Genomic DNA, 57,671 nt, shown 5'->3' on the forward strand with positions numbered 1-57,671 from the left:
GCAGGGTTAGTCGGTCCCTAAGGCGAGGCTGAAAAGCGTAGTCGATGGAAAACAGGTTAATATTCCTGTACTTCTGGTTATTGCGATGGAGGGACGGAGAAGGCTAGGCCAGCTTGGCGTTGGTTGTCCAAGTTTAAGGTGGTAGGCTGAGATCTTAGGTAAATCCGGGATCTTAAGGCCGAGAGCTGATGACGAGTGTTCTTTTAGAACACGAAGTGGTTGATGCCATGCTTCCAAGAAAAGCTTCTAAGCTTCAGGTAACCAGGAACCGTACCCCAAACCGACACAGGTGGTTGGGTAGAGAATACCAAGGCGCTTGAGAGAACTCGGGTGAAGGAACTAGGCAAAATGGCACCGTAACTTCGGGAGAAGGTGCGCCGGTGAGGGTGAAGGACTTGCTCCGTAAGCTCATGCCGGTCGAAGATACCAGGCCGCTGCGACTGTTTATTAAAAACACAGCACTCTGCAAACACGAAAGTGGACGTATAGGGTGTGACGCCTGCCCGGTGCCGGAAGGTTAATTGATGGGGTTAGCTAACGCGAAGCTCTTGATCGAAGCCCCGGTAAACGGCGGCCGTAACTATAACGGTCCTAAGGTAGCGAAATTCCTTGTCGGGTAAGTTCCGACCTGCACGAATGGCGTAACGATGGCGGCGCTGTCTCCACCCGAGACTCAGTGAAATTGAAATCGCTGTGAAGATGCAGTGTATCCGCGGCTAGACGGAAAGACCCCGTGAACCTTTACTATAGCTTTGCACTGGACTTTGAATTTGCTTGTGTAGGATAGGTGGGAGGCTTTGAAGCGTGGACGCCAGTTCGCGTGGAGCCAACCTTGAAATACCACCCTGGCAACTTTGAGGTTCTAACTCAGGTCCGTTATCCGGATCGAGGACAGTGTATGGTGGGTAGTTTGACTGGGGCGGTCTCCTCCTAAAGAGTAACGGAGGAGTACGAAGGTGCGCTCAGACCGGTCGGAAATCGGTCGTAGAGTATAAAGGCAAAAGCGCGCTTGACTGCGAGACAGACACGTCGAGCAGGTACGAAAGTAGGTCTTAGTGATCCGGTGGTTCTGTATGGAAGGGCCATCGCTCAACGGATAAAAGGTACTCCGGGGATAACAGGCTGATACCGCCCAAGAGTTCATATCGACGGCGGTGTTTGGCACCTCGATGTCGGCTCATCACATCCTGGGGCTGAAGCCGGTCCCAAGGGTATGGCTGTTCGCCATTTAAAGTGGTACGCGAGCTGGGTTTAGAACGTCGTGAGACAGTTCGGTCCCTATCTGCCGTGGACGTTTGAGATTTGAGAGGGGCTGCTCCTAGTACGAGAGGACCGGAGTGGACGAACCTCTGGTGTTCCGGTTGTCACGCCAGTGGCATTGCCGGGTAGCTATGTTCGGAATAGATAACCGCTGAAAGCATCTAAGCGGGAAACTAGCCTCAAGATGAGATCTCACTGGAACCTTGAGTTCCCTGAAGGGCCGTCGAAGACTACGACGTTGATAGGTTGGGTGTGTAAGCGCTGTGAGGCGTTGAGCTAACCAATACTAATTGCCCGTGAGGCTTGACCATATAACACCCAAGCAATTTGCTTGCTTCGAAGCTGAAAAGCGAAAGAGCACCAGATTGCGGTGTGTGAAGACGAAACGAACCGAAAGTTCGATGTTCACAAACACCGAAAGCTGTCACATACCCAATTTGCTGAAGCGAGGCCAACTGGCCACGACTCAGTACCCGAATTTCTTGACGACCATAGAGCGTTGGAACCACCTGATCCCATCCCGAACTCAGCAGTGAAACGATGCATCGCCGATGGTAGTGTGGGGTTTCCCCATGTGAGAGTAGGTCATTGTCAAGATTAAATTCCGAAACCCCAATTGCGAAAGCAGTTGGGGTTTTGTTTTAGTAGAAGTATCTGTTTTTGCTGGCTTGTTACCGTGTTGACGGGCCAGATAAAGAATTTCTTGACGACCATAGAGCGTTGGAACCACCTGATCCCATCCCGAACTCAGTAGTGAAACGATGCATCGCCGATGGTAGTGTGGGGTTTCCCCATGTGAGAGTAGGTCATCGTCAAGATTAAATTCCGAAACCCCTGTCTGCTAACGCAGACAGGGGTTTTGTCATTTCAGGGTCTGCACAATCCAATGATCAAACCGCTTTACGTGCCTTGCTGATACGTCGAGCCTGCCATTTGCGCCACCAGATGTAGACGCCAGTCCCTGACAACCCCGCAATCAAAACACCTAACACCGCGATCATTACTTGCCCCGTTACACCAATGATCCGTCCACCGTGTATCGGTAACTGCAACCGGTAAAACTGTTCACCTAACGTCCCCTGTCCCGCGATCTCCTGACCTAACAATCGCCCATCGGTACCGTGAAAGAACAGCCAGGACTTACCATGTGCTTCAGTGTCATGCTGCCCGAATCCTGCGCCGTAGAAGTTGTACTCAAAGCTGTAATACATCTCCCCGATTTCTGCTGTCAGCCCTAACCTTTTCCCCTCTTCCAATGCCCTCTCGTACGCCTGTTGATAACTCAATCGAGTCACCCCCAACTCTGAGGAAGGCATTCGTCCTCGCGCCTCGTAGACGCTCGGCTCAATCGGTGAAAACAGCGACACCGTAGGCTTGAACACCTGACTCGGCAAGTTCATGGCCACGCTACTTACCGCGATCGGCAGCAACAACAGCCACAGCCATAATCCACCCGCGCGATGCAGATCGAAGTTAAGCCGATAGGCATGCCCGCCCTTGACCTTCCAGGCCGTCGACCACTTCTTCCAGAACGGCTTGCCACGCGGCAACGTCAGCCACAGCGCCACAAAACAATCGATCACCCACGCGATTGCCACCAGGCCCATCAACCACAGTCCCCAGTTGCCTGGCAGCGTCAGGTTGTAATGGAATTCGAGAATGAACGGGACGAAATTCTCCCGCTGAAAACAGCACTCTCCCCAGTAGCGCTGACCCGTTTGCTGAGCATTTACCGGATCGAGATAGAACACTTGATTGCGCTCATCGAACGGCTTGCCCGTCGCCGGATGTTACGTGGCACCGCCGCCATTAGCGCGGTATGCCCGGCCTCATGCGGATACTCCATGTACCAGACCTGCAGCTTCGGATGCGCAGATTGCACCGCATCAACCAGCTCGCCCGGCGGCAATCGCGAACCCTCGGCAGACGCCGAATAAAACTGCGGGTTCAACCACTCATCCAGCTCATGGTTGAACGCCAGAATGCTTCCGGTAATCCCGGCCAGCAGCAGGAACACTGCCGTGGCCAAACCGACATAGCGATGCAACAAAACCAGAAACGCACGCATGAAAATTTTCCCCACTGAAACGACAAAGCCAGCCCCTGAATTTCAGGGGCTGGCTTTCTTATGCACGAGACAAATGACTTAGAACTGGTAGCTGACCGTCGCCGCGACGTTGCGCTCTTCGCCCATGTAGCAGAAGTTCAGACTGGCGCAGGAAGCGACGTAGGACTCGTTGGTCAGATTGTTCGCGTTCAGGCGTACGTCGACGCCCTTCAAGCCAACCTTGCCCAGGTCATATCCGATCGAGGCGTCGAAGAGTGTGTAGGACGGCACCTTCAAGGTGTTTTCCGCATCCGCCCAGCTGTAACCGACATAACGCACACCACCGCCCAGACGCAGGCCATCGAGCGCTGCGCTGTCGAACTTGTAGTCAGCCCACAACGACGCCATGTGTCGCGGCGCCTGTGTTGGCGAGTTGCCTTTGTTCTCGATCACATCGGTCGGCGTGCTCAAGGTGCTGACCATCGACTTCGAATATTCGATGTCGGTGAAGGTGTAGCTGCCGAGCACTTTTAGGTTCTCGGTCAGTTGCATGTGCGCTTCCAGCTCCAGACCTTGCGAGCGGACAGCGCCTACAGCGCGGTAGAAGTTTTCCTGCGGCAGTTTGGTCGCCAGGTTCTCCTGGTCGATGCGGAACAGCGACGCGGTGAACAGGTTGTCAGTGCCCGGCGGTTGGTACTTCAAACCGACTTCCCACTGCGTGCCATCGGTTGGCGCCAACGGATTACCGGCGCTGTCGGCATAGGAGTTCGGGTTAAACGATTCCGAGTAACTGACGTAAGGCGCCAGACCGTTATCGAACAGGTACAACGCACCCGCGCGGCCGGTCAGTTTGGTGCGTCGGTCGTTGATCTCTGTACCTTCCGGACGCCCCGCTTCAGCGATGCGGTTCTCATCAGAGGTCTCGACCCAATCCTGTCGCAAGCCCAGCGAGAAGCGCCATTTATCCATCTCGATCAGGTCTTGCAGGTATACGCCGGTCTGCTCCAGACGACGCAGATAGCTGGTCTCGCCGTACATATCGATCGCCGAGTTGCCGTACACCGGGTTGAACGCATTGATCGGCGCGAGACCGCCGCTGGTCCAGTCGACCACAGTTTTACGCCGCTGGTAATCCGCACCCATCAACACGGTGTGCTTGGTCGCGCCGGTGAAAAATTCCGCCTGAAGCATGTTGTCGACGATGAACGCATGCAGACGCTCATCACCGCCGGTGTAGTAGCGGTTCAGCTCGTTGCTGGTCGGCGTAGTCCAGCCATAGGCGTAGACCTGATCCATGTTCACTTTCGAATCGAGGTAGCGGAAGTTCTGTCGCGCGGTGAAGACATCATTGAAGCGATGTTCGAACTGATAACCGAACGACTGCTGATCACGCGAGTAACCGTCGATCCCCGGCTCGCCCTCAAAGAAGTGCGGGGAGATCCGGTTGCCGTTGCGCTGATGGATCGTGCCGTCCGCCGGCACGCCGCCGTGGTAGCCGCCATCCGGATCGTGTTGCAGATACGCCTGCAAAGTCAGCGACGTATCTTCATTGAAATCGATGCTGACGGTTGGCGACAGAGCGAAGCGTTTTTCCTTGTTGTGGTCGAACTGCGTGTCGGACTGATCCGTTAACCCGATCAGACGATAGGCAATGCGCTTGTCGTCATCGACCGGGCCGCTGAAGTCAAAACCGACCCCGCGCTGACCTTGCGTACCGACGGTGGCTTGCACCTGATGATAAGCCTCGTAGAGCGGCTTTTTACTGGTCAGTGCCACCAGGCCGCCCGGCGAACTGCGGCCGTACAGAACCGACGACGGCCCCTTGAGAATGTCCACGCGTTCCAGGAAATACGGGTCGACCTGCATGGTGCTGTAAGTGCCGCTGTCGCCCATCGACTTGAGGCCGTCGAGGTAAATGTTATCCACGGAGCCGTCGTTGAAGCCGCGCATCGCCACGTAGTCATAACGATGGGTCGCGCCATACGGATTGGTCAGCACACCCGGGGTGTAGCGCATGGTTTGCGAGACGGTTTGCGAACCTTGGTCGTCCATTTGCTCGCGAGTGACTACCGACACGCTCTGCGAGGTTTCCAGCAATGCGGTACTGGTTTTGGTGGCGATCTGGCTGTGCGTGGCGTTGTAGCCGTCCATGCTGCCTAGCGCGTTGCCGAGGGCGAAGCCTTTGATGTCGGTGGTCGGCAGGGCCAGTGCTTCGGTCTCGGCGATCGGGCGCAGGACGTAGCTGCTGCCATCCTGACTGACCGCTTCCAGACCGGATCCGCCAAGCAAATGGCTCAGCGCCTGATCAGTCGAATATTCACCCTGTACACCCGGCGATTGCCGGCCCTGAGTTTGCTGCGGCGTCATCGACAAGGTGATGCCGGCCTGGCGTGCGAACTGATTCAGCGCTTCGCCCAACGGCCCGGCAGCGACGTTGTAGCGCTGGCCGACTTCACTGTTAACGGTGTCGGCCGCCACGCTGACGCTTGGCAGCACAGCGACGCCCAGCGCGGTGGAAAACAGCGCCGCCCGAATGGCGTGGCGCAACCGGCCCGATTCGCAGGTGAAATTCAGAGGGTTCTTACAGGTGGCGCGGACAGTCATTGTAGGTTTCCGTAGGAAGTCGCAAACGCTTGAATTGAAGTGCTTACTGACTAAGCCGGACTTGCCACAAAAACCCGCCAAAATAATTTCAGACCACACGTTCCAGGGTCACCCACCAGCGTGTGCGATAGCGCAACTGCACCGGCAAGGTCTGCGGCAGGATGGCCAGCAACTTGTCGGTGTCTTCGAGGCGGAACACGCCGGACAGGCGCAAGTCGGAAACCTCTGATGCGCAATTCAGAAAACCCTGACGATAGCGGCCGACTTCCTTGAGGAAATCGCCCAGACGCATATTGCGCGTGACGATCAAGCCGTCGACCCACGCGCCCGCATCCATATCCAGCGCCGGTGCCGGACGCACTTGATAGGGATCGATCAGATAACTCTGTCCGGCCAGCGCTTCGATAACAGTCCCGGCAGAATGAATGGCCACCTGCCCGTGGGTGACGCTCAGCCGCGTGCAATCGCTGTCCTGACGCAGGATGAACCGCGCATTCTGCGGCTCGTAGGATCCGTCACGACTTTGCACGCGCAGTGGCCGCTCGAAGTCAGCGCCTTCATCGGCACCACCACAGGTGACGATGATTTCGCCGCGCGTCAGTCTGATCAGCCGTTGTTGCGCGGTGTAATCCAGATCCACCGCGCTGGCGGTATTGAGCTCGATCCGCGTGCCGTCCGGCAACTGGAAACCACGCCGCTCGCCGGTGGCCGTGGCGTAATCGGCGCTCCATTGCTGCCACGCGGCCGTGTCTTTGGCCAACCATGCGGCGGAGCCCATCAACACTGCGCCAGACAACAGCTTCAACGCCTGCCGACGATTCAGTCCCTGCGCGCTGTTCTCCAGGGTATTGAATGCCACTTGTGCGCCCGGCACCGCGCGCAGGTTGTTGCTCAACTCGGCGTGCAGCGACTGCACGCGTTGCCAGGCCAATTCATGTTCATGATGCTCGGCGCGCCACTGTTCGCACTGGCGATTCAGGCGCGCATTGCCATGGTTATTACGCAGACGCAGCAGCCAGTGAATGGCTTGCTTCACTGCTTTTTGCGGAGGTTCGGCGCGACGGCCGAGGGACAAGTTATCCACAGCCATCAGCTTTCGTACCGCAGCACGTAGCAGTGATACAGCGCATCGGCGACGTAGCGTTCCACCGAGCGCAGCGACAAACCCATCTGCTCGGCGATCTGCTTGTGGGTCAAACCATCGCACTGCGCCAGGAGAAATGCCTGACGCACTCTCGGCTTCAATCCTTCAAGCATGCGCGCAATGCTTTCGAGCAATTCGATCACTAGCGCACGGGCTTCGGCACTCGGCGTTTCGGCTTCGGGCAGATGGGCGATGGTTTCCAGGTAGGCGCGTTCGATTTCCTCGCGGCGCCAATGGTCGATCACCAGACCACGGGCGATGGTGCGCAAAAAGGCGCGGGGTGCTTTCAGTTCGAGGCGTTCGGTGCGTTGCAGCAGGCGCACGAAAGTGTCCTGCGCCAGATCCGCCGCATCCGCCGCGTTGCCCAGCCGCGCGCGCAGCCAAGCGTTGAGCCAGCCGTGATGACTACTGTAAAGCGCCTGAACGGCGAACTCGGGTGAGGACATGAACGCGGCTGCCAAAACGTCACAAATGATAATTAGTCGCATTGTTATCAAGGGTTACAGGTTTTGCAACCGCCGCTCGAACATCCGTCCTAAAAAATTTTGCTGCGCAGGCTCTAGCACGCCGTTCGGCGGGAATCCGAGGCAAAAGCCGGCCATTTCCCACGCAACCCTAAGATTTCTCCTTCACGTGCCGACAGACTGGTGAGACATGCGTGCACCAAAGTAGAGCGACCGGCAGAACGTTGCCTACCCGTCACTGGAAATCAGAGCGGCTGACCCTCAGCGCTACTGAACATCGGAGCTACATGGAATGTTGCATCTGGAACGCATCCCCACCTTCGGCATAAGAAGTCCCATGAAATGAATCTCAAGTTCAGCCATAAAATTTTGTTGGCCGCCTCGGGCGTCGTGGTCCTGGCTTTCGCGTTATTCACCCTCTACAACGATTATCTGCAGCGAAACACCATTCGCCAGAACCTCCAATCCTCCGTACAGCAGGCCGGCGATCTGACCGCCAGCAGCGTGCAGAACTGGATGAGCGGGCGGATTCTGGTGCTGGAAAACCTCGCGCAGAATGTCGCCCATCAAGGCAAAGACGCCGACTTGCCGGGTCTGGTCGATCAACCGGCCTTCACCCAGAACTTCCAGTTCACCTACGTCGGTCAGGCCAACGGTGTCTTCACCCAGCGCCCTGACGCGAAGATGCCGGACGGTTACGATCCGCGTCAGCGCCCTTGGTACAAACAAGCGGTCGCCACCGATAAAACCATGCTCACCCCGCCGTACATGGCCGCTGTCGGTGGCCTGGTGGTGACCATCGCCATGCCGGTGAAACACAACGGCGAATTACTCGGTGTGGTCGGCGGTGACTTGAGCCTGGAAACCCTGGTGAAGATCATCAACTCGGTGGACTTCGGTGGCCTCGGCCATGCGTTTCTGGTCAGCGCTGACGGTCAGGTGATCGTCAGCCCGGACAAAGATCAGGTGATGAAAAACCTCAAGGACATCTACCCGAACAGCAACGTGCGCATCGAAAAGGGCAACCAGAATGTGCTGCTCAACGGCGAGGAACGCATTCTGTCGTTCACCCCGGTCAGCGACCTGCCAAATGCGCAGTGGTACATCGGTCTGTCGATCGATCGCGACAAAGCCTACGCCGCACTCAGCCAATTCCGCACCTCGGCGCTGATCGCGATGTTCGTAGCCGTGGGCGCGATTGCCTTGCTGCTGAGCCTGCTGATCAACGTGTTGATGCGTCCGCTGACCACCATGGGCCGTGCGATGCAGGACATTGCGCAGGGCGAGGGTGATCTGACCCGTCGTTTGGTCGTAGAGAGCAAAGACGAATTCGGCGAACTGGGCAGCGCCTTCAACCAGTTCGTTGAACGCATTCACGCGTCGATTTCCGAAGTGTCCTCGGCAACGCGTCAGGTGCATGACTTGTCGCAACGAGTGATGGCGTCGTCCAATGCCTCGATCGTCGGTTCCGACGAACAAAGTGCGCGCACCAACAGCGTCGCGGCGGCGATCAACGAATTGGGCGCCGCCACGCAGGAAATCGCGCGCAATGCCGCCGATGCTTCGCAGCACGCCAGCGGCGCGAGCGAGCAGGCCGACGATGGTCGTCAGGTGGTGGAACAAACCATTCTGGCGATGACCGAGTTGTCGCAGAAAATCAGCCTGTCGTGCACGCAGATCGAAACCCTGAATGCGAGTACCGACAACATCGGCCACATCCTCGATGTGATCAAAGGCATCTCGCAGCAGACCAACCTGTTGGCGCTGAACGCGGCGATTGAAGCGGCGCGTGCCGGTGAGGCCGGGCGTGGTTTTGCCGTGGTCGCGGATGAGGTGCGTAACCTGGCCCATCGCACCCAGGAATCGGCGGAAGAGATCCACAAAATGATCACTTCCTTGCAAGTCGGTTCGCGTGAAGCGGTGAGCACGATGAACGCCAGTCAAGCGTCGAGTGAGCAGAGCGTCGAAGTGGCCAATCAGGCCGGTTTGCGTCTGGTCAGCGTGACCCAGCGCATCGGTGAAATCGACGGCATGAACCAGTCGGTGGCAGCGGCGACGGAAGAGCAGACAGCGGTGGTGGAAACCCTCAATGTCGACGTTAACCAGATCAATATGCTGAACCAGCAGAGCGTGGCCAACCTCAATGAAACGTTGAAGGATTGCGATGCGTTGTCGCAGCAGGCGAATCGGTTGAAGCAGTTGGTCGACAGTTTCAAAATCTGACCGCACGTCAGACCGAGTTATCGTTCATCGCGAGCAGGCTCACTCCTACAAATAAATCGCGTTCCTTCTGGAGAAATGCGATCAACTGTAGGAGTGAGCCTGCTCGCGATAGCGGTCTAAAACTCACCGCAAAGCTAAAGCCTTAAACAAACAGCCTCAAAACATTCCCCATCGCATCATCGGCAAACCCCTGCACAAAATCCCTGAACCCCGGCAGCGCCTCTTCGCCACCGCCGGCAGGCTCGGCAATGATCGTCCACGTCGCGCGGGATTTGCCCGTGCCCAGCGCTTCCACATTCATCGCCGCCCACAGATTCGCCACGCCCAGCGTGTTGTAAATCGTCGTCCAGGTCATGCTCAGCGCCTGGTCGTCGCGGGAGTTGAGTTGCTCGACCACCACGTTGCCATCCTTGAAAAATTTCTTGCGCAGCGAGGACACGCCCTCGCCGGTCATTTCGATGTGCGACAGCGCCGGAATGAAACGGTCGAAACCGCCGAAATTGCCGACCACCGCCCAGACCTGCGCCGCGTCGACCGGCACTTCCACCGAAGACACAACGTGGCAGCCATGGGGGTTTTTGATCAGGGTGTCGGGTTGCAGAGTGCTCATGGTGTTGCTCCTTATTGTTGGATCAGATGAAGTTGATTTCTTTCAGGTAAGCGCAGCCGCGACGCAGCAGCGCCGGGGACTTCTGCGGGTAGTGCGCGCCCATCTGCTGCACGCCGGCTTCAGCGTTGGCGTGGCCGATCAGGGAGATGTCGCCGATGTCTTCTTCAAAGCCGTTGAGGTAGAAACCGAGCACGCCGAACAGCGCGTTATCGGCGTCGACGCGGCCGAGTTGCTGCTGCCAGTCGGCGACGCTGACCAGTGAGAATTCGCTGCCGGTTTCGCGGAAGGAAGCAACGTAGGCATCCCAACTCAGCGGTTCGGGGTTATGCAGGTTGAACACCGCGTGATCGGGCGAATATCGGCTGGCATGGAAGGCGATAAATCGCGCGAGAAAGTCCACCGGCATCAGGTCGAAATTCAACGCGAAGGCCGGCACCTGGCCGAGCTGAATCGAACCTTTGAGCATCAGCATCAAACGGTTTTTGTGCGGCTGACACACGCCGCTCAGGCTGTTGAAACTGATGTTGCCGGGTCGATACAGATTGACCCGTACGCCGCGTTCCCGCGCGCGTTCGAGGATGCGTTCGCCGACCCACTTCGACAGGTTGTAGCCGTTGCGAATGTAGATCGGTGGCGTCAGTGCGGCGGGCAATTCCAGCACCTGGCCGGCGTCGTCGACGGTGCTGGACGCCGACAGCGTCGAGACAAAATTGAAGACCTTTTTGCTCTGCCCTTCGCACAGGCGCAGCAGGGCGAAAATCGGCTCGACGTTGTCCGCCGCCAGTGACTCGTAGTCGAGCACGTGATTGACGTTGGCGGCGTTGTGCACCAGCGCGCCGAACTCGCGATCGAGACGCTGATAATCGTCGTCGGCCAAGCCCAATTGCGGGCGAGTGATATCTGCCGCGTAAACCCGCACCCGAGTCAGATCCAGATGCTCCAGACGGTTTTCGCGCAGTGACTGCGCAAAGCGCTGCACTGCCGTTTGCCCGCCGCCGTCACGCACCAGACACGCGACCTCGCTGGCGCCCCAACCGAGCAGCGCCTCGACGATGTGCACACCGACAAAACTGTTGGCGCCGGTAACGATAACCTTGTGCACATCGCCCATGCGGCTGATCGGCAGCGGTTCGATATCCAGCGTGCGCTCGGCGTCGGCCATGGCTTGGGCGCTGAGCACGGCGCTGTCATCGGTGCCGCGCACCAGCGTCGCGAGTTTGATGATGGTCGGCAGTTCGATGAAGCGATTGATCGAGATGCTGCGACCGAACTCCTCACGCAAGCGCAGCAACATCCGCGACAACAGAATCGAATGGCCGCCGAGATTGAAAAAGCTTTCGTCGGTGGAGATATCGCTAACAGGCAGCTCCAACAACTCGGCCCAGATCTCCAGCAACAACGCTTCATCAGCATTCGCCGGCAGACATTTCGGGCCGTTGTCCTGCACGCTCACCGGCAATTCCAGCAGCGCTTTGCGGTCGACTTTGCCGTTGCTGGCGAACGGCATGCTCGGCAGTTCAGTCCACGCCACCGGTTGCATGTAGTCCGGCAAAAACTGCTGGGCGTGGGCTTTCAGTGCATCGCGGGAATCGTCGGATTGTGGCTGGGCGAGGAACGCCAGAATCCGCCGCTGCGGATCAATCACCACGGCTATTTGTCGATACAGCTGGCTCTCGCGCAGGCAGCGTTCGATCTCTTCCGGCTCGACCCGGAAACCACGAATCTTCACCTGATTATCGCGACGCCCGCACAGCTCGATGCCGTGCTCGCTCCACTTGGCCATGTCGCCGCTGCGGTAAGCGCGCAGGGTTTCGCCATCGGGCAATTGCAGGTTCAGATAACGCTCGGCAGTCTGCTGCGGATTGTTCAGATAGCCGAGGCAAACGCCGGGGCCAACGATGAACAACTCGCCGACGGTGTGCTCGGGCACCGGTTGCAGATCGTCATCGAGAATCAGCACTTGGCTGTTGGCAATCGGCGCGCCGAGGCTGCGGTTGCTGTCGCCGGGTGTGAGTTGTCGCGCAGTGATCAACACCGTGGCTTCGGTCGGGCCGTAGAGGTTGTGCAGCGTGCCCTGGCGAGTCAGTTGTTCAATGACGAACGGCTCGCAGACATCGCCGCCGGTCATCACTTGCACGCCTTCCAATTGTTCCAGCGGCAGGATGCTCAACAGCGCTGGCGGCAGGAAGGCGTGGGTCAGTTGTCGGCGACGGATCAGTGCGACCAGTTGCAGCGGATCGCGGCGTTGCGTGTCGTCCGGCACCACCAGTTCGGCGCCTGTGAGCAAGGTCGGGAAGATGTCGATCAGCGACGAATCGAAACTCAGTGAAGAGAACTGCAACACCCGACTCTCGGCGTGCAATTGCACGTAGTCGGCGTACCACGCGGTGAAGTGCGCGAGGTTGTGCTGACTGAGCAATACGCCTTTCGGATGCCCGGTGGTGCCCGAGGTGTAGAGCGCCATGCAGGGCGCATCGAGTGCGGGGCGCTGTCGCATCAACGCTTGGCTGAGATCTGCTTGGGCGCTGTCGATGCGACTGACGTCCAGCCCTGCCATGGTTGCGCTGAGCGGATGCTCGCCGTCATGCAGCAACAGCAGCGCTCCGGCGTTGTGCAGGATGTATTGCTGGCGCTGCAGCGGATGGCTCGGCTCCAGCGGCAGATACACCGCACCGCTGCCGAGAATCGCCAGAATTGAAGCGAACAGCGCCGGGCTCTTCGGCAGACAGATACCGACCACCCACGGCTGTGAATGCTGCTCAAGAATCGGCAGCAAACGCTGTTGAATTGCGCGGCTGTGGGCGTGCAATTGGCGGTAGCTGATGGAACGTTCGCCGAGGTGCAGCGCCGGACGTTCGGCATGCTCGATCAGGCTCTGTTGCAGCCGCTCGATCAGCGGGATTTGCGCCTGTTTCAGCAGTGCTGGATTCGCCGTGTGGTTGAGGCGATGGACGTAGGCCAGGCTGTCGAGAAACAGCAGGTTTTCCATCCGCTCGAAATCTGGCGCAGTCACCGTTGAGGCCTGCTGCAGATAGTCCGCATCGCGGGAGAAGCGGCTGACCAGCAACGCCACTTCGTCCACCACATGCGTGAGCACCCGCTGGCGCAATGTCTGGCCGTTGCCGGATGGCTCATCACCAATCGGCACACGGCTGATCAAAGACGAGCCGAGAAAGCACAGCAAATCGAGTGTCGGCAAACCCGCAGCGCTTTGCGCTCCAATACCTAAGCGCAGATGCAAATGCGGGATCGCGCAGAAATCACCGGCGCCGATAAAGCCATCGTCGATGATCAAATCCACCGTCGATTGTGCGGCGCCGCTGCGCGTCAATGCGTGACCGTGTTGTTCCAGTTCCTGCGCCAGGTCGGTCATGGCCTGGCTGGCGCCAATCAGCAAAATGTCGAGACGTTTCATGTCGGCCTCCTCAAACCAGGTAGTCGCGCAGGGCGTGCTGCACGCAAGGCGTGTCGAGCAGCGAACTGTTGTGGAAGAACTTGACGATGTTGCCCACCAGCGGGTGGTGGCGATTGATTGGGAAGGCCAGCCCGGCGATTTCGTCCTTGAGTGATCGCCTTGTGATCTGGCTGACCGGCAGGGCATCGATCAGGCGCATATCAAAGGATTTCTGGATGTCGTTGGTCAGGTAATGGCCGATGAACACCGGCAGAATCTGCGCGATGGTTTCGCGATCAGCGTCGCTCGCGGTGTGCCAATAGATGCGCACCATCCGCGCCCAGAAACTCGAGTGGCGGCCCTCATCGAGCAAGTGGTCGGCCATCAGGCCTTTGATCGACGGCTTGACCGTGTCGTCCCGGGCGAACGCGGCGACGTCGCCAGTCACGGTGTTTTCGGCGATGGCCACGCAGATCAATTCCACGGCGCTGCGCAGGTGTTCCGGGGCCAACGCGACGGCGGCGGGAATCGCTCGGCTGAGTTCGATTTCATCGGGCAACTGGATCGGTTCGATGCCGGTCATCGCCACGGTTTGCTGCATGAAATCCATCGCTACCAACGCGTGGTAATCCTCGTCGACCACCACGGTCATCGCGTCATACCGACAGGCGAACGGAAAGGCCACGGCGAAGCGATTCTTGGCGATGCTGCGCGCGGTCTTGTCGACGATTTCCGTCTCGAAAATCACTACATCGTTGATGAATTTGTACAAGGTCTGCACCAACGCAAAATCACGTTGCTGCGGGCACTCACGCAGGAAGGTTTCGCTGAGCACCAGCGGCTGGCGACTGAGCGGATAGATCAGACGCTCATCGTTTTCCAGCACGCGGCGCGGGCGGGTGCGGATGGTCGCGCGGCTTTCCCAAGTGTCGGCGAACGATTGATAGTCGGCGGCATTCATTGCGCGACCTCCGCCAACGGTTCGCGCATGCTCAGGCGCAGGCCGTCCCACAAGGCGATGCGGCTTTCGACAGCGGCGACGGCGCTGGCGTAGACCTCGGCTTCGCGCTGCGGATCGCCATCGACCAGACGCTCGAGCAGTTGCTCTGCGGCGGGGCCGTGGTCTTCGGAGTCGACTTCGATGTGCCGTTCCAGGTAGTAGCGGAAGGTCGGTGCTTGCTCGATGCCGATGCCCCAGTCGTCGAGGATGCGCTGGAACATGGTCGGGATCACGCTTTCGCGACCGTGCAGAAACGCCGCTGCAACGCTGTGCCCCGGCGCATGGAGGGCGGTGTGCAGGGTGTCGCGGACAAACTGCGCGGCGGCCGGATCGACGTCGATGCTTTTCAGCGCAACGTCGTAGCTCACGCCTTCCTGTTGCAGCGCGACGAAGCGCTCCACTGCCGTGGTACTCGCGCCGATTTCGCGCATTGCATCCAGGTACAACTCGAAATGGCTGTAGTGACCGTGAGCCAGACGATCGTCGGACTCTTCGCCGAGGACGATTTCATTGATCAGCCGTGCCGCACGAGGATCACGCGGCGGTAGCCACGGCAAACGCGTGCAGGTCAGTTCCTGCTGCAGGCGTTTGGTCAGCGACATGAAATCCCACACGGCAAACACGTGGGTTTCCATAAAGCGGCGCAAGACCGATAACGAGGTAATCTCGGAAAAGATCGGGTGAATGCTAAGTTCGGCTTTCTTCAGGGCGAGTTGGTGCTTAGTGGGCATCATGATGTCCTTTATCATTGATTATGGAATGGCACTTTTGTTTCAACTGCGCAATCAGTGGAGCGAAGGCTTACATGTGACTTGTCGACCGGCGACAAAGACTTCCAGACGGAAGTTGTTGTACTGAATGTACTGGCGATTAAAGCCTGTGGCCTGCTGGAGGGCCGCTGTCGTCATGGGTGTGGCATATAGCTTGTGCCGAAGTTTGCAGCGAAGTTCAAACTCGGCGAGAGAAAAGTAATACACGGCAAAAGCATTTAACAAGTGTAATTTTAATTATTTTAAGTTGGGTATTTTTCAAATATGAGCGCCCCCGATAAAACTTGCGGGTTAAGTTTTATTTGGGCGTAGTTACTCCTTTCAGCCAATAACGGCCAAAATTGATCGACAAGAGTGAATGCCTCACTCGAAGCAACTTTCTAATGAAAAAGACTGGTGTGGTTTGAGGGATGAAAGTTGGCCGGAAACGGCGCCATGACTTTCCTTTTCCCGTGACAAGGCTCCTTCCGTAGGTTCCTGTTGCGGGGACTGCACCGATCAGGCGGTGCGCCCCCGTTCTTTATTGGGGTTGGCCATTCAAGAGTGCGGGTAAATGACCGCGACGGCTATTACCGTTTGGTTATTGCCACGGTGGCAATTTCGTTCGCACAGGCGCAGGGAGGTTAGAGCGAAGACGCCGATCCGCCACAGTGTTTGTGCGCGACCGGTTGAGGGGATTTGTAAGCGGGTTATTCGCCGGGCGGACGCAATGATCCGCGTCCGGCGTTAAGGCTTTAGCGCAGGGCTTTGCGATTTTGCGCGGCAGGACTGGCGAGATAGCGGGTGATCACCTCGACACCACGGTTGAGGTGCTGCTCAAGCAGCATCACCGAGCGTTCAACGTCGCGCTCGATCGCGGCTTGCAGCAGGGCGCGGTGGTCGTCCTGGGAAATTTTGCCCAGGCCCATGGCTTCAAGGTTGAAACGCAGAAAGCGTTCTTCTTCATTGAGACCGTCCTCGACCAGACGCAGCAGGCGCTTGTTCGGCGCCTTGGCGTACAGCGCCATGTGGAACAGGCGATTGAGCCGACCGATTTCGGTGTAGTCGTGTTGGGTTTCGAGTTCGCGGATGTAGCCGGCGGCGAGCTCGTGATCGGCCGCCGTCAGCAACGGAATCGACTGCCGCAGCGCTTCGCCCTCAAGCAGAATGCGCAATTCGTAGGTTTCTGTCGCGTCGCCCTGAATCAGCGCGGCGACCACCGCGCCTTTGTGCGTGGTCACGCTCAGCAGTTCTTGCGCTTCGAGCTGGCGCAACGCTTCGCGCACCGGCATGCGGCTGACCCCGAACAAATCGGCCAAATCCTGCTGGCGCAGAGCGGTGCCGCACGGCAGACGACCATCAAGAATGGCTGCGCGCAGGGTTTCTTCGATGATCGAGCGGGCCAGGTGTGCAGGAATCGGCCCATCGACTTTAATGCTGTGTAGCGGCTTGGGCTTCTGTGTCACGACTACGCACCCTGTAGGTCGGCTGAATTTGGATCCAAATGACACTAGTGATTGCCCTACAAGTTGTCAAACCGTGTAGAGGAATACTTGGCAAACAGTTTAGCGCGATGCCGATGATCTCATCGTGCCATTGTCTTTTAACGGGCTAAGCTTCACCATCAAACGCTTTCCTTCCTGCCCCCCGGAAACCTGCTGTGGCGGTACGTTTCGCGATCCCTCGGACTCTGCGCTGGCTAGGCTGCGCACTGCTGCTGGCCAGTCTTATGCTGGGCGGTCTGCATGCCGATTGGGATTTTTCCGCGATCAGCCGCAAGGCTACGGCGCTGTACGGCCCGCTGGGTGCCGGGCAGCAGCGCATCGATGCCTGGCAGAATCTGTTGGCGACGCAGCAACAGGCCAGCGAAATGGACAAGCTGAAAGTGGTGAACCTGTTTTTCAACAAACAGGTGCGCTACGTCGAAGACATCGACCTGTGGCACGAGGTCGATTATTGGGAAACGCCGATCGAGGCGCTGTGGAAGGGTGCTGGCGATTGCGAAGACTATGCGATCGCCAAGTATTTCAGCCTGCGCCATCTCGGCGTTTCCAGTGACAAGCTGCGCATCACTTACGTCAAGGCACTGCGCCAGAATCGCGCGCACATGGTGCTGACGTACTATTCCACACCCGACGCCATGCCGCTGGTGCTCGACAGCCTGATCGATCAGATTCAACCGGCGTCGCAGCGAACCGATTTGCTGCCGGTCTACTCTTTCAATGCGGAAGGGTTGTATTTGCCGGGCGCCAAGGGCAACAAGAAGGTCGGTGATACCAAGCGCCTGTCACGCTGGCAGGATGTGTTGAAGAAAATGCAGGCCGAAGGTTTTCCGGTCGAGACGACTAACTAGGAGCACGCGCTCAGATGTCTTTGTTCAAACAGCTGTTGATCGCTATCTGTCTGTTCCTGGTGGTCGCCTTCACCGGCAGCTTCATGGTCAGTCTGGAAAGCTCGCGTACCCAGTACGTCAACCAGTTGCGCTCGCACGCCCAGGACGCCGCGACGGCGCTGGCCTTGTCGCTGACGCCGAACATCGACGACCCGGCGATGGTCGAGTTGCTGGTCAGTTCGATTTTCGACAGTGGCTATTACGCGAGCATTCGTGTGGTTGATGTGAAGACCGACAAAACCATGGTCGAGCGCAGCGGCAGCCCGGCGGTCACCAACGTGCCGGACTGGTTCGTCAAATTGATCGGCCTCGAACCCGCCGGTGGCGATGCGCTGGTCAGCCGTGGCTGGGAGCAGGCGGCGCGAGTCGAGGTGGTCAGCCACCCGATGTTCGCTGTGGCCAAGCTGTGGCAGAGCGCGTTGGGCAGCCTTGGCTGGCTGCTGGTCTGTGGCGCGGTGAGTGCGGTGCTTGGTGCACTGCTGTTGCGCCGGCAATTGAAACCGCTGGATTACATGGTCAAGCAATCCCACGCCATCGCCCGCCGCGAATTCCTCAGCCTGCCGGACCTGCCGCGCACGCCGGAATTGCGCCGCGTGGTACTGGCCATGAACCAGATGGTCGAGAAGCTCAAGGCGCTGTTTCAGGAGCAGGCCGAGCGCAGTGAAAAGCTGCGTGCCGAGTCGTATCAGGACAACCTCACCGGGCTGGCCAACCGACGTTATTTCGAGATGCAGCTGAACAACCGCGTGAGCAATGCCGAGCAGGCCAGCTCCGGTTATCTGCTGCTGTTGCGGGTCAAGGATCTGGCCGGGCTCAACCAGCGTCTGGGCGGTCAGCGTACTGATGAATTGTTGAAAGCGGTGGGCGAGCAATTGTCCCGCGAGTGCGCCAAATACCCGGAAACCCAGAACCTCGTCACGCGTATTCGTGGCGGTGAATTCGCGGTGTTGGCGCCGGGCCTGGTGCGTGAGGAAGCGCTGCAACTGGCGCAGAATCTTGACGCCGCGCTGAGCAGTTTGCACGCCACCGGCGCTACCGATGTTGAGGCCGTGGCATCGATTGGTCTGGCGCCATTCGCTCACGGTGATTCGCCGCAATCGGTGCTGAGCCTTGGCGATCAGGCGTTGGCGCAAGCCGAAGGGCAGGGCGAGCAGAACTGGGCGTGTCTCGATCAGAGCCTGACCGCCGACGTTGGCGACGATCACCATGCCTGGCACCGCTTGCTCGATCAGGCGCTGACTCAGCAGCGATTCGAGCTGTATTTCCAACCGGTGGTGGCGGCGCAAGACACGCAATTGGTGCTGCATTACAAAGTGCTCTCGCGCTTGCTCGATGAGCACGGCCAGACCATTCCTGCCGGGCGTTTCCTGCCATGGCTGGAGCGCTTCGGCTGGACGGCGCGGCTGGATCGCCTGATGCTTGAGCGCGTGCTGGAGCAGATGAAAGGGCATGAGGATTCGCTGGCGCTGAACTTGTCTTCAGCGACGCTGGCGGATCCGCAGGCGCTGAATAAAGTCTTTGAGATTCTGCGTACGCATTCCAATCTTGGCCCGCGTTTGACCCTGGAAATCGGTGAGGAACAGTTGCCGGATCAGGCTGTGCTGGAGCAGTTGACCCGTCGTCTGCGTGAGTTGGGCTTCTCGCTGAGCCTGCAGCGCTTTGGTGGGCGCTTCAGCATGATCGGCAACCTGGCGCGGCTTGGGTTGGCGTATCTGAAGATCGATGGCAGCTACATTCGGGCGATCGATCAGGAGAGCGACAAGCGTCTGTTTATCGAGGCGATTCAGCGCGCGGCGCACAGTATTGATCTGCCGCTGATTGCCGAGCGGGTAGAGACCGAAGGAGAGTTGTCGGTGATTCGCGAGATGGGCTTGTATGGGGTTCAGGGGCAGTTGCTGGGTGAGCCGAAGCCTTGGGCCTGACCTGATCGTTCCCACGCTCTGCGTGGGAATGCAGCCCGTGACGCTCCGCGTCACAACGATGTTTGAGCGGTGTGGCTGGAACGCAGAGCGTCCCTTGATGCGTTCCCACGCGGAGCGTGGGAACGATCAAATGCATTCCATGTAGGAGCTGCCGAAGGCTGCGATCTTTCGCTTTAAATCAACCCGCCCAACACTTGAGCCTGCAGCGTTTGGGGTTCAGGGGCAGTTGCTGGGTGAGCCGAAGCCTTGGGCCTGACCTGATCGTTCCCACGCTCTGCGTGGGAATGCAGCCCGTGACGCTCTGCGTCACAACGAAGTTCGAGCGGTGTGGCTGGAACGCAGAGCGTCCCTTGATGCGTTCCCACGCTGAGCGTGGGGACGATCAAAACAGGGGAATGCATTCCATGTAGGAGCTGCCGAAGGCTGCGATCTTTTGCTTTAAATCAGCCCGCTCTCATCTTCATCAATCAGCTGGCTCAACCCGCCCAACGCCTCACGTGCCTGGTTACGATCCAGCAGTTTGGCCTGTGCCGCTGGCGGAAGGTCGGTGACGCGGATCACGCCTTTGCTGGTCAGCACTTGAATCAGGTCGTCGAGTACCCGAATCATTTCAAAGTCGCTCTGCTTGAGCTGTTTGAGGCTGTTTTCCACCGCAGCGTTGGCGAACCACGCCTGGATTTCATGGTTGTCGGCCGGCAGCGTTTCCGTGGCTTCGGCGTAAGCCGCCGCTTCCACGCGCGTCAACACACCTTGCGCATCGCGTTGCACGTAAAACATTGAGCATCCCTCAGAAATGAACCAGCGTCATGCTGTCAGCAGCATAGCCAACTGCGCGCGAGTATGCGGTGCGGCGACGCAATCGTCACCGTGACGATTGGCGTAAACGTGACGGCCGCCCCATCAGGGCGGCCGTTTTGTTCATGCATCAGCTGTTGTTGTGGTCGACCTTGATGGTCGGGTCGCTACCAGCAATCAGGTTATGAATGTTGGCGCTCGACCAGTTGTTGCCTTCCAGTTTGATCGTCACATCCGGCGTTGCCGCAGCCGCATCGCCCGAGTTGAACTTGCCTGCCGAGCTGACCTGCAGCGACGACGTGCCGTCGACCGTGGTGATCTTCAGGAAGTTGTCGATGGTGCTGCCGGTCTCGCCCTGCAGCAAATCGCGCAGGTCGATGCGGTCACCGTCGGCGGCCTTGAAGTCCTTGATCACATCGTTGCCGGTGTCGCCCGATTTCCAGACGAAGGTGTCGGCACCCGAACCACCGATAAGGATGTCGTTGCCCGAGCCGCCGATCAGCGTGTCGTTGCCGGTACCACCGAGCAGGATGTCATTACCTTTGCCGCCGTCGAGCGTGTCGTTACCGCCCGAGCCGAACAGGATGTCATTGCCCGCGCCACCCAACAGCGTGTCGTTGCCGTCATGCGCGCCGGACACATCGAACGCCTGATAGTGCTCGGTGATGTACTGGTGCACGTTGCTGGTAGTGACTTTGCTGACGTCGACCCCGGTTTCCTTGGCCACGAACGCCTGCATCGCCTGATAACCCTCGCCGGCAATGCCGTTGAAGCTCACCAGATCGCCGAACAGGATGTCGTTGCCGTCGCCACCGCTGACCGTGTCGTTGCCCGGCAGGGTCGCTTCGGTGTGGCCGATGATCGAGTTGGCGAGATCCTTCGGATCGATGTTGGTTTGTGGCGTTTTGTCCGAGTCGTAAGGTTTCAGGTCATTGAGGCTGACACCGCTGTTGAGGCCGATGGCTTCAACGTTGGACAGACCGCTGAGCAGCGCGAAACTGCTGGTCGAGTTGTCGGTGGTGGTTGTGCTGGTGCTGCTGCCGCTGCCCGCCAGGTTCGACAACTCATAGGTGCCGTCGCCCTGAGCGTGAACGGTGCCCAGGCTGCTCCAGTTCCAGCTGCCGTTTTTGTACGTTTGCAGAACAGCAGCACCGGCGGCACTGATGCTCAGATAGTGCGTGCTGTCGATGTACGTGGCGAAGCTATCGCCCAGCTTGTAATTGCTGGTCGTCACCACGCTGTCGAACTTCACGCTGTTGTACAGCGTCGGGTTGGTCTGCTCGCCGCTCTGGTAATAGGTCGGCTGGCCGTCGGTGATGAAGTACGTAAGGTTCTTCGCTCCGGTGTTGGCCACGGCGTCAGCGCTCTGGAACCAGTTGGCCGTGGTTTTGAACACGTCCTCGTAGTTGGTACCGCCGCCGGACGCCATCGAGTCGAGTACGGCTTTGAGCTGCGTCAGCGCGTTCGGGTCGTTGAGGTTCACCGACACCGACTTGTTCACCTGGGTGTCGAAGTCAGCGAGGAAAATGTTCACCGTGCCCGAGTTGTTGCCGCCGAGGCTCTGCTTGAGGGTGTTGAACACCGACGTCAGCGAGTCCTTGGCCGCGTTGATCGACGACGTGCTCATGCTGCCCGAGCTGTCGACCATGAACGCGATGTTGTAGTTGGTGCCCGGCACCACGGTCAGGCCGCCGATGTCAGCGACCATGATGTCGTTGCCGTCGGTGCCGCTGAAGGTGTCATCGCCCGAAGTGCCGACGATGGCGTTATAGACCGCCGGCACCACGGTGACCGGAATGGTCGCGGTGGTGCTGGCCGAACCGCCCAGCGCTTCGGTCGACGTCGACGTCACGGTCAGGTTGAACTGGCCGTTGTAGTAGGTCGGCGGGGTCACGGTCAGGGTGCCGAGGCTCCAGCCAGTGACGTTGGCGTCGCCACTGGTCGCGGTGACGGTGAAACTGTGGCCCGCGCCGTCGGTGAGTACCGAGCCGACCGGTGCGCCGCTGATCTTCACGCTCAGGGTTTCCGAGCCGTCGGTGTCGGTCAGGCCCGTGGTCACGGCCGACAACTTGACGCTGGTGCCTTCGGCGCCAGTGTTGAGCTTGTAGCCGTCGTAATAGCCTTCGCCGTTGCTGCCATGCAGATCGGAAACGGTCACGCCGGAGTTCACCAGATCCTGCACGCCGGTGTAGATCGGCACGCCAGCGCTGCTCAGGTCGATCGCCGTGCCGCCGTTGACCGACAGGTTGACGTCATAGCTGCCCGGGCCGCTCTGGTTGTGGTGGTAGATATCCAGGGTGTAGTAGCCGCTGGTGGTCGGGGTGAACGAGCCGTTGAGGTTGCCGCCCACGCCCCACGTGGTCGAGGCCACGGTTTTTCCGCCAATGGTCACCAACAGGCTGTCATCACCGATACCGGTGAAGGTGTAGCTCTTGCCGGCTTCCAGATAAATCAGGCCCGAGGTTTTCGATGCGGTACCGGCGGTCACGCTGCCGTCGGACTGCACGTTGGTCACGTTGGTGCTGGAGTTCGGTTTGCCGGCGGCGTCGATGACGTTTTTCAACGTCGTCGCATCGGCGCCGTTGCCGTTAGTGCCGAGGCCCGACAGGCCGGTCCAGACTTCCTTGATCAGGCCGGTGGACTTCACGCTGTTGTCGGCCACGCTCACGGTCGGTGCATCAGCCACTGGCGTGATGTCGATCTTGATCGTGCCGGTGCTGCCTAGTAGTTGGCCGTCGGTTGGCTGGAATTGCAGTTGTGCGTAGTCAGCCTTCTGATCGCCAATGCCCGCAGCATTGCCGTTCGCGCCCGACTCGTTGGCATCCGGCATGAAGCGCAGCTTGCCCGCGTCGATGTCGGCCTTGCTGAAGGTCTGATTGTTGGCGACGTCTTTCCATGTCGAACCGTCCAGATACTGCAGTTTGCCTTCGCCCGGCAGCTGGGTGATTTTCACCCCGAGGCTGCTGGCCGGGCTGTCGACGTCAGTCACACCGAAGGTCGACCAGCCGAGGATCAGCGGCGTGTCTTCAGTGCCGGTGACGTTGACCGGTGCGGCGATCGGCGCATCGTTGATCGCCACCACGTTGACCGTGGTGGTCGCGGTGTTGGAGTAGTTGCCGCCATCGGTCACGGTGACGGTGATGATGCGCGGCACGGTGCTCGGGTCTTCACTGTTGTTGGTGAAGCTGATGTTCTTGATGGCCTGCATGTAGTCGGCCAGCGTCGCATTACCTGACAAGGTCAGGGTGACGGTGCCGTTGGTGCTGTTGGCATTGATGGTGATGCCGTTGACGCTGTTGCCCAGATTCAGCGCATCGCCGTCCTGACGGTTGGTCAGTACCACGGTCGCGCCGGTGAGCATGGTGCTGTCCGGGTCGGTGATCTTGATATCGGTGTCGGCAATCGACACACCCGCGCCCGGGGTGTTTTCGGTGAAGGTCACCTTGTAGTCGGCACCGGTGGCGCCGCTGGAGTTGTTGGCATCCAGGTCGATGACCGGCGGCGCATCGTTGTCGATGATCGAGGTGCTGACGCTGCCGTTGGTGGCGCTGATCGCGAGGTTCTCGAAGTTGCCGCCCGTGGCCGAGTCGATCTTGACCACGAAGTTCTCGGTGCCTTCGGTGATCTTGTCATCGATGGTGGCGACGTTGAACTGCGCGCTGCTCGCACCTGCCGGGATCTTCACGGTGTACACACCGGTGAAGTCCGAACCGTCAGCGGCGGTACCGCTGTAGACGATTTTCAGGGTCACGTCGGTTTGCGCCGGGTGGTTCAGGCTGACGGTGTAGCTGGCGGTCTGGCCTTCGGTTACCGAGCTGCTGCCGGTGATGCTGACGGTAGTGGTGTCGATGGTATCGGTGACGCTGGTCACGGCTGGTGTGTTGCTGGTCACCAGGTTTTCGAAGCTGCCACCGGTGGCGTTGCTGATCGTTGCCTGCACGTTGCCGGCGTCTTTGTAGACGTCGTCCGCCGGAGCAGCCACGGTGACGGTGCCGGTGGTTTTGCCGGCGTCGATGGTGATCACCGCACCGTTGGACAGAGTCACGGTGACTGGCGAGCCAGCGGCGTTGGTCAGGGTTGCGGTGTAGGTGATCTGGCCACCTTCGGCCACGGTGCCGGTCGCTGACAGCGACAGGTTGGTGGTGTCGATGGTGTCGGTCACGGTGGTGCTGACCGGGGTTTTGTCGGCGACCAGATTTTCGTAGTTGCCGCCGGTTACGTTGGTGATCGAGTTGGTCAGCGGCGCGTGGCCAGTCAACGCATCGTTCGGTGCGGTGGTGGTCACGGTGCCGGTGGTTTTGCCGATGTCGATGGTGATGGTCTGACCGTTCGACAGGGTGACCACGACAGGCGCGTTGGTTACCGCCGCACCGACTGTCGCGGTGTAGACGACGTTGCCGCCTTCTGCCGCTGTGCCAGTGGCCGTCAGCTTCACCGTGGTGGTGTCGATAGTGTCAGTGACGCTGGTCACGGCTGGCGCGGTGCTGGTTACCAGGTTTTCGAAACTGCCACCGGTGGCGGTTTTGATGGTGGCCTGCACGTTGCCGGCGTCTTTGTAGACGTCGTCGGCTGGCGCCGGAACGGTCACGGTGCCAGTGGTTTTGCCTGCGTCGATGGTGATCACCGAGCCGTTGCTCAGGGTCACGGTGACTGGCGAGCCAGCGGCGTTAGTCAATGTTGCGGTGTAGGTGATCTGGCCACCTTCGGCCACGGTGCCGGTCGCCGACAGCGACAGGTTGGTGGTGTCCACGGTGTCAGTCACGGTGGTGCTGACCGGGGTTTTGTCGGCCACGAGGTTTTCGTAGTTGCCGCCGGTTACGTTGGTGATCGCGTTGGTCAGTGGAGCGTGGCCAGTCAGTGCGTCGTTTGGCGCAGTGGAGGTCACGGTGCCGGTGGTTTTGCCGATGTCGATGGTGATGGTCTGACCGTTGGCCAGGGTGACCACGACAGGCGAATTGGTGACTGGAGCGCCGACTGTCGCGGTGTAGACGACGTTGCCGCCTTCTGCCGCTGTCGCCGTTGCCGTCAACTTCACAGTGGTGGTGTCGATGGTATCGGTGACGCTGGTCACGGCTGGCGTCGTGCTCGGTACCAGGCTTTCGAAGTTGCCACCGGTGGCATTGCTGATGGTTGCCTGCACGGTGCCGGCGTCTTTATAGACGTCGTCCGCCGGAGCAGCGACGGTCACGGTGCCGGTGGTTTTCCCGGCTTCGATGTTGATCACAGCGCCGTTCGACAAAGTCACCGTCACTGGCGAGCCGGCAGCGTTGCTCAATGTCGCGGTGTAAACGATCGAGCCACCTTCAGCGACCGAGTTGGTAGCGCTGAGCGACAGGTTCGTCGTGTCGACGGTGTCGGTCACGGTGGTGCTGACCGGAGTTTTGTCGGCTACGAGGTTTTCGTAGTTGCCGCCGGTTACGTTGGTGATCGAGTTGGTCAGTGGTGCATGGCCGGTCAGCACGTCGTTAGGTGCGGCGGTGGTTGCGGTGCCAGTGGTTTGACCTACAGCGATGGTGATCGTCTGACCGTTGGCCAGGGTCACGGTGACTGGCGAGCCGGTTACCGGAGCACCGACTGTTGCCGTGTAAACGACGTTGCCACCTTCGGCCGCTGTCGCAGTGGCCGTCAGTTTCACGGTCGTGGTGTCGATGGTGTCAGTGACGCTGGTCACGGCTGGCGCAGTGCTGGTCACCAGATTTTCGAAACTGCCACCGGTGGCGGTTTTGATGGTGGCCTGCACGTTGCCGGCGTCTTTGTAGACGTCGTCAGCTGGAGCCGCGACGGTGACGGTGCCGGTGGTTTTGCCTGCTTCGATGGTGATCACCGAGCCGTTGCTCAGGGTCACGGTGACTGGCGAGCCAGCGGCGTTGGTCAAGGTCGCGGTGTAGGTGATCTGGCCACCTTCGGCCACGGTGCCGGTTGCCGACAGCGACAGGTTGGTGGTGTCGATGGTGTCGGTCACGGTGGTGCTGACCGGAGTTTTGTCGGCCACGAGGTTTTCGTAGTTGCCGCCGGTTACGTTGGTGATCGAGTTGGTCAGCGGTGCATGGCCAGTCAACACGTCGTTTGGTGCGGTGGTGGTTGCGGTACCAGTGGTCTGGCCCACACCGATGGTGATCGTCTGACCGTTGGCCAGGGTCACGGTGACTGGCGAACCGGTTACCGGAGCCCCGACGGTTGCCGTGTAAACGACGCTGCCACCCTCGGCTGCGGTTGTAGTCGCAGTGAGTTTCACGGTGGTGGTGTCGATGGTATCGGTGACGCTGGTGATCGCTGGAGCAGTGCTTGGTACCAGGTTCTCGAAGTTGCCACCAGTGGCGCTGCTGATGGTTGCTTGCACGGTGCCGGCGTCTTTGTAGACGTCATCGGCTGGCGCTGGAACCGTCGCAGTGCCGGTGGTTTTACCGGCGTCGATGGTGATTACCGCACCGTTGGACAGCGTCACGGTGACAGGCGAGCCAGCGGCGTTGGTCAGGGTTGCGGTGTAGACAATCGAGCCACCTTCAGCGACCGAGTTGGTAGCGCTCAGCGTCAGGTTTGTCGTGTCGACGGTGTCAGTCACGGTGGTGCTGACTGGCGTCTTGTCGGCTACGAGGTTTTCGTAGTTGCCGCCGGTTACGTTGGTGATCGAGTTGGTCAGTGGAGCATGGCCAGTCAGTGCGTCGTTTGGCGCAGTGGCGGTTGCAGTGCCAGTGGTCTGGCCCAAGCCGATGGTGATGGTCTGACCGTTAGCCAGCGTCACGACTACAGGCGAATTGGTTACCGGAGCACCAACAGTGGCGGTGTAGACAACGTTGCCGCCTTCGGCTGTGGTAGCGGTGGCCGTCAGTTTCACGGTCGTGGTGTCGATGGTGTCGGTGACGCTGGTCACGGCTGGTGCGGTGCTGGTTACCAGGTTTTCGAAACTGCCACCGGTGGCGGTCTTGATGGTGGCCTGCACGTTGCCGGCGTCTTTGTAGACGTCGTCAGCTGGAGCAGCGACGGTGACGGTGCCAGTGGTCTTACCAGCTTCGATGTTGATAACTGCGCCGTTCGACAGGGTCACGGTGACTGGCGAGCCAGCAGCGTTAGTCAATGTCGCGGTGTAAACAATCGAGCCACCCTCAGCGACAGAGCCGGTCGCGGACAGCGACAAATTGGTGGTGTCGACAGTGTCAGTCACATTGGTCGAAACCGGAGTTTTGTCGGCCACGAGATTTTCGTAGTTGCCGCCGGTTACGCCAGTGATCGCGTTAGTCAGCGGAGCATGGCCAGTCAGCGCATCGTTCGGTGCGGTGAAGGTCACAGTGCCGCTGGTTTTGCCGACTTCGATGGTGATGCTCTGGCCGTTGGACAGGCTTACGGTGACCGGCGAACCAGTAACCGGAGCGCCGACGGTGGCGGTATAGGTGACGTTGCCGCCTTCAGCGACCGAAGTATCGGCCGTCAGTTTGACGGTCGAAGTGTCGATGGTGTCGGTGACGCTGGTCACGGCTGGCGCGGTGCTGGTTACCAGGTTTTCGAAACTGCCACCGGTGGCGGTTTTGATGGTGGCCTGGACGTTGCCGGCGTCTTTGTAGACGTCATCGGCAGGCGCAGCGACGGTTACGTTGCCCGAAGTTTTGCCGGCTTCGATGGTGATCACGGCGCCGTTCGACAGAGTCACGGTGACTGGCGAGCCAGCAGCGTTAGTCAGGGTTGCGGTGTAGATGATCGAACCACCTTCAGCCACGGAGCCAGTCGCGGACAGCGACAGGTTAGTGGTGTCGACGGTGTCGGTAACGTTGGTGCTGACCGGAGTTTTGTCGGCCACTAGATTTTCGTAGTTGCCGCCGGTAACGCCAGTGATCGCGTTGGTGATCGGCGCGTGACCGGTCAGCGCATCGTTTGGTGCGATGAAGGTCACAGTGCCGGTGGTTTTGCCGACTTCGATGGTGATGTTCTGACCGTTAGCCAGGGTGACGACGACAGGCGAACCGGTTACTGGCGCGCCAACAGTCGCGGTGTAGGTGACGGTGCCACCCTCGGCCGCTGTTTCGGAAGCGCTGAGTTTCACGGTCGAAGTGTCGATCGTGTCGGTCACTTCGGTAACAGCTGGAACAGTGCTCGGTACCAGTTTTTCGAAGTTGCCACCGGTTGCGGAAGAAATGGTCGCTTCGACTTTGCCAGCATCTTTGTAGACGTCATCGGCAGGTGCAGCGACGGTGACGTTGCCCGAAGTTTTGCCGGCTTCGATGGTGATCACGGCACCGTTCGACAGGGTCACGGTTACCGGAGTACCGGCAGCGTTAGTCAGGGTTGCGGTGTAAACGATCGAGCCACCTTCAGCCACGGAGCCAGTCGCGGACAGCGACAGGTTAGTGGTGTCGACGGTATCGGTGACGTTGGTCGAAACCGGAGTTTTGTCGGCTACGAGGTTTTCGTAGTTGCCGCCAGTCACGTCAGTGATTGCGTTGGTGATCGGCGCATGACCGGTCAACGCATCGTTTGGCGCAGTGAAGGTTACGGTGCCGGTGGTTTTACCCACTTCAATCGTGATGTTCTGGCCGTTGGCCAAGGTCACCACGACCGGCGAACCGGTCACTGGCGCACCGACAGTCGCGGTGTAGGTGACGGTGCCACCCTCGGCCGCTGTTTCGGAGGCGCTGAGTTTCACGGTCGAAGTGTCGATGGTGTCGGTCACTTCTGTAACAGCTGGAACAGTGCTCGGTACCAGTTTTTCGAAGTCGCCACCGGTTGCGGCAGAAATGGTCGCTTCGACTTTTCCTGCGTCTTTGTAGACGTCATCGGCTGGCGCTGGAACAGACACGGTGCCCGAAGTTTTGCCCGCTTCAATGGTGATCACGGCGCCGTTCGACAGGGTCACGGTGACTGGCGAGCCAGCAGCGTTAGTCAGGGTTGCGGTGTAGATGATCGAACCACCTTCAGCCACGGAACCGGTCGCGGACAGCGACAGATTGGTGGTGTCGACGGTGTCGGTGACGTTGGTCGACACCGGCGTCTTATCAGCCACCAGGTTCTCGTAGTTGCCGCCAGTCACGCCGGTAATCGAGTTGGTGATCGGCGCATGACCGGTCAACGCATCGTTTGGCGCGGTGAAGGTCACGGTGCCAGTGGTTTTGCCCACTTCAATCGTGATGTTCTGACCGTTGGCCAGAGTCACGACAACCGGCGAACCAGTTACTGGCGCGCCGACAGTCGCGGTGTAGGTGACGGTGCCACCCTCGGCCGCTGTTTCGGAGGCGCTGAGTTTCACGGTCGAAGTGTCGATGGTGTCAGTCACTTCGGTAACAGCTGGAACAGTGCTCGGTACCAGTTTTTCGAAGTCGCCACCGGTTGCGGTAGAAATGGTTGCTTCGACTTTTCCAGCATCTTTGTAAACGTCATCGGCAGGCGCCGCGACGGTCACGTTACCGCTGGTTTTGCCAGCTTCGATAGTGATCACGGCGCCGTTCGACAGAGTCACGGTGACTGGCGAGCCAGCAGCGTTAGTCAGGGTCGCGGTGTAAACGATCGAGCCACCTTCAGCCACGGAACCGGTCGCGGACAGCGACAGATTGGTGGTGTCGACGGTGTCGGTGACGTTGGTCGACACCGGCGTCTTATCAGCCACCAGGTTCTCGTAGTTGCCGCCAGTCACGCCGGTAATCGAGTTGGTGATCGGCGCATGACCGGTCAACGCATCGTTTGGCGCGGTGAAGGTCAGGGTGCCAGTGGTTTTACCCACTTCGATGGTGATGTTCTGGCCATTGGCCAAGGTCACCACGACCGGCGAACCGGTTACTGGCGCGCCGACAGTCGCGGTATAGGTGACGGTGCCACCCTCGGCCGCTGTTTCGGAAGCGCTGAGTTTGACGGTCGAGGTATCGATCGTGTCGGTCACTTCGGTAACAGCTGGAACAGTGCTCGGCACCAGATTTTCGAAGTTGCCGCCGGTTGCGGAAGAAATGGTCGCTTCGACTTTGCCAGCATCTTTGTAGACGTCATCGGCAGGTGCAGCGACGGTCACGTTGCCCGAAGTTTTGCCCGCTTCAATGGTGATCACGGCGCCGTTCGACAGGGTCACGGTTACCGGAGTACCGGCAGCGTTAGTCAGGGTTGCGGTGTAAACGATCGAGCCACCTTCAGCCACGGAACCGGTCGCGGACAGCGACAGATTGGTAGTGTCGACGGTATCGGTGACGTTGGTCGAAACCGGAGTTTTGTCGGCTACGAGATTTTCGTAGTTGCCGCCAGTCACACCGGTAATTGCGTTGGTGATTGGAGCATGACCAGTCAGCGCATCATTCGGCGCAGTGAAGGTCACGGTGCCAGTGGTTTTACCCACTTCAATCGTGATGTTCTGACCATTGGCCAAGGTCACCACAACCGGCGAACCAGTCACAGGCGCGCCAACAGTAGCGGTGTAAACAACCGCACCACCTTCAGCAGCGGACTCGGTCGCGGTCAGTTTCACGGTCGAGGTGTCGATGGTGTCAGTCACTTCGGTAACAGCTGGAACAGTGCTCGGTACCAGTTTTTCGAAGTCGCCACCGGTTGCGGTAGAAATGGTCGCTTCGACTTTGCCAGCATCTTTGTAGACGTCATCGGCAGGCGCCGCGACGGTCACGTTGCCGCTGGTTTTGCCAGCTTCGATAGTGATCACAGCACCGTTCGACAGTGTCACGGTCACTGGCGAGCCAGCAGCGTTGGTCAGAGTTGCGGTGTAAACGATCGAACCACCCTCAGCCACGGAACCGGTCGCTGACAGCGACAGGTTAGTGGTGTCGACAGTATCAGTAACGTTGGTCGACACCGGCGTCTTATCGGCCACCAGATTTTCGTAGTTGCCGCCAGAAACGTCGGTAATTGCATTGGTCAGCGCAGCATGACCGGTCAACGCATCGTTCGGCGCAGTGGTGGTCACGGTGCCTGTGGTTTTGCCCACTTCAATCGTGATGTTCTGGCCGTTGGCCAGAGTGACGACGACAGGCGAACCGGTCACTGGCGCGCCGACGGTCGCGGTGTAAGTAACGTTGCCACCCTCAGCCGCCGACTCGGTCGCGGTCAGTTTGACGGTGGTGGTGTCGATGGTGTCGGTGATGTTGGTCACGGCCGGAACGGTGCTCGGCACCAGGTTCTCGAAGTTGCCGCCAGTCACCGTCGAAATGGTTGCTTCGACTTTGCCTGCGTCCTTGTAAACGTCATCCGCCGGAGCAGCAACGGTCACGGTGCCGCTGGTTTTGCCTGCTTCGATGGTGATCACTGCGCCGTTCGACAGGGTCACGGTCACCGGATTACCGGCGGCGTTGGTCAGGGTCGCGGTGTAAACGATCGAACCACCTTCAGCCACCGAGTCGGTCGCGGTCAGGTTCAGGTTGGTGGTGTCGTTGGTGTCCGAGACCGCGGTGTCGGCGGACTTGCCGTCGACCGCGAGTTTTTCGTAGTTGCCGCCAGTGGCGCCATCGATGGTCACGCTCAGCGAGCTGCCGCCGGCCAATGGGCTGTTCGGCGCAACGTAGTTCACCGTGCCGGTGGTTTCACCGACGGCGATGGTGATGGTCTGGCCGTTGGACAGGTTGACGACAACCGGCGAGCCAGTGACTGGCGCGGTCACGGTCGCGGTGTAGACCACGGTTTCGCCTTCGGCGACGTTGGCGGTGGCGGTCAGCGACACGGTGGAGGTATCGATGGTGTCATTGACGGTGGTTACGGCCGGGGCAGTGCTGGTGACGAGGTTTTCGAAATCGCCACCGGTTGCGCCTTTGATGGTCGCTTCAACGGTGCCGGCGTCTTTGTAGACGTCATCTTTCGGCGCGTCGACGGTCACGGTGCCCGTGGTTTTGCCAGCGTCGATGGTGATCACCGAGCCGTTGCTCAGGGTCACGGTTACCGGGCTGCCAGCAGCGTTGGTCAGGGTCGCGGTGTAAGTGATCTGGCCGCCTTCATCCACTGAACCGGTGGCGCTGAGCGACAGGTTGGTGGTGTCGGTGGTGTCGGTCACGGTGGTGCTGACCGGGGTTTTGTCGGCAACGAGGTTCTCGTAGTTGCCGCCGGACACGTTGGTGATCGAGTTGGTCAGCGGAGCATGACCGGTCAACGCATCGTTCGGTGCGGTGGTGGTGACGGTGCCGGTGGTTTTGCCCACTTCGATAGTGATGTTCTGGCCGTTGGCCAAGGTCACGACAACCGGCGAACCGGTCACTGGTGCGCCGACGGTCGCGGTGTAGGTGACGGTGCCACCTTCAGCAGCAGACTCGGTGGCGGTCAGTTTCACGGTCGAGGTGTCGATGGTGTCGGTGACTTCGGTCACGGCCGGCGTGGTGCTCGGAACGAGGTTCTCGAAGTTACCGCCAGTCGCGTCCTTGATGGTCACTTCGACTTTGCCGGCGTCTTTGTAGACGTCATCGGCTGGCGCTGCAACGGTCACGGTGCCGGTGGTTTTGCCCGCTTCGATGGTGATGGTCGAACCGTTCGAGAGGTTCACGGTTACCGGCGTGCCGGCCGGGTTGGTCAGGGTCGCGGTGTAAACAATCGAACCGCCCTCGGCCACGGTGCCGGTTGCGCTCAGCGTCAGATCGGTGGTGTCGACGGTATCGGTGACGGTGGTCGAAACCGGGGTTTTGTCGGCGACCAGATTCTCGTAGTTGCCGCCGCTCACGTCGGTGATCGCGTTGGTCAGCGGCGTGTGGCCGTTCAGCGCGTCGTTCGGTGCGGTGGTGGTGACGGTGCCGGTGGTTTTGCCGACTTCGATGGTGATGTTCTGACCGTTGGCCAGGGTCACGACGACAGGCGAACCGGTGACTGGCGCGCCGACGGTCGCGGTGTAGGTGATGGTGCCACCTTCAGCAGCAGACTCGGTGGCGGTCAGTTTGACCGTCGAGGTGTCGATGGTGTCGGTGACTTCGGTCACGGCTGGCGTGGTGCTCGGAACGAGGTTCTCGAAGTTGCCGCCGGTGGCGTCCTTGATGGTCACTTCGACTTTGCCGGCGTCTTTGTAGACGTCATCGGCTGGCGCTGCAACGGTCACGGTGCCCGTGGTTTTGCCCGCTTCGATGGTGATGGTCGAACCGTTCGACAAGGTCACGGTGACAGGCGAGCCTGCAGCGTTGGTCAGGGTCGCGGTGTAGATGATCGAACCACCCTCAGCCACGGAACCGGTGGCGCTGAGCGACAGGTTGGTGGTGTCGGTGGTGTCGGTCACGGTGGTGGTGATCGGGGTTTTGTCGGCGACCAGATTTTCGTAGTTGCCGCCGGTCACGCCGGTGATCGAGTTGGTCAGGGGAGCCTGACCGGTCAGCGCATCGTTTGGTGCGGTGAAGGTCACGGTGCCGGTGGTTTTGCCGACTTCGATGGTGATGCTTTGGCCGTTGGCCAGGTTCACCACGACTGGCGAACCGGTGACCGGCGCGCCGACAGTGGCGGTGTAAGTGACGGTGCCGCCTTCAGCCACGGTGGTGTCGGCCGTCAGTTTGACGGTCGAGGTGTCGATGGTGTCAGTGACGTCAGTCACGGCTGGCGTGGTGCTCGGAACGAGGTTCTCGAAGTTACCGCCGGTGGCGTCCTTGATAGTCACTTCGACTTTGCCGGCGTCTTTGTAGACGTCATCGGCAGGCGCGGCAACGGTCACGGAACCGGTGGTTTTGCCCGCTTCGATGGTGATGGTCGAACCGTTCGACAGGTTCACGGTAACGGGGGTGCCGGCCGGGTTGGTCAGGGTTGCGGTGTAAACAATCGAACCACCCTCAGCCACGGTGCCGGTCGCGCTCAGCGACAGGTTGGTGGTGTCGACGGTGTCGGTCACCGACGTTACGGCCGGGGTTTTATCTGCGACGAGGTTTTCGTAGTTGCCGCCGCTGGTGCCGTCGATTTTCACGCTCAGCGTGTTGCCGCCAGCGAGGGCATCGTTCGGTGCGGTGAAGTTGACGCTGCCGCTGCTGGCGCCGACCGGAATGGTGATGGTCTGGCCGTTGGACAGGGTCACGACAACCGGCGCGCCGGTGACCGGTGCGGTCACGGAAGCGGTGTAAACTACCACGCCGCCTTCAACGGTGGCGGCGGTGGCGGTCAGCGAAACGGTGCTGTTGTCGATGGTGTCGGTGACGTCGGTGACCGCTGGAGTCTTGTCGACCACCAGGTTCTCGAAGTTACCGCCCGTGGTTTTGGTGATGCTCGCGTCGACTTTGCCGGCGTCCTTGTAGACGTCATCGCCCGGCGCGGCGACGGTGGCAGTGCCAGAGGTCGCGCCTTTGGCGATGTTGATCACCGCGCCGTTGCTCAGGGTCACGGTCATGGCCGTGCCGGCCGCGTTGGTGAGGCTTGCGGTGTAGACGATCGAACCGCCCTCGGCGACCGAAGCGGTGGCGCTCAGGCTGATATTGGTGGTGTCGACGGTGTCGGTGACGGTGGTAACCACCGCCGAACGGTTGGCATCGACCTGCTCGAAGTTGCCGCCGCTGTGGCTGGCAATCGCGGTCTGTACTTTGCCGCCGTCAATGTACGGGGTGTTGGCAGGCGCGGCGAAATTCACCGAACCGCTGGTCGCACCGGCAGCAATGTTGATCACTGCGCCGTTGGCCAGGGTCACGGTCATGGCGGTACCGGCCGGATTGCTCAGGGTCGCGGTGTAGGTGATCTGGCCACCTTCGCTGACGGTGTCGTTGGCGCTGAGGGTCAGCGTGGTTTTGTCGACGGTGTCATTGACGGTGGTGCTGACCGGGGTCTTGCTGACGTCGAGTTTTTCGAAGTTACCGCCGGTGGCATCGGTCATGGTCACGGTGAGCTTGCTGACGTCTTTGTAAACGTCATCGCTCGGCGCCGCGATGGTCACCGAACCGCTGGTTTTGCCAGCCTCGATGGTAATGGTCTGGCCGTTGCTCAGGTTGACGGTCACCGGCGTTTGCGCGGCGTTGGTCAGGGTCGCGGTGTAGGTGATCGACGTGCCTTCGAGCACATAGCTTTCAGCGCTGAGGGTCAGGTGCGTGGTGTTGATCGTGTCGGCAACGTTGGTCACCGCTGGCGTCGGATTGGCCACCAGGCTTTCGAAATTGCCGCCGTCGGTGCCCTTGATGGTCACTTCGACTTTGCCGGCGTCTTTGTAGGCGTCATCGGCAGGCGCAGGAACGGTCACGGTGCCGGTGGTCTTGCCGGCGTCGATGGTGATGGTCGAACCGTTGCTCAGGGTCACAGTCACCGGGGTGCCGGCCGGGTTGGTCAGCGTCGCGGTGTAGACGATCTGCCCGCCTTCATTGACGTTGCCGGTGGCGGTCAGCGAAACGGTGGTGGTGTCGACGGTGTCGGTCACGGCGGTGCTGACCGGGGTTTTGTCGGCGACCAGATTTTCGTAGTTGCCGCCGCTGACATTGGTGATCGAGTTGGTCAGCGGCGCGTGGCCGGCCAGCACGTCGTTCGGTGCGGTGGTCGACACGGTGCCGGTGGTTTGGCCGACAGCGATAGTGATGCTCTGACCGTTCGCCAGGGTCACGACGACAGGCGAGCCGGTCACTGGCGCACCAACAGTCGCGGTGTAAGTGACGGTGCCGCCTTCAGCAGCGGTTTCGGTGGCGGTCAGTTTCACCGTCGAGGTATCGATGGTGTCAGTGACGTCGGTCACGGCTGCAACGGTGCTTGGCACCAGGTTCTCGAAGTCGCCGCCAGTGGCGTCCTTGATGGTCACTTCGACTTTGCCGGCGTCTTTGTAGACGTCATCGGCAGGCGCAGCGACGGTCACGGTGCCGGTGGTTTTGCCAGCGTCGATGGTGATTACCGAGCCGTTGCTCAGGGTCACGGTGACTGGCGAGCCTGCTGCGTTGGTCAGGGTCGCGGTGTAAACGATCGAACCGCCTTCAGCCACGGTACCGGTGGCGCTGAGCGTCAGGTTGGTGGTGTCAGTGGTGTCGGTCACGGTGGTGCTGACCGGGGTTTTATCAGCGACCAGATTTTCGTAGTTGCCGCCGCTGACTTCGGTGATCGAGTTGGTCAGCGGTGCATGACCGGTCAACGCATCGTTCGGTGCGATGGCGGTCGCGGTGCCGGTGGTCTGGCCGACGGCGATGGTGATGGTCTGACCGTTGGCCAGGGTCACGACAACCGGCGAACCGGTGACTGGCGCGCCGACGGTCGCGGTGTAAGTGACGGTGCCACCTTCAGCAGCGGTCTCGGTCGCGGTCAGTTTCACCGTCGAGGTGTCGATGGTGTCGGTCACGTCGGTGACGGCTGGGGTGGTGCTCGGAACGAGGTTCTCGAAGTCGCCGCCGGTGGCGTCCTTGATGCTCACTTCGACTTTGCCAGCGTCTTTATAGACGTCATCGGCAGGTGCGGCGACGGTCACGGTGCCGGTGGTTTTACCGGCCTCGATGGTGATCACGGCGCCGTTCGACAAGGTTACGGTAACGGGCGAGCCGGCAGCGTTGGTCAGGGTCGCGGTGTAAACGATCGAACCGCCTTCCGCCACAGTGCCGGTGGCGCTGAGGGACAGATTGGTGGTGTCGGTGGTGTCGGTGACGGTGGTGCTGACCGGAGTTTTGTCAGCCACCAGATTTTCGTAGTTACCGCCGGAAACCTCAGTGATCGACGTGGTCAGCGGCGCATGGCCGGTCAACGCATCGTTCGGTGCAGTGGCGGTTACGGTGCCGGTGGTCTGGCCGACCGCGATGGTGATGGTTTGGCCATTGGCCAAGGTCACGACGACAGGCGAACCGGTGACCGGCGCGCCAACGGTTGCGGTGTAAGTGACGGTTCCGCCTTCAGCCACGGTGGTGTCAGCGGTCAGTTTGACGGTCGACGTGTCGAGGGTGTCGGTCACTTCGGTGACAGCCGGAACGGTGCTTGGCACCAGATTCTCGAAGTTGCCGCCAGTGGCGTTGTCGATGCTGACTTCGACTTTGCCGGCGTCTTTATAGACGTCATCGGCCGGTGCCGCGACGGTCACGGTGCCGGTGGTTTTGCCCGCTTCGATGGTGATCACCGAGCCGTTCGACAGGGTCACGGTCACCGGTGTGCCGGCCGGGTTGGTCAGGGTTGCGGTGTAAACGATCGAACCGCCTTCAGCCACAGAACCGGTGGCGCTGAGCGACAGGTTGGTGGTGTCGGCAACATCGGTGACGTTAGTGGAGACCGGAGTTTTGTCGGCGACCAGATTTTCGTAATTGCCACCGCTGACGTTGGTGATCGAGTTGCTCAGCGGCGCGTTGCCGGCCAGCGCGTCGTTCGGCGCGGTGGTGGTCACGGTGCCGGTGGTTTGGCCGACGGCGATGGTGATGTTCTGGCCGTTGGCCAAGGTCACGACAACCGGCGAGCCGGTGACTGGCGCGCCAACGGTTGCGGTGTAAGTGACGGTGCCGCCTTCAGCCACCGAGGTGTCAGCCGTCAGTTTCACGGTCGAGGTGTCGACGGTGTCGGTCACTTCGGTGACAGCCGGAACGGTGCTCGGCACCAGGTTCTCGAAATTGCCGCCAGTGACGTTATTGATGCTGACTTCGACTTGGCCGGCGTCTTTATAGACGTCATCCGCCGGTGCCGCGACGGTCACGGTGCCGGTGGTCTTGCCGGCGTCGATGGTGATCACCGAGCCGTTGCTCAGGGTCACGGTGACTGGCGTGCCGGCTGGATTGGTCAGGGTTGCGGTGTAAACGATCGAACCGCCTTCAGCAACGGTGCCGGTCGCGGACAGCGACAGATTGGTGGTGTCGATCGAATCGGTAATCGTGGTGGTCGCTGGCGTGGTGTTCGGCACCAGGTTTTCGAAGTTGCCGCCGGTTGCGCCGGTAATCGTGGTGCTGACCGTGCTGCCATTGTTGTAGACGTCGTTGGCCGCTGTCGGCACGTTGACGCTGCCGGTGGTTTTGCCGGCTTCAATGGTGATGGTCGAACCGTTCGACAGGGTGATCGTCACCGGGGTTTGCGCGGCGTTGGTCAGGGTCGCGGTGTAGGTGATCTGGTCACCTTCGACGACGGTGCCGGTGGCGGTGAGGCTGACGTTGGTGGTGTCGAGCGAATCAGTGATGGTGGTTACTGCTGGCGTCGGATTTGGCACCAGGTTTTCGAAGTTGCCGCCGGTTGCACCAGTAATCGTGGTGCTGACAGTGCTGCCATTGTTGTAGACGTCGTTGGCCGGGGTCGGCACGTTGACGACGCCCGTGGTCTGGCCGGCTTCGATGGTGATGGTTGAGCCGTTCGACAGGGTGACGGTCACCGGAGTTTGCGCCGGGTTGGTCAGGGTCGCGGTGTAAGTGATCTGACCGCCTTCGGTGACGCTCGAGCCAGCGGTCAGGGTGACCGTGGTGGTGTCGATCGAATCGGTGATGGTGGTCACTGCCGGCGTCGGGTTCGGCACCAGATTTTCGAAGTTGCCACCGGTGGCACCAGTGATGGTGGTGGTGACGGTGCTGCCGTTGTTGTAGACGTCATTGGCCGCTGTCGGCACGTTGACGACGCCAGTGGTCTGGCCGGCTTCGATGGTAATGGTCGAGCCGTTCGACAGAGTGACGGTCACCGGCGTCTGCGCCGGGTTGGTCAGGGTCGCGGTGTAAGTGATCTGACCGCCTTCAGTGACGGTCGAGCCAGCGGTCAGCGTGACCGTGGTGGTGTCGATCGAATCGGTGATGGTGGTCACTGCTGGCGTCGGGTTCGGCACCAGGTTTTCGAAGTTGCCGCCGGTTGCACCAGTAATCGTGGTGCTGACAGTGCTGCCATTGTTGTAGACGTCATTGGCCGCTGTCGGCACGTTGACGACGCCCGTGGTCTGGCCAGCTTCGATGGTGATCGTCGAGCCGTTCGACAGAGTGACGGTGACCGGGGTTTGCGCCGGGTTGGTCAGGGTCGCGGTGTAAGTGATCTGACCGCCTTCGGTGACGGTCGAGCCAGCGGTCAGCGTGACCGTGGTGGCGTCCACCGAATCAGTGATGGTGGTTACTGCTGGCGTCGGGTTCGGCACCAGATTTTCGAAGTTGCCACCGGTGGTGCCGGTAATCGTGGTGCTGACAGTGCTGCCATTGTTGTAGACGTCATTGGCCGGGGTCGGCACGTTGACGACGCCCGTGGTCTGGCCGGCTTCGATGGTGATTGTCGAGCCGTTCGACAGAGTGACGGTGACCGGGGTTTGCGCCGGGTTGGTCAGGGTCGCGGTGTAAGTGATCTGACCGCCTTCAGTGACGGTCGAGCCAGCGGTCAGAGTGACCGTGGTGGTGTCCACCGAATCGGTAATGGTGGTGGTCGCTGGCGTCGGGTTTGGCACCAGATTTTCGAAGTTGCCACCGGTGGCACCAGTGATGGTGGTGGTGACGGTGCTGCCATTGTTATAGACGTCGTTCGGCGGCGTTGGCACGTTGACGGTGCCGGTGGTCTGGCCCGCGCCAATGGTGATGGTCGAGCCGTTCGACAGGGTGACGGTCACCGGGGTTTGCGCCGGGTTGGTCAGGGTCGCGGTGTAGGTGATCTGGCCGCCTTCGGTGACGTTCGTGCCCGCCGTCAAAGTGACGGTGGTGGTGTCGATGGTGTCGGTGACCTGGGTCGTGGCCGGGACGGTTGGCGGGGTCACGTTGATGCCGTTGCCGCCGGTGGTGCCGGTGACGGTCACGTCGATCTGGGTCGAGTCGTTATAAACAGTGTCGTTCGGCGCCAGCGGTACGTTGACGGTGCCCGTGGTCGAACCGGCCGGAACCACAATCACCGCGCCGTTGGACAAGGTGATGGTCAGGTCGGTCAGCGGCGCCTGGGTCAGGGTCGCGGTGTACACCAGCACGCCACCGGCTTCGGTGATGGTCGGTGTGGCGCTGACGCTCAGGGTCGAATCGCGCAAAGCATTCGTGGTGGTGTCGGTGGTCTGCCCGCCGGTGATGTCTTGCGTGGTCTGACCGGCAGCGTTGATGCCTGCGGTCGGGAAGCCAATCGTCGGGTCAACGCGGCCAGCGGTGGCGTCGAGCATCACGAAACTGTGGCCACCACCGGCGGCACCGCCAGTGCCTGCGGCGCTTGGGCCGGCAGCGGTGGCGTCGAGGGCGGTCGTCGGGTCAACACCGGCGGCGATGGCTTGCTGCAATTCTTCTACAGAAGGCGCTGCCTGCGCGGTGGCTTCGGCCAGGTCAGTGCTGGAGTCGGGCGCGTTGGCGCTCCACTGCGTTTCGCGACCGAGGTCGAGGGTGCGGCCATCTGCCAATTCAAGCGACACGGCGCCGGAGAGGCCGGTGTCGATCTGGTCGCCGACAAACAGGCGATCGCCTTCAACGAGTACGCGACGCACGCCCTCTGGTGACACCACGAATACCTGACCAACAATGCTTTTGACGATGGCAACAACACTGCTCATTGAAGACTCTCCGGGTGTCACGTTCAGTTGACTTCCATGGACCTGATGGCATGGGCGCCGATTCAGTCTGGACGTACTTTTAAATTTTGCGTAGCAAGTTTGACGCGTCTAATTGTCAATAATTTGGCTAGATTCTTTCGCTATTAACTTTATGCCAAACTATTGACCTTCTGGGTGCCATCCTAAACAATCGCCCCAGTAATGTCACATTGATATTTCCGCGGCGACCCGTCCTTCAGCGTGTGATCCAGTTCCTGTTTTGAACTTTCCGACATACGGTCAATCTGGTTGCCATCATCCGACGCAGCGCCCCGTTTTTGCTGTGATTCAAGACAAGAAGTTCTGGGAAATTCCTACCATGCGTTCGCCCCTGCTTTTCGCCGTACCCTTCGCTCTCGCCGCCTCTTTTGTACAAGCACAATCCTTACCAGAAGCCATGCAGCAGGCATTGGATGTCCATCCGGAGATCCAGGCAGGGGTCAACAGTCGTTTGGCGGCGGATTATCAATTAAGAGCAGCGAAAGGTGGATACCTGCCGAAGGTCGATCTGCTGGGTGGTTATGGCCGTGAAGGCACCGACAGCGTGACCACGCGCGCCGATTCCGGTAACCACTACGAAACTCTGAACCGCAGCGAGTCAAGTTTACGTCTCTCGCAAATGGTTTTTGACGGTTTTGCCACTTCCAGCGAAGTCGGGCGTCAACAAGCCACCGTTAACTCCCGCGCTTACTCGTTGCTCGGCACCTCCGAGCGCACCGCGTTGACCGTCGCCCAGGTTTATCTGGACGTGCTGACCCGCCGCGAGTTCGTGCGTCTGGCCGAAGAAAACCTCAAGAGCCACCAGCGCATCTACGATCAGATCCAGTTGCGCACTCAGCGCGGCGTCGGCAGCGGCGCCGACCTTGATCAGGCCGAAGCGCGGATGGCTCAGGCCCGTAACAACCTGATCACCGAGCAGACCAACCTCGCCGACTCGGAAACCAACTTCCTCAGCGCCGTCGGCCAGATGCCGGATCAGTTGGAGCGCCCGGCGCCGTTCATCGCGATGATGCCGGCCAACCTCAATGAAGCGCGCACGCAGATGGTCGAAAACAGTCCGATCCTGCGTTCGGCCGAGTCCGACATCGCCGCTGCCGAGAAGCAGTACGAGACCGCCAAGTCGACCTTCTACCCGCGTTTCGACGCTGAACTGGGCCGCACCGCCGACAACGATATCGATGGCCAGAACGGTCACAACAACGAGTGGCAAGCCATGCTGCGCATGCGCTTCAACCTCTATTCCGGTGGCAGCAACAAGGCTGATCTGGAATCGAAGTCGTACCTGTCGAACCAGGCGTTGGACATCCGCAACAACGCCCTGCGTCAGTTGAACGAAGAGCTGGGCCTGGCCTGGAACGCCTTGAACAACGCCAACGCGCAGGTGCCGATCGCGCAGCAATACGTCGATCACAGCACCGCCGTGCGCACTGCTTACCAGCGTCAATTCAGCCTCGGCGAACGCACCCTGCTCGATTTGCTCGACAGCGAAAACGAGCTGTTCACCGCATCGCGGCGTCTGGCTGAAATCAAAAACATTCAGTTATTTACTCAGTACCGAATCAAGGCGACCATGGGCGAGTTGCTCAGAAGCCAGGGAGTGGTCGCGCCGTTGGCATCCGTTGTGCAGAACGACGTGAAGCCCAAGGTTCAGCTGCCTGGGATGAATTGAGTTATCCCTTTCAACTGTTAAAGAGTGTCGAGCGTGGAATCAGAAGTCAGTCGAGTTCATCTCAGTCATGATCCACGCGCGTTGCACGACGATCCGTTACTGGACGGTCTGCTCGCCCTTTGCATGCTCCATCAGAAGCCTGCCAGCGCGGCGATGTTGACCACCGGCCTGCCGCTGCCCAAACAACGTTTGAGTGTCGAGTTGCTGCCCCGCGCGGCGGCTCGCGCCGGCCTGCAAGGGCGGGTGTTGCAGCGCAAGCTGGAAGAAATTCCGGCGATCGCCATGCCCGCGCTGTTGCTGCTCAAGGATGGCCGCAGCGCCGTCCTGTTGGGCTGGCAAGGTGAAGATGAAGCGCGGGTGCTGCTCAGCGAAAGCGACGGCGGCGAGTCCGTGGTCAGCCGCGAACTGCTCGCCGACGATTACACCGGCAAAGTCTTCTTCGCCCAGCCGCAACACAAATTCGACGTCAACCACGGCACGCTGATTCCGCGTGCGCGCTCGTGGTTCCGCGACACCCTCAAGCGTTCGCGCTGGCTGTATGCCGATGCGATTGCCGCGAGTTTCCTGATCAACATCATTGCAATGGCCGCGCCGCTGTTTGTGATGAACGTCTACGACCGCGTGGTGCCGAACCAGGCCGAAGCGACCCTGTGGGTCTTGGCCCTCGGGATTACCGGCGCTTACCTGTTCGACCTGATCCTCAAGAGCCTGCGCAGTTTGTGCCTGGATCTGGCCGGCAAGAAAACCGACCTGATCATCTCGGCGACGCTGTTCGAGCGCATCGTCGGCATGTCGATGAAGTATCGCCCGGCGCGAGTCGGCAGCTTTGCGCAGAACATTCATGAGTTTCAGAGCCTGCGCGATTTCCTCGCCTCGCTGACCCTGACCAGCCTGATCGACCTGCCGTTCACCATCCTGATCTTCATCGTCATCGCCATTCTTGGCGGGCATCTGGTGTGGATTCCGGTGCTGGCGTTCCCGATTGCCTTGCTGATCGGCTACGCCTTGCAGAAGCCGCTGGTGGCCACGATGGAACGCACCATGGCCCTCGGCGCGGAGCGTCAATCGAGCCTGATCGAAACCCTCGCCGGTCTCGACGCGGTCAAGGTCAACAACGCCGAAAGCGAACGCCAGTACCAGTGGGAACAGACCATCGGCACCCTCAGCCGCCTCGAACTGCGGGTGAAAATGCTCTCCGGTCTGGCGATGAACATCACCCTGCTGATCCAGCAACTGGCCGGGGTGATCATGATCGTCTTCGGCGTGTACCAGATCATCGACGGGCATCTGAGCATGGGCGGTCTGATCGCTTGCTACATGCTCAGCGGTCGCGCGCTGAGCCCGCTGGCCTCGCTGTCCGGTCTGCTGACTCGCTATCAACAGGCGCGGGTGACCATGACCTCGGTCGATCAAATGATGGAGCTGCCGCAAGAGCGCAACTTCGAAGAGCGCCCGCTGAGCCGCAAGGTTCTGCAAGGCGCCATCGAATGCCGCCAACTCAACTTCACCTACCCGGAACAACAGAACCCGGCGCTGAAGAACATCAACCTGGTGGTTCGTCCCGGCGAAAAAATCGGCATCATCGGTCGCAGTGGCTCGGGCAAAAGCTCCCTGGCCAAACTGCTGGTCGGCCTCTATCAGCCGGACGATGGCGCCTTGCTGGTCGACGGTGTGGACATTCGCCAGATCGACGTCAGCGAGCTGCGCTACAACATCGGCTATGTGCCACAAGACATCCAACTGCTGGCCGGCACCCTGCGTGACAACCTGGTTTCCGGTGCGCGTTATGTAGAAGACGAACTGGTGCTGCAAGCCGCCGAACTGGCCGGCGTCCACGAATTCGCCCGTCTGCACCCGCAAGGCTACGAGCTGCAAGTCGGCGAGCGTGGGCAGAACCTCTCTGGCGGTCAACGGCAGAACGTCGCCCTGGCCCGAGCGCTGCTGCTCAATCCGCCGATTCTGCTGATGGATGAACCCACCAGTGCGATGGACAACACCGGCGAAGAACGCCTCAAGCAACGCCTCGCGGCAGTGATTGAAAACAAGACCGTGATTCTGGTCACGCACCGGGCCTCACTGTTGTCGCTGGTCGATCGCCTGCTGGTGGTCGACCGTGGTCAGATTCTCGCCGATGGCCCGAAAGCCGCCGTGATGGAAGCGTTGAAGAAGGGGCAGATCAGTGTTGCTTAAGTCGGGTTTCAAGGATTCGATCCGTCGCTACTTCAAGGGCTCGGCATCGTTGCAGGGCCAGCCGCTGCCAGAGGTCAACAAGGCGCTGATCGAGGACGCCCCGCGCGTCGTGCGCCTGACCATTTGGGCGATCATCGGCTTCTTCGTTTTTCTTATGCTCTGGGCCAATTTCGCCGTGATCGACGAAGTGACCAAGGGCGACGGCAAGGCGATTCCGTCGTCGAAGATCCAGAAAATCCAGAACCTTGAGGGCGGGATCGTCTCCGAGCTGTTCGTCAAGGAAGGCCAGATTGTCGAGGCCGGCGCACCGCTGATTCGTCTCGACGACACGCGATTTGCCTCCAACGTCGGCGAAACCGAGGCCGATCGTCTGTCGATGTTGCTGCGCGTTGAGCGTCTGAGCGCCGAAGTCGATGACCGTCCGCTGAATTTCCCCGAGGACGTGCTGAAAGCCGTGCCGGGTCAGGCGAAGAGCGAAGAGTCGCTGTACATCAGCCGCCGCCAGCAACTGCACGACGAGATCGGCGGTTTGCAGGAGCAGTTGATTCAGCGTCAGCAAGAGCTTCGCGAATTTGGCTCCAAGCAGGGCCAATACCGCCAGCAACTCGGCTTGCAGCGTCAGGAAATTAATATGTCCGAGCCGCTGGTGGCGCAGGGCGCGGTTTCGCCGGTTGAAGTCTTGCGACTGAAGCGCGCCGAAGTGGAAACCCGTGGTCAGCTCGATGCCACAACTTTGGCGATTCCGCGTGCCGAATCGGCGATCAAGGAAGTGCAGCGCAAGATCGACGAGACGCGCGGCAAATTCCGCAGTGAAGCGCTGACCCAACTCAACGAAGCGCGTACCGACCTGAACAAGGCCAGCGCCACCGGCAAGGCGCTGGAAGATCGCGTCAGCCGTACGCTGGTCACCTCGCCCGTGCGGGGCATCGTCAACAAGTTGCTGGTCAACACCATCGGCGGCGTGATCCAGCCGGGCAGCGATTTGGTGGAGATTGTGCCGCTGGACGACACCTTGCTGGTCGAAGCAAAAATCCGCCCGCAGGACATCGCGTTCCTGCATCCGGGCCAGGAAGCCACGGTGAAATTCACCGCGTACGACTACACCATTTATGGTGGCCTGAAAGCCAAGCTTGAGCAGATCGGTGCCGACACCATTACCGATGAAGACAAGAAGACCACGTACTACGTGATCAAGGTGCGTACGGAGCGCAGTCATCTGGGTACGGATGACAAGCCGTTGCTGATCATTCCGGGGATGGTCGCGTCGGTGGATATCATTACCGGCAAGAAATCGGTGTTGAGCTACCTGCTCAAACCGATCATCCGCGCACGGGCTGAGGCGTTGCACGAGCGCTGATCCCCCAATAACCCTGTAGGAGCTGTCGAGTGAAACGAGGCTGCGATCTTTTGATCCTGTTTTTTAACAGCAGAATCAAAAGATCGCAGCGTGCCGCAGCTCCTACAGGGATGTCCGCAAAAGGGTGAGGAAGTGACAAAAATCGTCACTCACCACCCAGTCCATTCCTCACCATTCGCCATATCGTTATTCATTAACGGTATTTAATTTCCGATTCTTATAGCTATAAAGTCACTCCCCTGCGTACCTGCCGACCAATCGGCGCGCCGCACGACCTGAACCGACACGCAATCCAGCGTGAGTGTCTGATCGACGAGCGCGCCCATGAGCGCGCCGTGCGTGGGAGATTGAAAGATGTCCGCAGCTACTGCTACCCCAAGCGCCGCGAGCGCCGCGCCGCAAACCTTCGAAATTCGCCCGTTCAGCGGTGCCGTTGGCGCCGAGATCATTGGCCTCGACCTCACCCGGCCGATCAATGATCAAGACTTTACGCGCATCCATCGCGCGCACCTCGATCACCACGTTGTGGTGTTCCGCGACCAGCAAATCACCCCTCAACAGCAGATCGACTTCAGCCGCCGCTTCGGTGTGTTGCAGATCCACGTGCTCAAGCAGTTCCTGCTGGCCAATCACCCGGAAATTCTCATCGTTTCCAACATCGTCGAAAACGGCCAAAACATCGGCCTCGGCGACGCCGGAAAATTCTGGCACTCCGACCTTTCTTATAAAGAGCTGCCGAGCCTTGGCTCGATGCTGCATGCGCAAGAGCTGCCTTCCGAGGGCGGCGACACCTTGTTCGCCGACATGCACAAAGCCTGGGACAACCTGCCCGCTGAGCTGCGTAAAGCAGTCGAAGGGCGCAGCGCCGCGCATTCCTACACCGCGCGTTACAGCGAAACCAAATTCGAAGGCAACTGGCGCCCGACGCTGACCCCGGAGCAACTCGCTCAGGTCGCGGAAGTGGTGCACCCGGTGGTGCGCACGCACCCGGAAAACGGCCGCAAGGCGCTGTTCGTCAGCGAAGGTTTCACCACGCGCATCGTTGGTCTGCCGGACGACGAGAGCCAGCAACTGCTGAGCGAGCTCTACGCCCACAGCGTGTTGCCGCAAAACATCTACCGCCATCAGTGGCAGCCCCACGACCTGGTGTTCTGGGACAACCGTTCGCTGATCCACCTCGCCGCCGGTTGCCCTGCGCACCTGCGCCGCAAGCTGTATCGCACGACCATTCAGGGCGACGCGCCTTTCTGATTTGCCGGAGATTCGATCATGTCCAAACGACTTCCATTTGCCCCGCTGGCCGCCGCAATCGGCCTCGGTTTCAGCCTGATTGCTGGCAGCCTGGTCGCTCCGACCGTGGCCCACGCCGAAGGTGAAATCCGCATCGCCGAACAGTTCGGCATTGTCTATTTATTGCTCAACGTGGTGCGCGATCAGGGCCTGATCGAGAAGTACGGCAAGCAGGAAGGCATCGACATCAAGGTCGACTGGACGCAGCTCTCGGGCGGCGCCGCGGTCAACGATGCGCTGTTGTCCGGTTCCATCGACATTGCTGGCGCTGGCGTCGGACCGCTGCTGACCATTTGGGATCGCACCCACGGCAAGCAAAACGTCAAAGCCGTCGCCTCGCTGGGCAACTTTCCTTACTACTTGGTGAGCAACAATCCGAAGGTTAAAACCATCGCCGATTTCACCGAGAAGGATCGCATCGCAGTGCCAGCGGTTGGCGTGTCGGTACAGTCGCGCTTCCTGCAGTACGCGGCGGCCAAGCAGTGGGGCGACAAGGAATTCAATCGCCTCGACAAATACACCATCGCCGTTCCGCACCCGGACGCCACGGCTGCGTTGATCGCCGGCGGCACCGAGCTGACCGGGCATTTCTCCAACCCGCCGTTCCAGGATCAGGCGCTGGAAAATCCTAACGTTCACGTCGTGCTCAATTCTTATGACGTGCTCGGCCCGAACTCGCCGACGGTGCTGTTCGCCACCGAGAAATTCCGCGAGGAAAACCCGAAAACCTACAAAGCCTTCGTTGAAGCACTGACCGAGGCGGCGCAATTTGCGCAGAACGATAAGGGCGCGGCGGCCGACACCTACATCCGCGTGACCAAAGCGAAAATCGACCGCGCCGCGTTGCTGAAAATCATCGACAACCCGCAGTTCGAATTCAGCGTGACGCCGAAAAATACGTATCCACTGGCCGAATTCCTCTACCGCGTCGGCGCGATCAAAAACAAACCTGAATCGTGGAAGGACTATTTCTTCCAGGACGCCAAACCGCTGCAAGGGAGCTGACCGAGATGAACGCCCCTTTGCAAGGCCACGCGGCCAGCAACCTGATCGTCAACCGCGAAGCGCTGTTGGCGGTCGATCATGTCAGCCTCGAATACCGCACGCCGCAACGTGTTGTGCGCGCCACGCACCAGGTCAGTTTTGAAATCGACCCGGCCGATCGCTACGTGCTGCTCGGCCCGTCCGGTTGCGGAAAATCGACGTTGCTCAAAGCGGTCGCCGGTTTTATTCAACCGTGCGAAGGCGAGATCCGTCTGCAAGGCCAGCGCGTCGACGCGCCGGGGCCAGACCGGATTGTGGTGTTTCAGGAATTCGATCAACTGCCGCCGTGGAAAACCGTCAAACAGAACGTGATGTTTCCGCTGCTGGCGTCGCGCACGCTGAAGAAAAAAGAAGCCGAAGAACGCGCGCTGCACTACCTGGAAAAGGTCGGGTTGGCGGCGTTTGCCGATGCTTATCCGCACACGTTGTCCGGCGGCATGAAAGCGCGCGTGGCGATTGCCCGGGCGTTGGCGATGCAGCCGAAAATCCTCTTGATGGACGAACCGTTCGCCGCGCTGGATGCGCTGACCCGCCGCAAGATGCAGGAAGAGTTGCTGCTGCTCTGGGAAGAAGTGCGCTTCACCTTGTTGTTCGTCACGCACTCGATTGAAGAGGCGCTGGTGGTCGGCAATCGCATTTTGTTGCTGTCGCCACATCCGGGGCGGGTGCGCGCCGAAGTGCACAGCCATCAATACGATTTGCACAGCCTCGGTGGCGTGGCGTTTCAGGAATCGGCGCGGCGCATTCATCGTCTGCTGTTCGACGAAGGCCAGTCGCCGGAAACCGAGCGTGACCACGACTTTAACGACATTCGCATCGCCTATTGAGCGGCCAGGAGGATCAACCCGATGAGCCATTCATCATCTGTGCGTGAAGAATTCGAAATTGTTTTAGAGCCGCTGACTGAAGTGCCGGTCGAACGCGAACTGTCCCTCGGTACGCGGCTGTGGCAACAGGGTTGGCTGCGCAAAAGCCTGATCCTGATATTGCTCGCGGTGCTTTGGGAAATCGTCGCGCGGGTGCAGAACAACGATCTGTTGCTGCCGAGTTTTCTACAGACCAGCCATGCGCTGTACGACGGCTTGCTCAGCGGCGAGTTGCTGAGCAAGGTGTGGATATCCTTGGTGGTGCTGCTCAAGGGTTATCTGATCGGCATCGTTCTGGCGTTTGCCCTGACGACACTGGCGGTGTCGACCCAGTTTGGGCGCGATCTGCTGAGTACACTGACCTCGATGTTTAACCCGTTGCCGGCGATTGCCCTGCTGCCATTGGCGTTGCTGTGGTTTGGGTTGGGGCAGAACAGCCTGATTTTTGTGCTGGTGCATTCGGTGTTGTGGGCGTTGGCGCTGAATACTTATGCCGGGTTTCTTGGGGTGTCCGAGACGCTGCGCATGGCCGGGCGCAATTATGGTTTGAAGGGATTGCGGCTGGTGCTGTTCATCCTCATTCCTGCGGCGTTGCCGTCGATTCTGGCCGGGCTGAAAATTGGCTGGGCGTTTGCCTGGCGCACGTTGATCGCGGCGGAATTGGTGTTCGGTGCGACCAGTGGCAAGGGTGGCTTGGGCTGGTACATTTTTCAGAATCGAAATGAGCTGTACACCGACAAGGTGTTTGCCGGGTTGGCGGTGGTGATTCTGATTGGTTTGCTGGTGGAGAATCTGGTGTTTGACACGCTGGAGCGGGTGACTGTGAAGCGCTGGGGTATGCAGCGCTGACCTGAAAAGATCGCAGCCTTCGGCAGCTGCTACAGGGGATCGCATTCAATGTAGGAGCTGCCGAAGGCTGCGATCTTTTGATCTGATAGGATTGCACGCAGATCAATCCTGATCCGCCACGAGTGCTCGCCATGCAGCTCCCGGACATGAACCTTCTGGTCGCCCTCGACGCTTTGCTCGACGAGGGCAGTGTGGTCGGCGCCGCGCGGCGGATGAACCTCAGCCCCGCCGCGATGAGCCGCACCCTCACGCGAATCCGCGAAGCCATCGGTGATCCGATCCTCGTGCGCGCCGGCCGTGGCCTGGTGCCAACCCCCAAAGCACTGGAATTACGTGAGCAGGTGCGCGACGTCGTCGAACAAGCCGCGCTGCTGTTCCGCTCCGCTGACACGGTGGAATTGGGCACGCTGCGCCGACGCTTCAGCATTCGCGCCAATGACTTTTTCATCGGCGTCTACGGCGGCAAGCTGTTCGACACCCTCGACCAACAAGCGCCGCACTGCGAGCTGCGTTTTGTCCCCGAGGGCGATGGCGATGATGAAGCGTTGCGCGAAGGACGGATCGACCTCAGCGTCAGCAACACCCGGCCGGTCAGCCCTGAAGTGAAAGTGCAGAATCTGTTTTCTACGCATTTCGTTGGGCTGGTTCGTGAAGATCATCCGCTGCTCGACGGTGAAATAACTGCCGAACGCTACGCTGGTTTTTCCCATATCAGCATGTCGCGCCGTGGTATCGCTCGCGGCCCGATTGATACGGCGCTGAACGCGTTGGGGCTGGAGCGGCGGGTGGCGGTGATTGCGCCGAGTTTTCATGCGGCGATGTTTGCCTTGCCGGATTCCGATCTGATTCTGCCGGTGCCCAAGGAAGCGCTGCTCAGCGTGCGGCGATTGGGTTTGAAGCTGCGCTCGTTCGACCTGCCGATTCCGTTGCCGACCTTGATGCTGACACAAGCCTGGCACCCGCGTTTTGACAAGGATCCGGCGCACCGCTGGCTGCGGGAAACGCTGAAAACCTGTTGCGACGAAACCTGGCTGGCCGCGCAACCTTAACAACAGATCAAAAGATCGCAGCCTTCGGCAGCTCCTACATTGGAATGCAATCCCTGTAGGAGCTGCCGAAGGCTGCGATCTTTTGCGTTTAATCATTGTGTCTGGCGCACTTATAACCTGCCAATAAGTCAATTTTCGTCAGCGATAAGCCCCACTAAAATGCTCCGGTATTTCCCACCCCCGGAGTTTTCATTCATGACATCCCTGACGGTCTCGGCGCCCCTCGCTGCGGCCAGCCCGGCGACGGCGGCCGCGCCTCCGGTGTTCGGGGCGCGGATCATCACCGGTCTGGTCGGCGTGCTGCTGGCGGTGCTGGTGTCGGGCCTCAACGAGATGGTCACCAAAGTGGCCCTCGCCGACATTCGTGGCGCGCTGCACATCGGTTACGACGAAGGCACCTGGCTGGTCGCCAGTTACACCGCCACCTCGGTCGCGGCCATGGCGTTTGCGCCGTGGTGCTCGGTGACCTTCTCGCTACGCCGTTTCACCCTCTGCGCGATCGCCCTGTTCACCGTGCTCGGCGTGCTGTGCCCGTTCGCGCCGAATTACGAAAGCCTGCTGTTGATGCGCATTCTGCAAGGCCTGGCCGGCGGCGCGCTGCCGCCGATGCTGATGACCGTGGCCCTGCGCTTCTTGCCGGCAAATATCAAACTCTACGGTCTGGCCGGTTACGCGCTGACCGCCACTTTCGGCCCCGGCCTCGGTACGCCGCTCGCCGGTTTGTGGACGGAATACGTCGGCTGGCAATGGACGTTCTGGCAAATCATCGTGCCGTGCCTGATCGCCATGGCGATGGTGGCTTACGGCATTCCGCAGGATCCGCTACGACTGGAACGCCTCAAGGCATTCAACTGGAAAGGCCTGCTGCTGGGCTTCCCGGCGATCTGCATGTTGGTAATCGGTTTGCTGCAGGGCAATCGACTGGACTGGTTCGAGTCAAGCCTGATCTGCGGCTTGCTCGGCGCTGGTTCGCTGCTGCTGGTAGCGTTTTTGATCAATGAATGGTCGCAGCCGATTCCGTTTTTCAAATTGCAGATGCTCGGTATTCGCAACCTGTCATTCGCGCTGATGACCCTGGCCGGTGTGTTGGTGATTTTGCTGGCGGTGGTGTTGATCCCGTCGAGTTATCTGGCGCAGGTGCAGGGTTATCGCCCGGTGCAAACCGCGCCGATCATGCTGCTCGCTGCGTTGCCGCAGTTGATCGCGCTGCCGCTGGTGGCGGCGCTGTGCAACCTGCGTTGGGTCGATTGTCGCTGGGTGCTCGGGATCGGTTTGAGCATGTTGGCGCTGTCGTGCCTCGGTGGTTCGCAACTGACGTCGGCGTGGATTCGCGACGACTTTTATGTCCTGCAATGGCTGCAGATTTTCGGTCAGCCGATGGCGGTGTTGCCGTTGTTGATGTTGTCGACCGGGAGCATTTCGCCGCTGGAAGGGCCGTTCGCTTCGGCGTGGTTCAACACGGTGAAAGGCCTGTCGGCCGTGGTCGCCACCGGGGTGATCGAAGCGCTGACCACGTCGCGTCTGCATTTCCATTCGAACATGTTGATCGACAGCCTCGGCAATTCGCCGCTGGCCGATCGCAGCGATCCGGGCCTCGCCCATCGTCTGCACGAACAGGCCGTGGTGCTGACTTCTTCCGATCTCTATGTGTGCATGGCTGGCGTCGCGATGATGCTGATCCTGCTGATTTTCTGGCTGCCGACGCGGATTTTTCCACCGCGCGCGCCGACTTGATGGCTGCACTGAACAATGAAGGTTTTTATGACGACTCAAGCAAAGCAAAAACTCGCCGTGGCCGTGGCCGCCGCGCTGGCCGTTGGCGTGTTGGTGTATCTGGCGATGCCGGGCCTGTTTGGTAAACGCACCCAGCAAAATACCAACGACGCGTTCGTCTCCGCCGACTACACCCTGGTGGTGCCGCGCGTGGCCGGGTTTATCAAAGAAGTGCTGGTCGAAGACAACCAGCGCGTCAAGGCCGGGCAGTTGCTGGCGCTGATCGATGATCGCGATTTGCGTGCGTCTGCGGAAGCGGCAGACGCGCAGACGCTGGTGGCGCGTGCGCAGTTGCAGAATGCCAAAGCGACGCTGGAACGGCAGACCTCGGTGATCGCTCAGGCGCAGGCGTTGGTGGTGTCGGCCAAGGCAGAAATGGCCTTTGCCCAGCAGGAATTGAATCGCTACAACCACCTGGCCGGCGTCGGTGCCGGCACTGTGCAGAACGCGCAACAGGCGCGCACGCGCATCGATCAAGCGACGGCGCACCTCGACACCGCCACCGCGAAACTGGCGGCGGAGCGCAAGCAAGTCGATATCCTCACCGCCCAACGTGATGCCGCCGAAGGCAGCCTGAAGCACGCGCAAGCGGCGCTGGAAATCGCCAGTTTCGAACTCTCCTACACACGCATCACCGCGCCGCAGGACGGCATGATCGGCGAGCGTGCCGTACGCGTCGGTGCCTATGTAACGCCGGGAAGCAAGTTGCTGGCGGTGGTGCCTTTGCAGCAGGCGTATGTGGTGGCGAATTTTCAGGAAACTCAACTGACGGATGTGCAGCCGGGGCAAGCCGTGCAGGTGCGTGTCGACAGCCTGGGCGGTGAAGCCTTGAGCGGTCGCGTCGAGAGTATTGCGCCGGCCACGGGTGTGACGTTTGCAGCGGTGAAGCCGGACAACGCCACGGGTAACTTCACCAAGGTCGTGCAGCGGATTCCGGTGAAGATCATGCTCGAACCGGGTCAGCCGTTGGCTGAGCGGTTGCGGGTGGGCATGTCAGTGGAGGCGCGGATTGATACCGCGAGTTCGGCGAAGTCTGTGCGTGAGGTGACTCAGCGATGAACAGTGTTGACCGCGCCGACGCCTTCGCGAGCAGGCTCGCTCCCACAGGGGCAACGCATTCCAAAATGTGGGAGCGAGCCTGCTCGCGAAGAGGCCAGTTGCAGCAACTCACTCTAAGTGCCTTGCTTATGGCCAGTCTCACCGCCTGCACCGTAGGCCCAGACTTCCAGAAACCCCAAGCCACACAAATCAGCGACTGGGCCAAACCCGCCAAGTCCGCCCCGAGCCAAGCCGTCAGCGAACCCCTCAACGAACGCTGGTGGGAAGTCTTCCATGACCCGCAACTCTCGGCGCTGACCCAGCGCGCGGTGCGCAGCAACCTCGACCTGCAACTGGCCAGCAGCCGCCTGCAACAAAGCCGTGCTGCCCGCCAGGTTATCAGCGCCGACCGCTACCCGAACACCGCCGCCACCGGCAGCTATGGTCGCGAACGCAACAGCGGCAAAGGCCTGAACGATCCGTCCGGACACAACGGTGATTCCGCCTTCAACCTGTGGGACGCCGGTTTCTCCGCCTCCTGGGAGCTGGATTTCTGGGGGCGCGTGCGCCGCGAAACCGAAGCCGCCGACGCCAATCTCGAAGTCGCCGAAAACGACCGTCGCGGTGTGCTGCTGGCCGTGCTCGCCGACACCGCGCAAAACTACATTCAGTTGCGCGGCGTACAAAACACCCGCGCCGTCACCGAGCAAAACCTCGACGTCGCCCGACACAGCCTGAACCTCTCGCAGCTGCGTCTGGCCGACGGCGTCGCGACTGATCTGGACGTCGCCGAAGCCGCCGCGCAAGTGGCTGCCATCGAATCGCGCTTACCGGCGCTGGAACAACGCCAATCGCAACTGATCAACGCGATCAGCCTGTTGATGGGCGAACCACCGCAAGCCCTCACCAAAGAGTTATCCACAGACGCCGCCGTGCCACAGTCGCCACTGCAAGTAGCCATCGGTCTGCCGTCGCAACTGGCCGAACGTCGTCCGGATATCCGTCAGGCCGAATCACGGCTGCACGCGGCTACCGCCAATATTGGCGTCGCCAAAGGCGATTTCTACCCGCGCATCACCTTGTCCGGCAACCTCAGCTCGCAAGCCATGCAGCTAAGTGATTTCGGCTCGTGGGGCTCGCGCGCGTTCGGCATCGGCCCGCAATTCAGCCTGCCGCTGTTCGACGGCGGCCGCCTGCGCGGCGTGCTGCAATTGCGTGAAGCCCAGCAACAGGAAGCGGCCATCGCCTACCAGCAAACCGTGCTGCGCGCCTGGCACGAAATCGACGATCAACTCACCGCCTACAACGCCAGCCAGCGCCGCCGCGACAGCCTCGCCGAAGCCGTTCGGCAAAACCAGATCGCCCTGCGCACCGCGCAACAGCAATACGTCGAAGGCGTGGTCGATTTCGTTAACGTCCTGACGGTGCAGGGTGCTTTGTTGGCGACGCAGGAACAGTGGGTCGAAAGTTCGACTGGCGTTTCGTTGGCGATGGTCGGGTTGTACAAAGCGTTGGGTGGGGGCTGGGAGTCGGTGTATCCGGCGGGGGAAGTGGCCGCCGCATCGCCGGGTGTCGTGAAACGCTAAACCTTCATCGACGGTTGCGCTGTGGCTGACCTAAAGTGAGTGGCAGGTTTCGACGCCATACTTTCGTGGCGCCGTGGCGTGGCATGAGGAAGCAATGGCGGCTAACAGAGTCACGCCGGTCGGCGACACCCAAGACCCCTTTGCCGCACCCGGCTCCTGGTTCGGCACGCGGTGGCTGGTGCGCTGGGTCAAAGAACACTGGCTGTGGCCACTGCTGGCGCTGGCCGCGTTCGTGCGATTTTATGATCTGACAGCGGCGGCGATCTGGGGCGATGAAGGTTCAAGCCTGTTGCTGGCGCGCTATTCGCTGAGCGAGATCTGGAAGCACGCGGCCTTCGATGTGCATCCGCCGTTGTATTTCATGCTGCTGCATGGCTGGATCGAACTGTTCGGTGACGGCATTTTCGCGATCCGCTGTCTGAGTGCACTGGCGGGCATTGCCGCGGTCGGGATGGGCATCTGGCTGGTTGATCGTCTGGCCACTCGCCGCGCCGCTTTCGTCGCCGGTTTGTTGCTGGCGCTGCTGCCGACAGCGGTGCGCTACAGCCAGGAAGTGCGCATGTATGCGCTGCTTGGCCTGTTGCTGATCGCCGCGAGTGTGGCGCTGGTCTATTGGATCCGACGCCCGCAACGGCACCGCTATCTGGTGGTTTACACGCTGTTGATGAGCGCGGCGTTGTACACCCATTACTTCGCCGTGCTCGCGGCGTTGTGTCACTGGCTTTACCTGATCGTGATTCGCGTCCAGCGCGGTTACCGGTTCCGGCATATTCAGCGCTGGAACTGGTGGCTGGCGAATCTGGCGATCGTCGCGTTGTACCTGCCTTGGCTGCCCAATCTGCTCGACTTGATGCAGCACATGGAACAACTCAAGGCGGGCGGCGATGTGGGCTGGGAGCCGGCGGTGACCTTGAGTTCTCTGCCGTCGATGATCTGGTCGTGGCTGATTCAGGACGATGGCGAGAACCTGCCGATGTTGGTTTTCGTCGCGCTGCCGATGGCGTTGTTGGCGCTGGCGGTTGTCGCGGTGATGCGCGACCGCAGTGTGTCGCGCGGCAGTATTCTCTTGGCGTTGTACACCGGACTGCCGCTGCTGCTGGTGTTCGCGGTGTCGTTCATCACCCCGGTGTTCATCGAGCGCTACCTGACGGCGTACGCCCTCGGCTTGCCGATGCTGGCGGCAATGGCCGTTGACCGCTTGTACAGTCGCGCACGGTTGTTTGCACTGGCGGTGCTGGTTTCATTGATCGGCGTGGAGCTGGTCGGTCTCAGTAACAACGCCAATGTCGACAGCGATGATCAGCTCGATCGCGTCGTAAATTACGTCAATCAACATTTCCTGCCGGGTGACCGGATCATCACCAGCGACATGCTCTGGTACCTGAGTTACGTCTATTACGACCGCACCGGCGCGCAGATCCGCCTCTATACGCCACCGACAGCGGATGGCCAGACGACGCGGCCGAACGAGTACGGCTTCGGCACGTTGGTCAATCGGGATGTTTATCTGGACAGCCTCGCGGAACTGCAAGGTCAAGGCCGGGTGTGGCTGATCGGAACCTTCGACGGCCCGGAAGAATTTTCACCGCTGCCGACGACTTGGCAGCCCAGTGCTGAAATCCACGCGGGAGGCATAAAAGCGCGCCTGTTCACCCCCAAACCCCGCGCAGACTAATCCTGTAGAAGCTGCCGCAGGCTGCGATCTTTCGCTCCTCAAGATTTCCCCGACAAATCCGCCATCCCCTTGAGCAACTCAATCGGCAACGGAAAGACAATCGTCGAACTCTTGTCGCCGGCAATCGAACTCAGCGTCTGCATATACCGCAACTGCATCGCCCCAGGCTGACGCCCGAGCATTTCCGCAGCCTGCATCAGTTTTTCCGACGCCTGCAACTCACCTTCAGCGTGGATCACCTTGGCCCGCCGTTCCCGTTCGGCCTCGGCCTGTTTGGCGATGGCGCGCACCATCGATTCATTAAGGTCGACGTGTTTGATTTCGACGTTGGCGACCTTGATACCCCACGCATCGGTTTGCGCATCGAGCACTTGTTGAA

The 57,671-nt window shown here is 60.2% G+C and carries 26 protein-coding genes, 3 rRNA genes and 2 pseudogenes (1 of these 31 running past the window's edge); 19 read left to right on the top strand and 12 right to left on the bottom strand.

What is annotated here, in order from left to right; genetic code table 11:
• The 3 genes from AD669_RS00215 to rrf (AD669_RS00225) form a co-directional block, all read left to right on the top strand.
• Positions 1–1,571 (top strand): 23S ribosomal RNA (locus AD669_RS00215); the annotation flags it as partial.
• 170 nt (positions 1,572–1,741) lie between these two features.
• Positions 1,742–1,857: ribosomal RNA gene (gene rrf / locus AD669_RS00220) — 5S ribosomal RNA — on the top strand.
• A 105-nt stretch (positions 1,858–1,962) separates the two neighbouring features.
• Positions 1,963–2,078, top strand: a 5S ribosomal RNA gene (rrf, locus tag AD669_RS00225).
• Positions 2,079–2,150: 72 nt separating this feature from the next.
• Here the strand turns inward: rrf (AD669_RS00225) and AD669_RS00230 are convergent.
• The 4 genes and pseudogenes from AD669_RS00230 to AD669_RS00245 all read right to left on the bottom strand — a co-directional run bounded on the left by AD669_RS00230 (position 2,151) and on the right by AD669_RS00245 (position 7,501).
• A pseudogene (locus AD669_RS00230) lies at positions 2,151–3,328 on the bottom strand (PepSY-associated TM helix domain-containing protein).
• A gap of 78 nt (positions 3,329–3,406) precedes the next feature.
• A complete protein-coding gene (locus tag AD669_RS00235; RefSeq protein WP_053116420.1) occupies positions 3,407–5,911 on the bottom strand; it encodes a TonB-dependent siderophore receptor in 2,505 nt (834 codons plus the stop codon).
• 88 nt (positions 5,912–5,999) lie between these two features.
• Positions 6,000–7,001, bottom strand: a complete 1,002-nt coding sequence (locus tag AD669_RS00240; protein ID WP_053116421.1) for a FecR domain-containing protein — start codon at positions 6,999–7,001, stop codon at positions 6,000–6,002.
• Positions 7,001–7,501, bottom strand: a complete 501-nt coding sequence (locus AD669_RS00245; protein ID WP_053116422.1) for a sigma-70 family RNA polymerase sigma factor — start codon at positions 7,499–7,501, stop codon at positions 7,001–7,003. The genes AD669_RS00240 and AD669_RS00245 overlap by 1 nt, the downstream gene beginning before the upstream one ends.
• A 360-nt stretch (positions 7,502–7,861) precedes the next feature.
• On the opposite strand from AD669_RS00245, the pseudogene AD669_RS28920 reads away from it, so the two are divergent.
• Both AD669_RS28920 and AD669_RS28925 read left to right on the top strand, forming a co-directional pair.
• Positions 7,862–8,887, top strand: a pseudogene (locus AD669_RS28920) (cache domain-containing protein); the annotation flags it as partial.
• Positions 8,888–8,956: 69 nt separating this feature from the next.
• The gene (locus tag AD669_RS28925) at positions 8,957–9,742 is read left to right on the top strand and encodes a methyl-accepting chemotaxis protein (RefSeq protein ID WP_371262348.1); all 786 of its coding nucleotides are present in this window, start codon (positions 8,957–8,959) and stop codon (positions 9,740–9,742) included.
• A gap of 142 nt (positions 9,743–9,884) precedes the next feature.
• Here the strand turns inward: AD669_RS28925 and AD669_RS00255 are convergent, their stop codons facing one another.
• The 5 genes from AD669_RS00255 to AD669_RS00275 all read right to left on the bottom strand — a co-directional run bounded on the left by AD669_RS00255 (position 9,885) and on the right by AD669_RS00275 (position 16,961).
• The gene (locus AD669_RS00255; RefSeq protein ID WP_053116424.1) at positions 9,885–10,352 is read right to left on the bottom strand and encodes an SRPBCC family protein; all 468 of its coding nucleotides are present in this window, start codon (positions 10,350–10,352) and stop codon (positions 9,885–9,887) included.
• Positions 10,353–10,374: 22 nt separating this feature from the next.
• The gene (locus AD669_RS00260) at positions 10,375–13,767 is read right to left on the bottom strand and encodes a non-ribosomal peptide synthetase (protein ID WP_053116425.1); all 3,393 of its coding nucleotides are present in this window, start codon (positions 13,765–13,767) and stop codon (positions 10,375–10,377) included.
• Positions 13,768–13,777: 10 nt separating this feature from the next.
• The gene (locus AD669_RS00265; RefSeq protein ID WP_053116426.1) at positions 13,778–14,707 is read right to left on the bottom strand and encodes a diiron oxygenase; all 930 of its coding nucleotides are present in this window, start codon (positions 14,705–14,707) and stop codon (positions 13,778–13,780) included.
• A complete protein-coding gene (locus AD669_RS00270; RefSeq protein ID WP_053116427.1) occupies positions 14,704–15,480 on the bottom strand; it encodes a DUF3050 domain-containing protein in 777 nt (258 codons plus the stop codon). The genes AD669_RS00265 and AD669_RS00270 overlap by 4 nt, the downstream gene beginning before the upstream one ends.
• Positions 15,481–16,250: 770 nt before the next feature.
• Entirely contained in the window at positions 16,251–16,961 is a 711-nt protein-coding gene (locus tag AD669_RS00275) for a GntR family transcriptional regulator (RefSeq protein ID WP_053116428.1), read from the bottom strand.
• Between the two features lie 194 nt (positions 16,962–17,155).
• Here AD669_RS00275 and lapG point away from each other — a divergent pair, with 194 nt between their 5' ends.
• Positions 17,156–17,848, top strand: coding sequence for a cysteine protease LapG (gene lapG / locus AD669_RS00280; RefSeq protein WP_053116429.1), 693 nt, complete (start codon positions 17,156–17,158; stop codon positions 17,846–17,848).
• 14 nt (positions 17,849–17,862) lie between these two features.
• The gene (gene lapD / locus AD669_RS00285) at positions 17,863–19,809 is read left to right on the top strand and encodes a cyclic di-GMP receptor LapD (RefSeq protein WP_053116430.1); all 1,947 of its coding nucleotides are present in this window, start codon (positions 17,863–17,865) and stop codon (positions 19,807–19,809) included.
• Positions 19,810–20,247: 438 nt separating this feature from the next.
• Here the strand turns inward: lapD and AD669_RS00290 are convergent, their stop codons facing one another.
• Together AD669_RS00290 and AD669_RS00295 are read right to left on the bottom strand one after the other, a co-directional pair.
• Positions 20,248–20,586, bottom strand: coding sequence for a hypothetical protein (locus AD669_RS00290; protein WP_053116431.1), 339 nt, complete (start codon positions 20,584–20,586; stop codon positions 20,248–20,250).
• Between the two features lie 148 nt (positions 20,587–20,734).
• Positions 20,735–40,867, bottom strand: a complete 20,133-nt coding sequence (locus AD669_RS00295; protein WP_156316117.1) for an immunoglobulin-like domain-containing protein — start codon at positions 40,865–40,867, stop codon at positions 20,735–20,737.
• 358 nt (positions 40,868–41,225) lie between these two features.
• Between AD669_RS00295 and AD669_RS00300 the strand changes: the two genes are divergently transcribed.
• From AD669_RS00300 to AD669_RS00355, 12 genes are all read left to right on the top strand, one after another.
• Entirely contained in the window at positions 41,226–42,575 is a 1,350-nt protein-coding gene (locus AD669_RS00300; RefSeq protein WP_053116433.1) for a TolC family outer membrane protein, read from the top strand.
• A gap of 33 nt (positions 42,576–42,608) precedes the next feature.
• Positions 42,609–44,765, top strand: coding sequence for a type I secretion system permease/ATPase (locus AD669_RS00305; protein WP_053116434.1), 2,157 nt, complete (start codon positions 42,609–42,611; stop codon positions 44,763–44,765).
• Positions 44,755–46,122, top strand: a complete 1,368-nt coding sequence (locus AD669_RS00310; protein ID WP_053116435.1) for an HlyD family type I secretion periplasmic adaptor subunit — start codon at positions 44,755–44,757, stop codon at positions 46,120–46,122. The genes AD669_RS00305 and AD669_RS00310 overlap by 11 nt, the downstream gene beginning before the upstream one ends.
• A gap of 354 nt (positions 46,123–46,476) precedes the next feature.
• Positions 46,477–47,373, top strand: a complete 897-nt coding sequence (locus AD669_RS00315; protein ID WP_053116436.1) for a TauD/TfdA family dioxygenase — start codon at positions 46,477–46,479, stop codon at positions 47,371–47,373.
• An 18-nt stretch (positions 47,374–47,391) separates the two neighbouring features.
• On the top strand, positions 47,392–48,417 hold the full coding sequence (locus tag AD669_RS00320) for an ABC transporter substrate-binding protein (protein ID WP_053116437.1): 1,026 nt from the start codon (positions 47,392–47,394) through the stop codon (positions 48,415–48,417).
• A gap of 5 nt (positions 48,418–48,422) precedes the next feature.
• Positions 48,423–49,283: an ABC transporter ATP-binding protein gene (locus AD669_RS00325; protein WP_053116438.1), complete on the top strand. Its 861-nt coding sequence runs from the start codon at positions 48,423–48,425 to the stop codon at positions 49,281–49,283.
• 21 nt (positions 49,284–49,304) lie between these two features.
• Entirely contained in the window at positions 49,305–50,171 is an 867-nt protein-coding gene (locus tag AD669_RS00330; RefSeq protein WP_053116439.1) for an ABC transporter permease, read from the top strand.
• A 131-nt stretch (positions 50,172–50,302) separates the two neighbouring features.
• Entirely contained in the window at positions 50,303–51,220 is a 918-nt protein-coding gene (locus AD669_RS00335) for a LysR family transcriptional regulator (protein WP_053116440.1), read from the top strand.
• Between the two features lie 195 nt (positions 51,221–51,415).
• Complete coding sequence (locus AD669_RS00340; protein ID WP_053116441.1) at positions 51,416–52,954, top strand: MFS transporter; 1,539 nt, start codon at positions 51,416–51,418, stop codon at positions 52,952–52,954.
• 27 nt (positions 52,955–52,981) lie between these two features.
• Positions 52,982–54,052: an HlyD family secretion protein gene (locus AD669_RS00345; RefSeq protein WP_053116442.1), complete on the top strand. Its 1,071-nt coding sequence runs from the start codon at positions 52,982–52,984 to the stop codon at positions 54,050–54,052.
• Positions 54,049–55,617, top strand: coding sequence for an efflux transporter outer membrane subunit (locus AD669_RS00350; protein WP_172680057.1), 1,569 nt, complete (start codon positions 54,049–54,051; stop codon positions 55,615–55,617). The genes AD669_RS00345 and AD669_RS00350 overlap by 4 nt, the downstream gene beginning before the upstream one ends.
• Positions 55,618–55,711: 94 nt before the next feature.
• The gene (locus tag AD669_RS00355) at positions 55,712–57,292 is read left to right on the top strand and encodes a glycosyltransferase family 39 protein (protein WP_053116444.1); all 1,581 of its coding nucleotides are present in this window, start codon (positions 55,712–55,714) and stop codon (positions 57,290–57,292) included.
• A 38-nt stretch (positions 57,293–57,330) separates the two neighbouring features.
• Here AD669_RS00355 and AD669_RS00360 read toward each other — a convergent pair whose 3' ends face one another.
• Positions 57,331–57,671 carry the end of a slipin family protein gene (locus AD669_RS00360; RefSeq protein WP_003220464.1) on the bottom strand. 418 nt of this gene lie beyond the right edge of the window, so the window shows 341 of its 759 coding nt (coding positions 419–759); its start codon lies off the right edge, out of view; it ends in the stop codon at positions 57,331–57,333.

This window comes from Pseudomonas sp. P1.31, from assembly GCF_001269815.1.
Classification (GTDB): domain Bacteria; phylum Pseudomonadota; class Gammaproteobacteria; order Pseudomonadales; family Pseudomonadaceae; genus Aquipseudomonas; species Aquipseudomonas rustica.

Bases quoted from the DNA above. Each gene is read 5' to 3' on its own strand.
- AD669_RS00345 (WP_053116442.1), top strand. From the start codon at position 52,982: ATGACGACTCAAGCAAAGCAAAAACTCGCCGTGGCCGTGGCCGCCGCG.
- AD669_RS00260 (WP_053116425.1), bottom strand. From the start codon at position 13,767: ATGAAACGTCTCGACATTTTGCTGATTGGCGCCAGCCAGGCCATGACC.
- AD669_RS00240 (WP_053116421.1), bottom strand. From the start codon at position 7,001: ATGGCTGTGGATAACTTGTCCCTCGGCCGTCGCGCCGAACCTCCGCAA.
- AD669_RS00255 (WP_053116424.1), bottom strand. From the start codon at position 10,352: ATGAGCACTCTGCAACCCGACACCCTGATCAAAAACCCCCATGGCTGC.
- AD669_RS28925 (WP_371262348.1), top strand. From the start codon at position 8,957: ATGGCGTCGTCCAATGCCTCGATCGTCGGTTCCGACGAACAAAGTGCG.
- AD669_RS00245 (WP_053116422.1), bottom strand. From the start codon at position 7,501: ATGTCCTCACCCGAGTTCGCCGTTCAGGCGCTTTACAGTAGTCATCAC.
- AD669_RS00355 (WP_053116444.1), top strand. From the start codon at position 55,712: ATGGCGGCTAACAGAGTCACGCCGGTCGGCGACACCCAAGACCCCTTT.
- AD669_RS00235 (WP_053116420.1), bottom strand. From the start codon at position 5,911: ATGACTGTCCGCGCCACCTGTAAGAACCCTCTGAATTTCACCTGCGAA.
- AD669_RS00270 (WP_053116427.1), bottom strand. From the start codon at position 15,480: ATGATGCCCACTAAGCACCAACTCGCCCTGAAGAAAGCCGAACTTAGC.
- AD669_RS00350 (WP_172680057.1), top strand. From the start codon at position 54,049: ATGAACAGTGTTGACCGCGCCGACGCCTTCGCGAGCAGGCTCGCTCCC.
- AD669_RS00335 (WP_053116440.1), top strand. From the start codon at position 50,303: ATGCAGCTCCCGGACATGAACCTTCTGGTCGCCCTCGACGCTTTGCTC.
- AD669_RS00265 (WP_053116426.1), bottom strand. From the start codon at position 14,707: ATGAATGCCGCCGACTATCAATCGTTCGCCGACACTTGGGAAAGCCGC.
- lapD (WP_053116430.1), top strand. From the start codon at position 17,863: ATGTCTTTGTTCAAACAGCTGTTGATCGCTATCTGTCTGTTCCTGGTG.
- AD669_RS00315 (WP_053116436.1), top strand. From the start codon at position 46,477: ATGTCCGCAGCTACTGCTACCCCAAGCGCCGCGAGCGCCGCGCCGCAA.
- AD669_RS00295 (WP_156316117.1), bottom strand. From the start codon at position 40,867: ATGAGCAGTGTTGTTGCCATCGTCAAAAGCATTGTTGGTCAGGTATTC.
- AD669_RS00325 (WP_053116438.1), top strand. From the start codon at position 48,423: ATGAACGCCCCTTTGCAAGGCCACGCGGCCAGCAACCTGATCGTCAAC.
- AD669_RS00340 (WP_053116441.1), top strand. From the start codon at position 51,416: ATGACATCCCTGACGGTCTCGGCGCCCCTCGCTGCGGCCAGCCCGGCG.
- AD669_RS00320 (WP_053116437.1), top strand. From the start codon at position 47,392: ATGTCCAAACGACTTCCATTTGCCCCGCTGGCCGCCGCAATCGGCCTC.
- AD669_RS00300 (WP_053116433.1), top strand. From the start codon at position 41,226: ATGCGTTCGCCCCTGCTTTTCGCCGTACCCTTCGCTCTCGCCGCCTCT.
- AD669_RS00290 (WP_053116431.1), bottom strand. From the start codon at position 20,586: ATGTTTTACGTGCAACGCGATGCGCAAGGTGTGTTGACGCGCGTGGAA.
- AD669_RS00330 (WP_053116439.1), top strand. From the start codon at position 49,305: ATGAGCCATTCATCATCTGTGCGTGAAGAATTCGAAATTGTTTTAGAG.